This is a genomic window from Allobosea sp. FW305-C-101, from assembly GCF_058783685.1.
On sequence record NZ_JBYSYT010000006.1, the window covers coordinates 1 to 55,038 of the forward strand.

Below are 55,038 nucleotides of genomic sequence, written 5' to 3' on the forward strand. Positions count from 1 at the left end.
GTGTCGAAGCCCTGTGGGGCTTCAAACATCGGCGCTCAGACCCCTGCCGCAAAGGTGGAACCGGGACACCGCTTACGATATTGTTAGCTTTGAGTTAACCGAACTTCTCGATTTGAAGGCAGGCGATGTCAGTGAGTTAAGTTCTGCCAAATGAGCAAGACGCCTAAGCGCCCCCGCGACCCAAACCAATTGGCGAAGTCCGTGATCGATGCCGCAACGGGCGAGACTCAGACCAGCACTGAGACGCCGAGGGTCTCACGGGCGCAGAAGGCTGGCGCCGTAGGCGGCCCGGCGCGGGCTCGGTCTCTCTCGCCAGCCGAGCGTACGGAGATTGCGCGGATAGCCGCAGAAGCTCGATGGAAGAAGGGCGGCTAAGCCGCCTCATCGTCGTCATCGGGGGCATTCAACCTGAGTTCGATGTCGAACGTCAGGTCCATCGGAAGATCGATGGGCTCTTTCTCAGGGTTGATCGAATTCCAGTGCATGATGTCCAGGGTGAGCTGCAAACCATCGCCGACCATTTGCTCGCGTCGCGTGACTGCAGACTTTAGGAAAGGACCGCGCTCAGCTTCGTCAATGTCGATCCAGAAATCGTACTGCTTACCACCTCGCCAATCCTTGTAGTGATGGTTTGCGCGGTAATGCCGACCGGTTTTTCGGTCTCGACGGGTCTCTTCGCGCGCTGCATCGGCGAACTGTTGCGCGAGAACTTCTAGAGGGTCTTTAGGAATTGGGAGCGGCCAGCCCTTTTCGGCCGCCCATCGGGCAACTTCTTTCATCTCAATTTCGCGATTTTCGGTCTCATCCTTGTAAGCCCGGATCACGCGCTGCATTTCGCTTTTCTTCGACATGCCTGCTCCTATTGTTCAACCGGATACACGCTGCCCCAGCCATCAACTACGGCATTGGGCAGAACTGATGTGCGAACCTTCGATAGATAGTTTTGAAATCTGGCGTAATTTCCCGTCCGATGTCGTATTTGCCCAGCTATAAGCCCCGGATGGACATTGATCATCTTTGCAAAGGCTAAGATGTCGCGATCATGGAAGAACGGGGCCTTCCGCGCTACGAAGGCATCCATCATTTTCTTAGGGACGCAGAAATCAGCTGCAGCCTCATTTGCAATTCGCTCTTCCTCCGCAATGTCAGTTTCGGCGGCGGCATCGGCTGCCAGATCAGAATCGAGCATGACTTTGTCTTTGCCATGCCCTTGCAGCACATGTTCAATTTCATGCCGAAGAACGAACCAAAAATTGTCCAAGCGATCGAAGCGCATCGTCATTGCGATGACCGGCGATCGCTCGTTCAGCCAGAAGCACACGCCGTCAATCTTGGCTCCAGGCAGAGTCTCGACGATCAAATAGCGAACTCCAGCCTCACTTAATATCCGCGGAACCTTCCTTGCGCCTTCAGGCGAAATGAGGAGTGCCTTTAATTTCGGGAGCGCGGACAGCAGAACGTCGGAACTGTAGCGGGCGACCAGCATTTCCTCTGCGATCTTTCGTACGCGATACAGCCAAGCAATTTGCGTTGGTGACGCTGGCGCGCTGACCTCCGTCTTCTTTGCTGAGTGGGGCAGCACTTCGATGTCTTCGACGCGATTGGTTCCGAAGAATCGAACCAGTTCCTCCTCCACACGAGGGTCTCGAACATCTTTGGCGTTGATCCATCCCCGCTTGATCATATCCGATAGCGGCAGGCCATGATGAAGCTGCGCGCGTGTCGCTCTCTTCGGGTCTGGCTGCGCAACAATTCGGGCCTTTGCCAGATCGTAGGTGCATTGCAGTGCGAGAAAGATGCTCGCCTCGACGCCGAAAACCTCTTCGAGCAGAATGGCAAACTCCGCAGTCATCGGCTGCTTGTCAGACGAGAAGCGGTTGATCTTCTGCTCGTCCATGTCGAGCACGACGGCCAGGGTGCGCTTGGTCCACCCACGTTCCGAAAGAAGCCATTCCAGCAGTTGGCCCGGTGTCTTGAAGCGCGTCGTATCGAAAACCATGAAAATCCCCAGCCGCTATGGCGGCGCCATTAAAATATCGAGTTTTTAAAAATTTGCAAACTGACCTTTATGCTTGACTTGGTCCGCTGAAAGTCAGATTCAACAGCATGAACAAGCTCCCTTCTGCTGATCGTGCGCGCATCCTTCACCTTCTCTGCGAAGGCCAATCCATCCGCGCGATCACGCGGCTAACGGGGGCGAGCAAGAACACCGTCGCGAAGCTGCTGGTGGACACGGGCAAGGCGTGTATGGCTTTCCATGACGCCGCCGTGCGGGACGTGAAGGCGAAGCTCGTTCAGGTCGATGAAATTTGGAGTTTCACTTACGCCAAGCAAAAGAACGCCGCCACCGCGAAAGCCGCGCCAGCGGCGGCTGGCGACACTTGGACTTGGACGGCGATCGACGCTGATACCAAGTTGATTGTCAGCTATTTCGTCGGCGGTCGCGATGGCGAGTGCGCCATGTGGTTCATGGGTGATCTCGCGTCACGCCTCACCAACGGCTTATCTAAGAAGGTTGAGAGCTACGCCTTCGCCGTCGCACTCCACATGATGTATTACAACTTCGTCCGCATCCACTCGACGCTGCGGATGCCGCCGGCCATGGCGGCGGGCGTTTCGGATCGGCTTTGGGAGATCAGCGATATTGTCGCGCTGGTCGAAGCTGAAGAAGCCAAGACCGCCGCGAAGCGCGGTCCTTACAAAAAGCGCCGGCTCAAATTTCAAACTGACCCATCACCTACGCGAGTTAATCCCAAACTTTGAAGGCGCCCTGCCGGCTAATTCGAAGGCCTCCTGTCATCGGAGGCCGTCTTGGTCGCTACCTGGAATCCTGCCGCAGCCAGCGCCTATTACCTCCGCGGCGCTGAGTACTATCTCGGCACCGTCGAGCCGGCTGGCCGTTGGTATGCTCCCGCCGGCGATTTCGGGCTCGCGGATGGCGCCGAGGTCGAGCCAGTCGCATTCGAGCGCCTCTACGCAGGCGTCGGCGCCGATGGCAAAACCCTGCTCACGCAGGGCGGCAGGACGGACCGCGTTCCGGCCTTCGACGTCACCTTCAGCGCGCCGCGTTCAGTCGGCCTGGCCTGGGCATTCGCCGAGCCGGAACTCAAGGCCGCCATCGAAGCCGCGCAGGAGCGTGCGGTCCGTTCAGCTCTCGGTGTCGTCGAGCGCGAAGCGATGTGGGCGCGCCGTGGCAAAGGCGGCCTGACGCTCGAGCCGGTCCCGCTCTCGGCTGCCCTGTTCCAGCATGGCGAAAGCCGCCCGGCCGAACATGCCGATGGACGGGTCTTCGGCGATCCGAATCTACACACCCATGCCGTCGTCCTCAATCTCGCCACGCGCGCGGACGGGTCCGTCGGAGCCATCCATTCTAAGATCCTGCGCGACTGGAAGATGGCGGCGGGTGCGCAGTATCACGCCGCGCTCGCGCATCAGCTCGAAGCCCTTGGCTTCGCGCTCGATCGTCTCGATTACAACGGCACTTTCGAGCTCACCGGCGTCGACGACGCGCTGATCCGGTATTTCAGCGCACGGCGAAGGGAGATCGAAGACGAGCTCGCCGAGCACCAGGTGACCAGCCGCTCGGCCGCGGCGCTCGCCTCCGCGATCACCCGGGCGACACGCGACGCGAAGAGCGAAGCCGGCACCCGCTCGCGCGAGGAGATCTGGGCCGAGGCCGCTGCGGCGCGGGGCGTCGCCGTCGAAACGTTTGCCGACGACCTTTACCGACCGAACCGCCAGCCCGAATTGGAGCGCGGCGAGCGATTGCTGGCCGATCGGCTTGCGGCGCTCCCGAGCGAACTCACCGAGACCCGCAGCGTCTTTGAGCGGCGCGATCTCTTCCGCGCCGTGGCGGCCGCGCTCGTCGGCACCGGATTGCCGGCCGAGCGTACGGGGCCTGAGGTGGATCGCCTGCTTCGCGACGGTGCGATCGTCGAGATCGGCCGCGATCCGATCGGGCTTCCGCGCTACTCGACTTCCGAAATGGTCTCGATCGAGCGCCAGGTCATCGACATCGCGCGCGACCTCGCAACCGATCTCGGCAAGGGCATCGATCGGGACGCGTTGATCGTACGATGCAATGCCGCCGGCCTCAGCCCCGAACAGAGAGATGCCGCGATCGCGGCGACGAACGCCCAGGCCATCGCGATCATCGAGGGCGCGCCGGGCAGCGGCAAGACCACGACGCTTGCTCCGGTCGTCAGCGAGTATCAGGAGGCAGGCTATCGGGTCCTCGGCGCGGCTTCCGCCTGGCGCATCGCCCGGATGCTGCAGACCGATCTCCGCATCGAAGCTCGCGCAACCGCAAGCTGGATCGAAAAGGCGAAGCGAGGACACAAGGTCCTCGATCAGGACACCGTCCTCATCGTCGATGAAGCCGGCCTGCTCTCGTCGCGCGACATGCATGCGATCCTGTCCGAGGTGCAGCGAGCAAGTGCGAAGCTCATCCTCGTCGGCGATCGCGGCCAGCTTCAGGCGATCGGAGCCGGACCGGGCCTAGACCTCGTCAGCCGCGCCGTCGAGGCCGCCCGCGTCGAGACGATCGTGCGTCAGCGCGACGCCTGGGCACGAGATGCCGTGCGCGATTTCGGCGCCGGCGAGACCGGTCGCGCGCTCGACGCCTTCGCCGAGCGTGGACTACTCGTCGAGGTGCAGGGCGCCCGGTCAGCGATCACGGCGATCGTCGATCGCTGGGAGGCGGCCCAGGATGCAGATCCGACCGCCTCCACCCTGCTTCTGGCCAGGACCAATGCGCAGGTCGGGGCGATCTCGCGCGAGGTTCGCAGCCGACTCAAAGACAGGGGACTGATCCACGGCCCTGAGATCGAAATCGCGGCGGTCACCCCGTCCGGCCATGCGAGCCAGATCATGCTGGCGGCGGGTGATCACATCCGCTTCCTTGTTCGCAACGACGAACTCGGCGTCGTAAACGGCTCGACCGGGACCGTCACCAAGGTGATGGAGCAACCCGAACGGGATGCGCCGGATGGGCGCAGGATTCGGATCGAAGCTGTCACGGGTGGCCGTCTCGTCACGTTCGACCCCGCCGCGCTCGCCGACGAGAAGGGCCGCGTCCGTCTCGGCTGGGGCTATGCGAGCTCAATCTACGGCAGTCAGGGCCTGACCGTCGACCGGACGCTCGTCCTCGCCGATCCCGCGCTTGATCGCCATGACATCTATGTCGCCGCGAGCCGGGCGCGAGGCGAGACGACGCTCGTCGTCGATACGGAAGCGATCGATCGTCATCTGCTCGCCGACCGCCCTCTCGACCGACAGACGCCGGATGCCGTGCCGTCGGCGCTAGAACGCCGTGCCTGGCTCGCCGGGCGCCTGTCGCGGTCCAACGTCAAGCTCTCGACCGTCGCGGTGGTCGAAGCCGATCGCGACCGGACGAAAAGCCGGACCCCGACCGCCTCACGACGCCGCGAGCTCGACCATGAGCTCTGAGCGCGAGGCGGGGCCGATCGTCGTCGACGACTGGCCCGAACCGGTCCCGGTAACGCCGGCCGAGCTCCACGTGATCGAGACCTATCTCGGTCGCTTTCTCGACGAAATCCTGACCCCACCGGGCAGGCAGGGCCGTGGAGAGCCTCCCCCGAAACCAGCCCGGCCCGTGCCACCAACTCGATCAGAAGGAACTCGACATGAATGAACAGCAGCATCTGCAGGAGCTCATTGAAATGGCCAACGCGAACCAGGGCCTTATCCTCCGGAGCGAGAACCAAACGAGCGCCTTGGCCGAGATCATTTGCGCGAGCGATATCGTCTGGGGAATCTGGCAGGATGAGAGCTGCCCGCACGGCGTCGACAGCATGATCATCAAGGGCCGGGGTCGGCTGATGCTGATCCAGCAGGCCCCGCGTGCCGTGACCGTCAAGATGACGGCCGTGCCCTGCAGGGAACTGGCCGAGGCCGAGGCCATGCGTCAGATCTTCGGCGACGGACGTGCCGTACCTGGATAGGCCGCTCCTGTGGCGGCACCTGCGCTAGCCATCGTCCACAGGCTCGATAACCTCGGCCGCCAGCATGATGCGGGGGCTGAGAGATAGCGAGCGCCGGTTTGCCCCAGTTGTCACTGGCGCGAGATCAATCCGAGTGAGGATGCCGTTCGTCGCCTCACTGTAAATATTTGATCTATAAGAAGAATTATGCTCTAATGCAGAAATCGATCTGCGCAGGAAAGCAAAGATGAACAAGTATCTCCACAAGTCGAATTTTGAGTCGACGATATCGGACGGCTCCGTTCGAGCCTGTGGATACTTTCGTGTGTCGACCGGACGGCAAGCCGAATCTGACCTTTCGATCCCCGATCAGCGCAAACAGATCCTCGCCTTCTGCGCCGGCAAGGGCTGGAACCTCGTCGCCGAATATGTCGAGCCCGGCGCCTCGGCGACCGACGATGCCAGGCCGGAATTCCAGAAGATGATCGAGCGCGCAACCGACGACGATCGGCCGTTTGATATCGTCCTGGTGCATTCCTTCAGCCGCTTCTTCCGCGATGCCTTCGGCCTGGAAATGTATATCCGCAAGCTGGCGAAGGCGGGCGTGCGGCTCGTCTCCATCACCCAGGAACTGGGAGATGACCCGGCTCAGGTGATGATGCGCCAGGTGATCGCGCTGTTCGACGAATATCAGAGCCGGGAGAACGCAAAGCACGTATTACGTGCAATGAAGGAAAATGCACGTCAAGGTTTCTACAATGGCTCGCCGGTTCCGCTCGGTTACACCACCGCTGAAGTCGAGAAGCGCGGCAACCGGGCAAAGAAGAAGCTCGTCGAAGATCCTGTCGAAGCGGAGACCGTACGGCAGATCTTCAAGCTCTATCGGTCCGGCGACGGGACCGGCGGGCCGCTTGGGATCAAGCAACTCACTTGCTGGCTGAACCAACGTGGCTACCGGACACGAAAAGGGGCCCGCTTCGGCGTCGCGACCGTGCATGGCATCCTGACCAACACCGTCTATATCGGCCAGTGGATCTTCAACAAGCGCGATTCCAAGACCCTCGCCGAGAAGCCGGCGAGCGAGCAGATCGTCGTCGAGGTGCCAGCCATTATCCCGCGTGATGAATTCGACGCGGTGCAGGCGCGCATGAAGGTCAACGCCCCGATGACCACGCCGCCGCGCGTGGTCACCGGCCCGATCCTGCTGACCGGGCTTGCGACCTGCGCGACCTGCTCGGGCGCGATGACCCTGCGGACTGGCACCTCGAAATCAGGACAGGTCCACCGCTACTACTCATGCTCCGTTCACGGCCGGATGGGTAAGACGGCCTGCAAGGGGCGATCCATCCGGATGGACAGGCTCGACACGCTCGTCACCGACCACCTCGTCGACCACCTATTCCAGCCCGACCGGCTCACGGTCATGCTCGCCGGCCTGGCGGCGGGGCGGGCCGAGCGCGCGCTGGAGGTCGACACCCGGATCACCACGCTGCAGACCGAAGCCAGCCAGGCTGAGGACAGGTTGAGGCGCCTCTACAAGATGGTCGAGGATGGCGTGACCGATCTCGACGACCTGCTGACGGAGCGGGTCGCCGCCCTCAAGCTGGAGCGTGATCGCGCCACCGCTGCGCTGGAGCGAATCAAGGCGCAAGCCGCCCCGCCGACCACCCTGGAGCCTGAGGCTATCGAGCGCTTCGGGCGCCTCATGCGCGAAAGCGTCACCTCCGGAGACATTCCGTTCCGCAAGGCCTACATCCGGTCCGTCGTCGATCGCGTCGAAGTCGACGACGATCTCGTCCGCATCATCGGGGATAAGACCACCCTGGAGCAGGCCATCGCGGGCAATGCCGCGCGCAATCTGGGTGTTCGCAGTTTTGAACGGAAGTGGCGCGCCCGACACGATTCGAACGTGTGACCTTTGCCTTCGGAGGGCAACGCTCTATCCAGCTGAGCTACGGGCGCTTTCCGTGCAGGCTGGATAGCCGATCCCCGCCGCTTCGGCAATGCGGGATTTCGGATGCCGCACAGTTCTCCGCGGGCGAGCGGTCCTTGCTCGCATCGCATCACGCGTGGCCCCTGACCAGCATCTCGTCCATTGCGCGCCAGCTCGGCGCAATGACCATGGAAAGGTGGTGGGAAACATCTTACCGTCTGCCGATGCTGATCGAACATGAGCGCGCGATCATTTACCGGCAGCGGCCGTTGCCGCTCCCGCTGAGGCTTTTCATTTTGGTGCTTGGACTGGGCATCGGGATTATGATCCCGATACCATTCATGATTCACGCGGATTGGGGAACGCCCTCGCCAACGCTGCTCCTGGCTGCGCTTTGCATCATCGTTCCGGTCGTCCTCGGCAGCTTCTTCGTGATCCTGTCATTCGTAAGCTCCACCGAACTCAGGCTCGACCCGACGGCGGGATGCGCCGTGAGGATCATGCGCGGGCCCTTTCTGAAGCGTCACGAAACCTATCCGTTTTCGGCGCTCACGCCGCCGGTGCTGATCATGAGAGACAGCGAGGACGGCCCATACCCTGTTCTGCGCCTGCGCCTGCCCAAATGGCCGGTGGTGGAAATGAGCGATTTTTCGGGGCGCCCAGAAGCGGAGAAATGGCGGGAGCGTATTGCGGCAGTCCTCGCGAAAACCTGAGCGGGCTACGCGGTCGCAGGTCAATGGCGTCGCCAGCCTGCCCGAGACGTTTTTCTTCTGAGCCCCGTAGCGAGGCCTGAGTTCGATCCTTGGCTTGGGCTAACCGCCATACCAGCTTGGATTTGAGGGCGAACTCGACGGTGCATGTTGCCGAGGGCCGCTGCCGGTGACAGTGAGACGGCATGCCGATTCGCGACGATATCCCGGCCGACATCCGGCGCGCTGCCTGCGCCTTTCACGAGGCCGGCCACATCATCGTCGGCTGGGAGCATGGGCGCTACATCACGCATGCCTGGCTGCGGCCGCCCTATGGCTTCTCGGGCGAGACCTGCTTCGAGCCCTACAAGCGAGGATTCCAGGCTGACAACCCGATAGACCGCCAGCGGGCCGAGGTCGAGATTACCATCCTCTCCGCCGGTTATTGCGGCGAGATGATCTACTGGAACGAGGAAGGGCTGAAATGGTATCCCGGCGCGATCGGCTCGCATGAGGACGATCTCCGCCAGATGCGGCCCTATATCGCCCTGTTGCCGCCTCAGGACGAGGCCGCCTTGCGCGCACGCTGCGCGACGACCGCCACCGCGATCCTGTACCGGCCGGCGATGCTCGCGGCCCAGGCTGTGATCGCCCGGCGGCTGTTCGAGCGGCGCCGCATCGATCGCGACGAGGTCGATGCGATATTGGGGCGCGCGACGGGCTGATAGCCGCCGCGCACCCGAAACGCTGTCCAGCGGTTACGCTGCCTTCTTGCCGGCGTCGAAGGGCACTTCGATATCGACGGCGAGCGTCGAGACCTGGGCGCCGCGCTCCATCCGGACGCTGACCTTGTCGTCGTCGATCTGCATGTGCTTGGAGATTGCGCGCAGGATTTCGTCGCGCAGCTTGCCGAGGAGGTCGGCATCGCCGCCGGTCGCGGCACGCTCATGGGCGAGCAACACCTGCAGCCTTTCCCGGGCAGCGGGGGCCGAGCGGGGGCGGGAGAAGAGACGAAGCAGGTTCATGCCGCCTTCCTTCCGAAGAACTTGCCGAAGAAGCCGCGCTTCTCGCCGGGGACCGTGACCGGGAGTTGCTCGCCCTTGAGCCGGCGCACAGCATCGAAATAGGCGATGGACGGGGCGCTGCCCTGGTCGGCGAGCGTGACGGGCGAGCCGATATTGGAGGCGCGCAGCACGTCCATGCTCTCGGGGATGATGCCGAGCAGCGGGATCGACAGGATCTCCAGCACGTCGTCGACCTTCAGCATGTCGCCGCGCTCGGCGCGGAGAGGGTCGTAGCGGGTCAGCAGCAGGTGCTTCTCCATGCGCTCGCCATTCTCGGCCTTGAGCGTCTTGGAATCGAGCAGGCCGATGATCCGGTCGGAATCGCGCACCGAGGAGACTTCCGGATTGGTCACGACGATCGCGATATCGGCATGGCGCATCGCCAGCGTCGCGCCGCGCTCGATGCCGGCCGGGCTGTCGCAGATCACCCAGTCGAAATTCGCCTTCAGCGCGCCGATGACAGCCGCGACGCCTTCCGCCGTCAGGTTGTCCTTGTCGCGGGTCTGCGAGGCGGGCAGCAGGTAGAGCGTCTCGACCCGCTTGTCGCGGATCAACGCCTGGGTGAGCTTGGCCTCGCCCTGGATGACGTTGACGAGATCGTAGACCACGCGCCGCTCGGCGCCCATGACCAGGTCGAGATTGCGCAGGCCGACGTCGAAATCGACGACCACGACCTTGTCTCCGCCCTGGGCGAGCGCGGCGCCGAGCGCGGCCGACGATGTCGTCTTGCCGACGCCGCCCTTGCCCGATGTGACGACGATGACCTTGCCCATTGACCGCTCCTTTATGACTGTTGATGCCTTCGCCTCAGGCGAGCGCTTCGACCTTGAACGCTTCGCCGTCGAGCCAGATCTGCACGGGCTTGCCGCGGAATTCCGGACCCATGTCCTCGGCCGTCTTGTAGTAGCCGTCGATCGCGATCAGCTCGGCCTCGAGCTTGCGGCAGAAGATGCGCGCCGCCGCATTGCCCATCGTGCCCGCCATCGCCCGCCCGCGCAGGGTGCCGTAGACATGGATCGAGCCGCCCGCGACGATCTCGGCGCCCGAGGCGACCGAGCCGACGACGGTGACATCGCCTTCGAGGAAGACCAGCGACTGGCCCGAACGCACCGGCTGCGTCACGATGATCGACGGCACCGCCTTCGGCAGGTCCGGCATGACCGGCTCGGCGACCGCGACGATCTCGGCCTTGGTGGCCTCAGCCGCGACTGGGAGTTCGAAATCGGCCGTCGGACGCCCGTCAGCCATGGCCGGCGGTAGGTCAGAGCCGAGCAGGGCAGGCGAAGCGCCCTCGATGCCCATGATCCGGACCTGACGCGAACCGAGCTGGCTGACGAAGGTGCGAAGCTGCGCCCGGTCGATATCCAGTCCGGTGATGTCGAGCACCACGGGGCGCCGCAGGAAGAAGCCGGCGGAGCGCGAGGCGAGATCGTCGAGCCGCGCAAGCCAGTCCTCGAAGGGCAGCTCCGGGGTCAGCGTCAGCGCAAGATAGGACCGCCCCTTGAGGCGGATGGGCCGGGGTTGAGTTAACACGTCGGTTATCTTGGTAAATTTTCGGTTGCTTCGGTGTATCGAGGAAATGGTTAACAGGTCGTAAACCGGGGCCTCGAACGGGCCTGCTCGATAGGGGGCGAGGGAGGCTGTCCACAGCCTCATGGTCAGCGCGGAATGAGGCGTTATTCGCCGTCATGCTCGGGCTTGACCCGAGCATCTCAGGACGGAAAGGCGCTTCTTCCTGCACGAGATTCTCCGGTCAAGCCCGAGAATGACGGCCCGTCCGGGCTCTCTGTCGAGTGTTATCCCGGAAGGACGACATCGCACTGCAAATCGCCGAGGCGACTACCCCTGAAACACCTCGGGGTAGGCATAGAGCCCCGGTGCGCCGCCGGTATGCCAGAAGACGACGGTCTCGTCGGGGCCGATGGCGCCGCTCCGGACCAGCGCGATCAGCCCGGCCATCGCCTTGCCGGTATAGACCGGGTCGAGAAGGATCCCTTCCGTCCGGGCGACCAGCTCGACGGCCTCGATCATCGCAGGCGTCGGCTGGCCATAGCCGGAGCCGACCTGTGAATCATCGATCTCAAGCGCGACCTGCTGGCCCTGCTGCCGGCCCTCCAGCGTGTAGATGTCATTCACCAGCCCTGAGACGATGACGCCCGCCTGCTCGGTGGAGCGGGATACGCTGACGCCTCGCACGCGGCAGGCAAGCCCGGCATCCTCGACGCCGGCGAGGATGCCGGCATGGGTGCCGCCGCTGCCCGTCGGCACGACGATATGGTCGATAGCAACGGCTTCGGCTTTCGCCTGCCCGGCCAGTTCCAGAAGCGCGTCGCGATAGGCGAGGCTGCCCAGCGCATTGGAGCCGCCGACCGGGATGAAATACGGGCGTTTCCCCTGTGCCTTCAGTCCCGCTACCGCCTCGTCGGCGATGGCGGTCGCATCCCCGCCGGGCGGGAACAGGCGGATCTCCGCCCCGAAGATTCGGTCGAGCAGCCAGTTGCCGTTGGTCCGATAGGATTCACTGCGATTCGCCACCGAATCGGTCAGCAGCAGCACGCAGGCGAGCCCGTTGCGCGCGGCCGCGGCCGCCGTCTGGCGGGCGTGGTTCGACTGGATCGCGCCCATGGTGACCAGCGTGTCGGCGCCCTGCTTCAGGGCCTCGGCAACCAGATATTCGAGCTTGCGCACCTTGTTGCCGCCGCCGGCGAAACCGGTGCAGTCGTCGCGCTTCATCCAGATCGACGGTCCTACACCGTTCCGGGCGAGAGCCTGCGTGAGGCGCGGCAATGGCTCGAAAGGCGTCGGCAGCAGCGCCAGTCGGATCGTGTCGCGTCGGTTCATCCCGGCAGGCTCCCAGCTTCGTGTCGCCATCGATGGCGAGGGCAGCATAGCGCGGTGCCGGAGATTCGCCGGGCGTGCCGATGCATGCCCGGCGTGCAGTGTGGTCGTGAGGCTAGAGCCGCCGCGACAGGCGCGGATCGAGCCGGTCGCGCAGGCCGTCGCCGAGCAGGTTCACCGCCAGCACGACCAGCGCGAGCGCGATCGCCGGGCAGAAGATCGTCCAGGGCGCGCGGGCGAGGTAGAGGCGGCTCGACGCGATCATGTTGCCCCAGCTCGGCACCTCCGGCGGCACGCCCGCACCGAGGAAGGAGAGCGAGGCTTCGACCAGGATCGCCGAGGCGCAGATATAGGTTGCCTGCACGATCAAGGGCGCGATCGTGCTCGGCATGATGTGCCAGAACAGGAGGCGCGGCGTGCGCGCTCCGCAGGCGCGCGCGGCCTCGACGAAGGGCAGCTCCTTGACGCTGAGCACGATCGAGCGGACGAGGCGGACGACGCGCGGCAGTTCCGGGATCGAGATCGCCGCGATGACGATCCCGATGCTGCCCTGGTTCAGGGAAACCATGGCGATCGCCAGCAGGATCGCGGGGATCGCCATCAGCCCGTCCATCAGGCGCATCACGATCGCGTCGAAGCGACGGTAATAGCCGGCGAAGAGGCCGATGGTCAGGCCGATCAGGATCGAGATCGTCGCGACGCTGAAGCCGACGATCAGCGAGACGCGGGAGCCGTAGACGGTGCGCGCGAAGACATCCTGCCCGAGCTGGTCAGTGCCGAAGCGCAGTTCGGGCGAGGGCGGCTGGAGCCGCCGCGTCGGGGCCTTCAGCATCGGGTCGCCGGCTATCAGCGGCGCGATGATCGCGACGATGAGGAAGAAGATCAGGATGGCGGCGCCGAGCAGCATCGTCGGGTTGCGGCGCACGAAGCGGCCGATCCGGGCGAGGCGGCTGCCGGCGGGGGGAGCGGGAACGGTCGGGGCATCGATTGCGGTCATCGGTCTCGCCTCCTCAATGCCGGATGCGGGGATCGATGAGCGAATAGGAGAGATCGACCGCGAGGTTGATCAGCACGTAAACGCCGGAGAAGACGAGGATCACGCCCTGGATGATCGGGTAGTCGCGCTTCGAGATCGCATCGACCACGAGGCGGCCGATGCCGGGGATGTTGAACACCGTCTCGGTGATCACGACGCCGCCGATCAGCAGGGCGACGCCGATGCCGATCACGGTGATGATCGGCACGCCGGCATTCTTCAGCGCGTGCTTCATCAGCATCGTGCGCGCCGAGACGCCCTTGGCATTGGCGGTGCGGATATAGTCCTCCTCCAGCACCTCCTGCATCGAGGCCCGCGTCATCCGCGCGATCAGCGCGACATAGGCGAGGCCGAGCGTCACCGTCGGCAGCACGAGGTGCATGAACCACGGGCCGAGCCCGTCGAGGATCGGCCGGTAGCCCTGCACGGGCAGCCAGCGCAGTTCGATCGCGAAGACATAGATCAGGCAGTAGCCGACCACGAAGGTCGGCATGGAGAAGCCGAGCACGGAAAAGCCCATCAGCAGGCGGTCGACCGGCCGCCCGGCCTTCCAGGCGGCGAGCACGCCGAGCGTGACCGCGATCGAGACCGCGAAGATCATGGTGAGGATGGCGAGCGACAGCGTCGGCTCGAGCCGTTGCAGGATCAGCGTCGAGACCGGCGTGCTGGAGAAGATCGAGACGCCGAGATCACCCTGGATCACGCGCAGCGCCCAGCGCCCGAACTGGACGAGCAGGGGATCGTCGAGGCCGAGCCGCTGGCGGATCGCGACGATCTGCTGTGGCGTGGCGTAGTCGCCGGCGATGATCGCGGCGGGGTCGCCGGCCGAGAGATGGAGCAGCAGGAAGACGAAGATGCCCACCAGCGTCATCACCAGGATGGTCGATGCCAGGCGCTGTACCAGATAACTCAGCATGGATTCGGTCGTCCTCCGTCTGCTTGTTCTTTTGGGCGGGCTGCTGGAATGCCCGCTGGCGCACGGCTTGCGTGCTCGCCCTCACGCCGCCGGCACGATCACCTGAAGACGGTCGGACCTATGGAGCCCGCCCGAAGGCGGGCTCCACGGATCGGTTCTTGATCGGGCTGAAATCAGCCCTTCTTGACGTTCCAGAACGGGATCAACTCGGGCATGCCGATCAGTCCGGTCAGGTTGCGCAGCGCCGCCGGCTGGAACCACTGGCCGAAATAGGCATGCGGCACGAAATCCCAGGCGTTCTGCTGGATGTCGCGGGCAATCTGCTTGCGCTCGGCATCGGTCGAGGCACCCGCCCATTTGTCGCGCAATTGCTCATGCAGCTCGTTGCTCGGCCAGCCGAACCAGCCCTTTTCGCCGCTGGCCGCATGGCCGCTGAGCGAGACCGGGTTGCCGAAGGCGTTGACCGAGCCGGAGGTGAAGAACACGTTCCAGCCGCCCTGATCCGGCGCGGCCTTGACGGCGCGGCGGGTGACGACGGCGCCCCAGTCGGAGGCCTGCAGCGAGACGTTGAAGCCGGCCTGGCGCATCCATTGCGCGATCAGGTTCGCGGCGTTGTTCATATAGGCGATGTTGGTCGCCTGCAGCACGACGACCGGGCGCCCGTCATATCCGGACTCCTTCACGAGCTGCTTCGCCTTCTCGATATTCGGCGCGCCCTTGAACCAGTCGATATTGGCGTCGTTCTCCATCGGCGTGCCCATGCCGAACAGCGAGGAGCAGCCACGGAAGTATTTCTCGTCGCCGAAGGTCGCCTTCATCACCTCTGTCGGGTGGATGAGGTGCAGCATAGCCTGGCGGGCCTTGAGGTTGTTGAACGGGGGATGGAGCCAGTTCACGCGCGCCCAGCCTAGCTGGCCCTGCTTGTTCAGCACCTCGAGCTTGATCGCCTTCTCGCCGGCGAGCGAGTCGAGCAGATCGACATTGGGGTACTCGATCATGTCGATCTCGCCGGCCCGGATCGCGGCGATCGCGGTCGCCTCGTCGGCGATGTTCTCGAACACGACGCGGTCGACATTCACGACCTTGCCGCCGGAGGTCATCACCGCCGGCTCGGAGCGCGGCACGTAATTGGCGTTGCGGTCGTAGACATAGCGCTGGCCCTGGACTACCGCACTCTCGTTGAAGGTGAAGGGGCCCGAGCCGATGATCGTGCTGATCTGCTGGTTCGGGTCGGTTCCGGCCTCCTTCTCGCGCATGATGTAGCAGACATTGGTCGCGGCCTTGGCGAGCCATTCCACCACGAGCCCATAGGGCTCTTTCATCACGATCTGGAAGGTCTTGTCGTCCTTCACCGGGGTATCGGCGAGGCGCGCCATCATGTGCTGGCCGCCGCCGTCGCGGGCGCCCCAGCGCCGGATCGAGGCGACGCAATCCTTCGCGGTAACGGGCGTGCCGTCAGTGAAGCGCAGGCCGTCGCGCAGCTCGAACGTATAGGTCTTGCGGTCATCCGAGAGCGACCATTTCGAGACCATTTGCGGCTGCGGCTCGAACTTGTCGTTCACGCCGAACAGCGTGTCGTAGACCATGCCGGCGTGATAGGAGGTCATGTTCGCCGTCGTCCAGATCGGATCGAAGACGCGAAGGTCGCCATGCAGGACGGCGCGGATGGTGCGGGCGGCTGAAGGGGTGGTCTGGGCGCGGATCGTGGCTGGCGCGGAGATGATCGCACCGGTTGCCAATCCGCCTTGAACGAAGCGTCTGCGTGTCGTGGTCATGTCGTTCTCCTCCTCGTTGATGGGGAGGACCGCGGGCATTCGCCTCGTCTGGCCCTCATCGGGTCATGCTTCTTCTCTCCTGTTCCTTTCGGGTCGCGGGGCGTCAGACGACGAGCCGGCCCGGCGGGAGCGGATCATGCGGCCAAAGCGGCCGGTTGATCTTGCGATAGGGATATTTGCGCACGTCGAGATGCGAGGGGCCACCGCCATCGGTGTAGATCACCTCGCTGGCGATGGGGCCGTAGGCCGCATGGAAATGGTTGGTCGACTTGACCGAGACGATGCGCTTCTGCGTCGGGTCGATGCCGACGCTGGTGAAGATCTCCAGCCCCAGCGCCTGCGTGCGGTGCGAGAGCAGCGCGACATCGATGCCGTCGATGCGGATGCCGACCGCATTGCCTATCGGCACCTTGGCGGTGCCGAAGCTCTGCGTCCCGTTGCGGATGGCGCCGAGCACGGTGACCTCGCCATCGACCGGCGTGCCCGAGGTCGAGGCCGCCTTGCCGCCGAAGCGCAGCGGAATGGTCGCGCCGACACCGGCCGTCAGGCAGAATTCGACCGCGACCGGGTCCCAGACCGGGCCGACCGCCGCATCGGAGATGCCGCGCTCGCGCAGCCGGTGGATGATGTTGGTATTGTCGGAGGCCGCGCCGCCGCCGGCATTGTCGGTGGAATCTGCGATGACGCGCGGGCCGTTCGCGGCGCCGCCCAGCGCGCGGTCGAGCGCCTCGTCGAGCGGGGTCACCGGTGGGGCGAACTGCCCCTTGAGCGAGCGGAACTCTTCGCCGAGCCTGGCTGCGAGCGCATCGCCCTTCGCCTTGGCGTTGTCGGTGACGACGAGTACGCGCGTGCCGATCTCCGGCACGTCGCCCTGCTGGAAGCCATGCGCCAGCGAGACCGAGAGGATGCCGTCCTTGCCTTCGAGCGCGCTCATCCGGTCGACGAAGGAGCGGCCGGGTTCGCGCGTCGTCGGCACCAGCTCGATCATCCGGCAATCATAGAGCGACATCACCGGTTTGAGCTTGCCGCGGATCGTGCCGAGGATGATGTCGACCAGCTCCTCGGCCCGCTCGACGAAGTCGATATGTGGATATTCCTTGTAGAGGATGATCGCGTCGGCGAGCCGCACGCGCTTCTCGGTCAGGTGGCAATGCGGATCGAGCTCGACGCCGATCGGCACGGACGGGCCGACGATGGCGCGGACATGTTCGAGGATGTCGCCTTCGCAATCGTCATAACCATGCGCGACCATGGCGCCATGCAGGCCGAGCAGCACGCCATCGACCGGCATCGCCGCCCGGAGCTGGACGAGGATCTCCTCGCGCATCTCCTCGTAATCGGCCTGGGCGCAGGTGCCTGACGGCTCGGCCCAGAAGCAGGAGCCCTCGATCAGCTCGAACCCGTCGCGTTTGGCGCGTTGCCGCGCGACATAGAGCGGGGCGGTGCAATGGGTCGCCCGGTCGGGATGCTGGCCGGCCGGAAAATAGGCGGAAGCCTCGAAATTGGCCCGGGATGTCGGGATCGGAGAGAACGTATTCGTTTCGGTTGCGAGCGACGCGGCAAACAGGCGCATAAGCTACCTTTCCGAAGAATGAACCTCATGTTCGGTTGGCCGTGAAGGCCGTGTCAAGCTGCAGCGCGAGTTGAGAGCTTTGCAGCTGCAGCATCGATCGCAATTCATACAACTGAAAATAATAATCCTTCTCATTTGCAATTATAAGTTCGACCGCCGGCCACCATTCCCTTGCGGAAGATGGTCCTACAGCGACAGTTGCGAGCCGGCTTCCGCGCAGCTCGCTTTCAGCGCCTTCAGGATCACCTCCTCATCCGTCGCGATGCCATGGCGCTGGAGGCAAGGCACGAGGATCGCCGCTTCCGCATGCCCGCCCGGCCCGATGACCGGGCAGGCGATGTCGGTCACCGCCATGATGTCGCGGCTGGCGGCGACGCGATGGCCGAGAGCGCGGATCTCCGCGAAGGTCCGCTCGGTTTCCGCCGCTTCGAGGCGCTGCTTGTCGGCCTCCGACGCCTCGCGCATCAACTGGCGCCGGCGCGTTTCGCTCTGGAAGGCGAGGATCAGCAGGCCGGAATTGGCGTCGAGCGCGGGCCGGCCATAGCCGGGCCGGACGATGACGCTGGCATCGAGATGGCCCGAGGTCGTCGCGAGAACCACGGTCTGCGCCCGGCTCAGCACGACGAGATGCGCGACCTGGCCGCTCGCCTCGCTGAAGCGCTCCATCACCGGCAGCACGATCGAGGTGAGCGGTCGCCCGGCCGGCGTGCGGATGCCCAGGTCGAACAGCCGACGTGACAGGCCGAGCCGGTCCGTCCCGGCCTCGCGGGCGAGATAGCCGCGCTGCTGCAGCACGAAGACCATGCGGAAGATCTCGCTCTTCGAGCGGGCGAGGCGCTCGGCGATCTCGCGCGTCGAGAGCGGCTCGCCGACTTCGGCAAGGAGTTCGAGGATGTCGAGCCCCTTCTCCAGCGCCGGCGCCGCGTAGCTGCCCTTGTCTCCATTCTCGGTATCTGGCAGGTCGCTCATGTCTCACTGTTTCATATATGAAGCTTGACATCAAATAAGAAACGAACCTAGCCTCGCGGTCAAAGGGGAGGCTGATGGTACGATCGGCGGATCATATCGCAGGTTCTGGGGGTGTCGCGCCGCTGTCGCGAGGCGGCCGGCCATGAAATACGGCCTGCAGTTCCGCGATGTCTTCGCCGCCTGGGAATCTATCCTCGAAGGTGTCTGGATAACGCTGCTGCTCTCGGGCCTCGCGATGATCGGCGGCCTCGTCATCGGCATCGCCTGCGCCGCCGCCCGCGTCTATGGCCCCGCCTGGCTGCGCCGCATCGTCGGCACCTATGTCGAAGTCATCCGCAACACGCCGCTGCTGGTGCAGCTCTTCCTGATCTTCTTCGGCTTGCCGACCCTCGGCCTGCGGCTCGACGGGCTCACCGCCGCGATCATCGCGCTGGTCATCAATCTCGGCGCCTACACCACCGAGATCGTCCGCGCCGGGCTGGAGGCCGTGCCGAAGGCGCAGGTCGAGGCCGGCCATTCGCTCGGCCTCTCCGGCCTGCAGGTCTTCCGCTATGTCGTGATGTTCCCGGCGCTGAAGGCGATGTTCCCGGCGCTCGCCAGCCAGTTCGTGCTGCTGATGCTGGCGACCAGCGTCGTCTCGCAGATCTCGGTCGAGGACCTGTTCCACGCGGCCTCGATCGTGCAGTCGCGCACCTTCCGCGACTTCGAGGTCTACACCGTCATCGGCGTGCTCTATCTCGGGCTCGCCTTCGCCTTCCGCGGCCTGTTCGCGGGCCTCTATTACTGGGCGTTCGTCAGGCGATGATCCGCGAATTCGGCCTCATCGATGTGATGTATCTGATCGCGGCGGCGCGCTGGACGCTGGCGCTGACCGCGACCGCCTTCATTGGCGCGTCGCTGATCGGTATCGTCATCGCCATCGCCCGCATCCTGCCCTTCGCGCCGCTGCGCTGGTTCGCGGCCGCCTATATCCACATCGTCCAGGGCACGCCGCTGCTGGTCTGGCTCTTCGTGATCTTCTTCGGCCTGCCGCTCGTCGGCATCTCGGTCAATCCGTGGCTCGCGGCGGCGACCGCCTTCTCGGTCTATGGCAGCGCTTTTCTCGGCGAGATCTGGCGCGGCGCGCTGGTTTCGATTGCGAAGACCCAGTGGGAGGCCGGCGCCTCGCTCGGCCTCTCGCTTGGCGAGCAGTTGCGCTACGTCATCGTGCCGCAATCGATCCGGGTCGCGATCCCGCCGACCGTCGGCTTCCTGGTTCAGCTCATCAAGAACACCTCGCTCGCCGCCGTGATCGGCTTCGTCGAGCTGACGCGCGAGGGCCAGCTCACGGCGGCCGGCACCTACAAGCCCTTCGCAGTCTACATCACCGTCGCCGCGATCTATTTCGCGATGTGTTTCCCCCTCTCGCAATGGAGCCGCTCGATCGAGCGGAAGCTCGATGTCGCTCGTTGAAATCCACGGGATCAACAAGAGCTACGGCTCGGTGCAGGTGCTGAAGGACGTCACGCTCGACGTCGCCAAGGGCGAGATCATCGCCGTGATCGGCCGTTCCGGCTCGGGCAAGAGCACGATGCTTCGCTGTATCAACGGGCTGGAGCCGGTGCAGGCCGGCGTCATCCGCGTCGACGGCACGCAGGTCAACGATCCCAAGACCAACCTGCGCAAATTGCGGCAGGAGGTCGGCATCGTCTTCCAGAGCTTCAACCTGTTTCCGCATCTCTCGGTCTGCGACAACATCACGCTCGCCCCGCGCGTCGTGAAGAAGCAGGCGCCGCAGGCCGCCCGTGAGGTGGCGCGCGAGGTGCTCGCCCGCGTCGGCCTTGAGGACAAGCTCGACGCCTATCCCGCGCAGCTCTCCGGCGGCCAGCAGCAGCGCGTCGCGATTGCCCGCTCGCTCGCCATGCGGCCGAAGCTGATGCTGTTCGACGAGGTCACCTCCGCGCTCGATCCGGAACTGACCGGCGAGGTGCTCAAGGTGCTCGAATCCGTCGCGAGCGAGGGCATGACCATGATCCTGGTGACGCACGAGATGGGCTTCGCCCGCCGCTTCGGTTCGCGCGTCGTCTTCATGCATGAGGGGCGCATTCACGAGCAGGGGCCGGCCGCAGCCGTGCTGGCCGAGCCGAAAACGCCGGAACTCCAGACCTTCCTCAGCGCGGTCCTGCACTGAGGCGGAACGACAAGACAACATCAACGAGGGGAGAGAAGACGATGCGTTCACTGTTCGCAGGTTTAGCCGCCCTGGCCGTCGCCGCCTTCGGCGCTGCCGAGGCCAGGGCCGACAAGCTTCAGGACATCCTGTCCAAAGGCGTGGTCCGCATTGGCGTGCCGCTCGATGCGCCGCCCTTCGGCTCGCAGGATGCCGACCGCAAGGCTGTTGGATTCGATATCGAGATGGCCGAGATGGTCGCCAAGGGTCTCGGCGTGAAGCTGGAGATGCAGCAGATCACCGGCGCCAACCGCATCCCCTTCCTGATGACCGACAAGGTCGACATCGTCATTTCGGTGATGGGGCTCACCCCCGAGCGCGCCCGGCAGATCCAGTTCACCGCGCCCTATGCCAACACCTTCCTCGCGGTCTATGGCGCGAAAAGCTCAGGCGTGTCGAGCCCGGACACGATTGGCTCGGCCCGCGTCGCCGCCGCCAAGGGCACGACGCAGGAACTCGCCATCTCGGCCGCTGCGCCGAAGGCCAGCCTGATGCGCACCGAGGACGACGCCACGGCCGCCGCCGCCTACATCACCGGCCAGGCCGATCTCCTCGCCACCAACTCGATCGTGGCGCAGGCGCTCGCCAAGCAGAACCCGAACAAGGAGTTCGAGCGCAAGTTCGTCATCCGTCGCAGCCCGGCCCATATGGGCGTGCAGATGGACCAGCATAATCTCGTGCGCTGGCTCGACAGCTTCATCTTCTTCAATTCGATGAACGGCGAGCTCGACCGGCTGCACCGCAAGTACCTGGACATGCCGATGGACCCGCTGCCGACGCTGTGACGTAAGCCACCTGCGTCATTCTCGGGCTTGACCCGAGAATCTCCTGACCAGAAGGCGCTGGTCGAAGCCTCCTTCTGCCTGAGATGCTCGGGTCAAGCCCGAGCATGACGGCTTGCATCGATCCTCCCCATCTTGGGGAGGACTCCCAAGTCACGTCCGATCGAGCCCGCCATGACCAGCCCCCGCCCCAAGCCGACCCCGCGCCCGTCCAGCGCCTTCCTCACCGTCGATCTCGACCGCGAGGGCAAGCAGACCGGCTTTCTCATGATCCCGCATTCGCCGCATGACGATGCCTGGGGCGCGACCCGCGTGCCGATCGCCGTGATCAAGAACGGCACCGGCCCGACCGTGATCATGGAGGGCGGCAACCATGGCGACGAATACGAGGGACCGATCACGATCTGCGACCTGATCCGCGATCTCGATCCCGGCCGCGTCCAGGGCCGCCTCATCCTGATGCCGGCGAACAACGTCCATGCCGTCATGGCCGGCCAGCGCACCTCGCCGGTCGATGGGCTGAACTTCAACCGAACCTTCCCGGGCGATCCGCGCGGCACCATCACCCAGCAGATCTCGGCCTTCGTCAGCGACCATATCCTGCCGATCGGCGACGCTTTCCTCGACCTGCATTCCGGCGGCTCCTCGCTCGACATCATCCCGAGCGCCATCGTCGAGCCGACCGACGATCCTGCCCTGCACAAGCGCAATGTCGCGGCCGTGCAGGCCTTCGACGCGCCGATGATGGTCGTGATCAGCAATCTCGGCGAGCCGCGCACCGCGACGGCTGCCGCCTGCCGTGCCGGGCTCGTCACGGTCGGCACGGAGATGGCCGGCGCCGGCACGGTCTCGCTGGAGGCGCTTTCGGTCTGCCGGCGCGGCGTCGCCAATGTGCTCAACCATCTCGGCGTCGTCGTCCGCGACAAGCCCGAGCCCAGGCGCGGCGAGGGCCAGATTCTCGAGCTGCCCGGCATCTCGGCTTATGTCTACGCAACGGCGGACGGCATCTTCGAGCCCTTCCACGCCAATGGCGCCAAGGTCAGCGCCGGCGAGCCGGCCGGGCGCATCCATTGCACCTGGGACCCGACGCGCCCGCCCGAGACGCTGCATTACGCCGCCGACGGCATCCTCTATGGCCGCCGCCAGCCGGGCCGGGTGAAGCCGGGCAATTGCTGCCTGATCGTGGCAGCGCCCTATCGCGGAACCCTGTGATGATCGCGCTCGACGATATCCGCGCCGCCCGCGAGCGCATCACGCCGTATATCCGCCGCACGCCGACGCTGCCTTATGCCAAGACCCGGGGCGCGGATTTCGGTGGCGATGTTACGCTGAAGCTGGAACTGCTGCAGGCCGCCGGCTCCTTCAAGGCGCGGGGTGCGATGAACCGGCTCCTCACGTTATCGAAGGACGAGCTGGCGCGCGGCGTCGTGACCGCGTCGGGCGGCAATCATGGCCTCGCCATCGCCCGCTCGGCCCATGTGCTCGGCGTACCCGCCACGATCTTCCTGCCGTCCAACGCGGCGCCCGACAAGATCGCCAAGCTGCGCGACTGGGGCGCCGACGTCCATATCGTCGGCGCGATCTGGGACGATGCCAACGCCGCCGCGCTCGCCCATGCCGCCAAGACCGGCGCGACCTATGCCCATCCCTTCAGCGATCCGGTGGTGGTGGCGGGGCAGGGCACGCTCGGCCTCGATATCCTCGACGACATGCCGGATGTCGACGTCATCCTCGTTGCGATCGGCGGCGGCGGGCTGATCACTGGCCTTTCCACTGCCATCAAGGCGCTGCGTCCGCAGACCCGGATCATCGGCATCGAGCCGGTGGGATCGCCGACCCTGCATGCCTGCCTTGCCGCCGGGCACCTCGTCGCGCTCGACCGGCTGGAGACCCGCGTCGCGACCATGTCCTGCCGCCAGACCGATCAGGCGATCTACGAGGCGACGGCGCGCAATGTCGACGAGATCGTGCTGATCACCGATGCCGAGATGGAGCAGGCGGCGAAATCGCTCTGGTTCGAGTTCGGCATCGCGGCCGACTTGTCGGGCGCGGCAGCGTTGGCAGCGCTCCAGTCCGGACGCGTCAAGCTGTCCGGCGGGGAGAAGGCCTGCGCGCTGGTCTGCGGCGCCGGCACGGATGGCTGCCTGCCGGGTTGAGTCCGGCTTGCAATCCGAGAAACAAAGAGAGAACATAAGCGCATGTCTCTCTCGGATTCCGTTCTCAATCCGCCGCCGGCGCGGCCCGATATCACGCGCATCGTCTGCCGTGGCGCCGCCCGGCACCTGCGCGAGCGCGGCTATGCCATCGTCAAGGAGATGACCTTCGCCAATGGCAGGCGCGGCGACATCGTCGCGCTCTCGCCCTCGGGCGAGCTCTGGGTCGTCGAGGTCAAGTCGGGCATCGCCGATTACCGCGTCGACGGCAAATGGCCGGATTACCGCGACTATTGCGACGGCTTCCTCTTCGCCGTCGCGCCGGAATTCCCGCGCGAAATCCTGCCCGACGATGTCGGGCTGATCGTCGCCGATGCCTATGGCGGCGAATTGCTGCGCGAGCCGCCGCGCCATCCCTTGAGCGCGGCGCGCCGTAAGATGCTGACCATCGCGCTGGCACGGCTGGCATCAAGCCGGCTGGCTTCGATCGAGGACCCCGAAGGCTCAGCCTGATAAGGCCGCCTCTCGGTTTCCGAGGATTGCCGTTCTCGGCATCGCCGCGAATTGGCGCAGGTCGATTTCATCGACCAGGAAATCGATGAAGGCGCGGACCCGCGCCGGCAACCGGCCGCCATGGCCGACATAGACGGCATGGATCTCCTCGACATCGCCGGGATTGAAAGCCTCCAGCACCGGGACGAGCCGGCCGGCGGCGATGTCGTCGGCGATGTGGAAGAGCGAGAGCCGCGTCAGGCCCTGGCCCGCCAGCGCCAGGCGCCGCGCGCTCTCGCCGTCGCCGACCGTGACGCGGCCATGGGCGGGCAGGAAGACGCGCTGCCCATCGATGACGAAGGGCCAGGTGTCGCGATGCCGGGTGAAGTTGAAGGTGATGAGATCGCAGCCGGCGAGTTTTTCGGGGTGATCCGGCGCACCATGCGCCGCCAGATAATCCGGTGAGGCGACGATCGCCGAGACGCTTTCGCCGAGCTTGCGCGCGACGAGCTGCGAGGACCGCAACGGCCCGACCCGGATCGCGACATCGGCGCGCTCGTCGACGAGGTCGATCACCGCATCGGTGATCGAAATGTCCAGCTGGATGCCGGGATGGGCCGCCATGAAGCGTGGCGCCACCGGCAGCAGGAAATGCCAGCCGAAGGCGACATTGGCATTCACTCGCAATCGCCCGCGCGGGATCTGGCAGGCGGCGACCGCCCGCTCGGCCTCGTCGAGATCGGCGAGCACGCGCAATGTGCGCTCATGGAAGGTCGTGCCTTCCTCCGTCAGCATGAACTTGCGGGTCGAGCGCACGATCAGCCTGACGCCGAGCCGCGCCTCCAGCCGCGCGACGAGCTTGCTGACGGCTGAGGGCGTCATCCGCAAGGCACGCGCCGCGGGGGAAAAGCCGCCGAGCTCGACGACGCGGGCGAAGACTTCCATCTCGCCGGACCGGTTGATCTCACTGCGCGGCATCGTGAATTCATCTCACAATTGCTGGTCTTTCATGCAGTCTAATTCACAGGCGCTTCCGGCGCTATCTCCGGGCCCGAACACGTTCCCCGGAGGCATCTCATGCCCGTCGCCCTTTATGCTCTCACCGTCGGTGCCTTCGGCATCGGCGTCACCGAATTCGTCATCATGGGCCTGCTTCTGCAGGTCTCCGCCGATCTCGGTATCAGCGTCCCGCTCGCCGGCTTATTGATGACCGGCTATGCGCTCGGCGTCTTCGTCGGCGCGCCCGTGCTGACGATCGCGACCCGCTCCCTGCCGCGCAAGACGACGCTGCTCGTGCTGATGGCGATCTTCACCCTCGGCAATCTCGCGGCGGCGCTCAGCCCCAGCTTCGGCTGGCTGATGGCGGCGCGCATCGTCACGGCTTTGGCGCACGGCACCTTCTTCGGCGTCGGCTCGCTCGTCGCGACCAGTCTCGTCGCGCCGGAGCGCAAGGCTTCGGCCATTGCCCTCATGTTCACCGGCCTGACGCTCGCGACCCTGCTCGGCGTGCCCTTCGGTTCCTGGCTCGGCCTCGCCTTCGGCTGGCGCTCGACTTTCTGGGCGGTGACCGCGATCGGCCTGGTTGCTCTCGTCGTCCTCGCCGTGTTCGTCCCGGCCGATCGGGAGCGCGTCGTTCCCGGCTCGCTCGCCGAGGAGTTCAAGGTGCTGGCGCGGCCGCAGGTTCAGCTCGGCCTGATCATGACGGTGCTCGGCTTCGGCGGCATCTTCGCGGTCTTCACCTTCATCCAGCCGATCCTGGTCCAGCTCGCCGGCTTCAGCGAGGCTGCGGTCTCGCCGATCCTGCTCGTCTTCGGCGGCGGCCTCGTCGTCGGCAACCTGCTCGGCGGGCGCTGGGCCGATCGCAAGCTTGCGCCGGCGCTGATCGGCTCGGTTGCGCTGTTGACCGTCGCGATGTTCGCCTCGGGCTTCGCTTTCCACAGCCAGATCGGCGCCGTGATCGCCGCTTTCGTGCTCGGCGCTGCTGCTTTCGCTACGGTCGCGCCGTTGCAGATGTGGGTGCTCCAGCAGGCGGGTGGCGCGGGGCAGGGGCTGGCGTCCAGCCTGAACATCGCCGCCTTCAACCTCGGCAACGCCTTCGGAGCCTGGCTCGGCGGCGCGGTGATCACGCAGGGCCTCGGCTATGGCGCGATCGCGCCGGTCGCTGCCGTCGTGCCGTTGCTGGCGCTCGGCCTCGCCGTCTTCGCGGTCTCGCTGGAGCGCCGTGCGGCCCGCATCGTGCCGGCCTGCGCAACCTGAAACGCGCCGGCAAAGGCTCAATGAAAAAGCCCGCCGAACACGTCGTCCGGCGGGCTTTCTGCATTCAAGCTGGGATCAGCGTGGGGCGCGCTTGGCGAGGATGCGCTGCAAGGTGCGGCGATGCATGCCGAGGCGGCGCGCCGTCTCCGAGACATTGCGGCTGCAGAGTTCGTAGACGCGCTGGATATGCTCCCAGCGTACCCGGTCGGCCGACATCGGGTTTTCCGGCGGCTGCGGGCGGGCATCGCGCTGGGCGGCGAGCGCGGCATGGATTTCGTCGGCATCGGCCGGCTTGGCGAGGAAATCGAAGGCGCCGAGCTTCACGGCGCTGACGGCGGTCGCGATATTGCCGTAGCCGGTCAGGACCACGCCGCGCGCATCCGGGCGGCGTTCCTTCAGGCGGGCGATGACATCGAGCCCGTTACCGTCGCCGAGGCGCAGGTCGATAACGGCGAAGGCCGGTGCGGCCTCTTCCACGGCGGCAATGCCCGCCGCGACGCTGTCGGCGATGCGGACCGCATAGCCGCGGCCCTCCATGGCGCGGGCGAGGCGGGTCAGGAACGGCTTGTCGTCATCGACCAGCAGAAGGGACATGTCGGCGGCCGGGCCGGCCCTGTCGGTTTCGCTCGCTGCGTCCTGCATCGTCTTCTCCTTGCCGCTTCTCGGCGCGCTGCGGCGGCGCGCATTAGGGTTTCGCTTCGCTGGCAGGCGCCCTGCGGGGCCTGCTCAGCCAGGTTCATGTAAGGCCGATGCGCCCGGCTGGGTACCCCCATCGACAGGCAGATCGCCTTCGAAATCGTCGCGGGACCAGGTGATCCGGATCGAGGCGCCGCTGGCAGGCGCCGGCCGGTTCGAGAATTCCAGGGTCGCACCACCGCGTTCCAGCAGCGTCTTGGCGATGAAGAGACCGAGCCCGAGGCCGCCGCCGGCGCGGCCCTCGCCGGAGCCGCGCGAGAGATAGGGATCGCCCGCCCGCATCAGCACGTCCGGCGGGAAGCCCGGCCCGTCATCGGCGATCACCAGCACGACGTGACTGTGATTCCATTCGGCCGTGATGGCGACGGTCGAACGCGCGAAATCGACGGCATTGTCGACGATATTGCCGAGGCCGTAGATCATGCCGGGATTGCGGCGGCAGACCGGCTCCGGCTTGTCGCCGGTCATCGTGATCTCGAACGGCACGCCGAAGGGCCGCTGCGGCCCGGCGGTCTCCTCGATCAGCAGGCGCAAGGTGAGCTGGCCGAGCGGGCCGGCATCCTCGTCCTGAAGACTCGACAGCTTGCCGAGGATGCCGCGGCAACGTTCGACCTGCTCGCGGAGAAGCGCGATATCGTCCGCCATCTCACCATCGGGCGGAGCGAGGCGGGTCAATTCGCGCGCGACCAGAGCGATCGTGCCAAGCGGCGTGCCCAATTCATGTGCCGCCGCGGCGGCGAGCCCGTCGAGCTGCGACAGATGCTGCTCGCGCGCCAGCACCAGTTCGGTCGCGGCGAGCGCATCGGAGAGATCGCGCGCCTCCTTGGCGACGCGCCAGGCATAGATGCCGGTGAAGCCGAGGCCGAGCACGAGCGCGGCCCAGTTGCCGAGCTGGTAGAAGGCCGGCAGCACCGGCCGGTCGTCGCCGGCCCAGGGCAAGGGCATGTGATAGCGGCTGAGCAGGGTCGCGAGCCCCATCGCCAGCAGGCCGAGCACGAGGGTGCGTTGCGGCGGCAGGGCCGTGGCCGAGATCATCACCGGCGCCAGGAACAGGATCGCGAACGGGTTCTGCAGCCCGCCGGTCATGAACAGCAAAGCCGCGAGCTGGGCGATGTCGAAGCCGAGCAGGGCCGTCGCGGCCGTGTCATTGAGACGATGGCTCAGCGGAAAGCGGATGCGCAGCGCGATATTGAGCCAGGCGGAGACCGCGATGACGCTGAAGCACCAGCCGAAGGGAAGCGGAAAGCCGAGGCCGAAATGCACGCCGGCGACGGCAAGGCTTTGGCCCGCAATGGCGAGCCAACGCAGCCGGACCAGCGTATCGAGGCGCAAATGACGGCTGGAACGCGCCAGAACCGGGGCGGAAAGGTCCGGAAAGCTCACGTTTCGAGGGTCTCCCGCCCGCCGCTTTTCGACGGTTTTTCTGGCTTCATCCACATTGCAGGAAAATCTTAGCCTTTAGCCGGGTTGAATGAGAACAAAATCAACGTAAGGTGCGATGCTGCGTCGCATCATCGCATGTTGCGTCGCCGGAAGGACGATTAATCGTATGTACGGGGCTGCCATGTCGTTTGCCTACCATGCCTACGAAGCGGTTCACATGATGGTGAGCCCGGTGCGCGGGGTTTCGGATGCGATGCATCTGGCCTTCAAGAACCCGGCCAATCCGCTCACCTATACGCCGTTTGGCCGGACGGTCGCGGCGTCCTGCGAATTGTTCGAGCGCGTCACGCGACGCTACGGCAAGCCCGCTTTCGGCCTCGACGAAACCACGATCAACGGCGTCAAGGTCGCCGTGGAGGAGCGGGTCGTCTGGGAGCGCCCGTTCTGCAAGCTGGTTTATTTCGACCGCAAGATTCAGGCGAGCCGCCGCAAGCCGCAGCCGAAGGTGCTGCTGGTCGCGCCGATGTCCGGCCATTACGCCACGCTGCTGCGCGGCACGGTCGAGGCTTTCCTGCCCGGCCATGAGGTCTACATCACCGATTGGATCGATGCCCGCCTCGTGCCGCTGTCCGAGGGCCGCTTCGATCTCGACGATTACATCGATTACGTCATCGGCATGCTGCAGATGCTGGGGCCGGACACCCATGTCATGGCGATCTGCCAGCCGTCGGTGCCGGTCATTGCCGCGATCGCCCGCATGGAGGCCGAATCCGACCCCTGCGCGCCGCGCTCGATGACGCTGATGGGCGGCCCGATCGACACCCGCCGCTCGCCGACCGCCGTCAATCAGCTCGCGATGGAGCGTGGCACGGACTGGTTCCGCCGCAACTGCATCACTGTCGTGCCCTTCCCGAGCCTCGGCGCCTTCCGGCAAGTCTATCCCGGCTTCATGCAGCTCTCGGGCTTCATGGCGATGAACATGGACCGGCACGTCACCGCCCATTACGACATGTTCAAGCATCTCGTCAGCGGCGACGGCGATTCCGCCGAGAAGCATCGCGACTTCTACGACGAGTACCTGGCGGTGATGGACCTGACCGCCGAGTTCTATCTCCAGACCGTCGATACCGTCTTCGTGAAGCACTCCCTGCCCAAGGGCGAGATGATGCATCGCGACAAGCCGGTCGATCTCACCGCCATCCGCCGCGTCGCGCTGATGACGGTCGAGGGCGAGATGGACGACATCTCCGGCGTCGGCCAGACCAAGGCGGCGCATGATCTCTGCGTCAATATTCCCGACGACAAGCGCGTGCATTATCTCCAGCCGAAGGTCGGCCATTACGGCGTCTTCAACGGCTCGCGCTTCCGCTCCGAGATCCAGCCGCGCATCTCCGACTTCATGGTCAGCCTCGACATGGAAGCGGCCAAGGAGCGTCGCGACGACAGCGCCAAGGAGCAGCGCAAGGCGCTCAAGATCGCGGGCTAACGGCCACTTTCCAGTCGCCCGCGAATCCCGCACAATCGCGGGCGATGCGCATCTCCCTGTTCAGGCGCCAGCCGGACCCCGACCGGATTGAGGTCGTGCATGCCGGCGCGCGCTATGCCGTTCTGGTCAAGCGTCGCGCCGCTGCGCGGCGGATGACGCTGCGCGTCTCGCAGGCGACCGGCGAGATCACTCTGACCTTGCCCGAGCGCGCCGATTTCGCCGCTGGCCGCACCTTCGCCGAGAACCATGGCGGCTGGATCGCCGCGCGTATGGCCAAGCGCCCGCGCCCGGTGCCCTTCGAGCCCGGCCAGAGCATACCGCTACGCGGCGTGCCGCATCGCATCGTGCACTGGTCCAAGGCGCGCGGGCTGACGCAGGCGACGCGCGATGCTGAGGGCGTTCCGGTGATCGCGGTGGCCGGCGATGCCGCGCATGTCTCGCGCCGGGTCAAGGATTTCCTGCGGAAGCTCGCGCTCGAGGATATCGAGAAGGCGGTGCGCCGCCACACCGCGACGCTCGGTATCCCCGCCCGCAAGATCACCATCCGCGACACGACCAGCCGCTGGGGCTCCTGCTCCTCTCAAAGGGATCTCAGCTTCTCATGGCGGCTGATCCTGGCGCCGTCCCCGGTGCTCGACTATCTCGCGGCCCATGAGGTGGCGCATCTCAAGGAGATGAACCACTCGCATCGCTTCTGGGCGCTGACCCACAAGCTCTGTCCGGGTACCGAGGAGGCGGAGGCTTGGTTGAAGCGCCATGGCGCCAGCCTGCACGGCTATGGTTAAGAGCCCCTAACACAACTCGGAGGGGTCTCGACGCCGGCAATTCGTCCGCTCCGCCAGGAGCGGGGTGAGGCCGATACCGTTGGTATCGGCAAGCGCCGCGACGCCGCGGGCGGTCGAATTCCCGGCGCCGGAGGTGGGTTTTGGAGGGCCGCCTGCGGCGTCGGAACGACTTGCCGATATCGATGGATATCGGCTGCGCGCTTCTCCTGGCATTCGGCTCCTACAAAACCCATCGAGACCCCTCCGAGTTGTGTTAGGGGCTCTGATCCGGAAGCGCTGCCGCAATTCCGCCGTTAACCACTTTCTGAAGCCTGCCCCCGCACACTGAAGGCCGATTCGCTTTCAGCGTGAGTATGCCTATGGGTCAGGTCATTGCGTTCCGCCTTCCGCAACAGCCGGTAGCCGCTGCCGAACCGGCACTCGGGCTGATGTCGGCCGTCGATTTCGCCCTGCGCGATCTCGCCGAGATTCTCCCCCATATCGCGCTCGATTCGGCGCGCCAGCAGGCCGAGGCCTGCCGCGCCATGCTGGCGCAGGCGTTCGACGCCGAGATCGAGGCCGAACTCGGGAACTAGAGCATTTTCGAGCGAAGTGGGCACCGGTTCGCGTGAAGAAAATGCGATAAACAAGAATTCAGGGCCTTTCGCGATTTCGGAGAAATTGGGAAAGGCCCTGATCTCGCGCTCGCGCATGCCGCCCCCGGCGATGACGCGGGTTGCCGAAGCGGCTGAAGTGTCGAACCTTTCCGGGCAAGAGCCGGTGATCCGCCGGCCGGCAGAGCGCCCGGGAGGCTTCATCCGTGTTCCCCACCAACAGCGATATGGTCGATCTCGTCGATCTCCGGCATCGGCTGCATCGCAGGCCTGAAATCTCGGGCGAGGAGCGCGAGACCGCCGCGACCATCGTCGAATTCCTGAAGCCGACCGGCCCGGACCGCATCGTCACCGAACTCGGCGGCCATGGCGTCGCGGCGATCTACGAAGGCGCCGAACCCGGCCCGACCGTGCTGATCCGCGCCGAACTCGACGCGCTGCCGATCGAAGAGCTTTCCGACAGCGACCATCGCTCCGAAATCCCCGGCAAGGGCCATCTCTGCGGCCATGACGGGCACATGACCATCCTCGCGGGCCTCGCCCGCGGCCTGCAGCGCAATCCGCCGCAGAAGGGCCGCGCCATCCTGCTATTCCAGCCGGCGGAAGAGACCGGCGCCGGCGCCGCTGCCGTGATGGCCGATCCGAAATTCGAGGAGATCGTCCCGGATTACGCCTTCTCGCTGCATAACCGCCCCGGCGTTCCCGTCGGCCATGCCCGCATTTCGGAAGGGGCCGCCAACTGCGCCTCGCGCGGCATCAAGATCATCCTGACCGGCGAGACCTCGCATGCCTCGACGCCGGAGCATGGCCGCTCGCCCGCTCCGGCCATCGCGACGCTGATCCCCGCTTTGACCGCGCTGGGACCGGGCGGCCCGCTCGATGCCAATTTCCGGCTGGTCACCGTGACCCATGTCGAGATCGGCGAGCAGGCCTTCGGCATCGCGCCGGGCCATGGCGAGCTCTGGGCGACTTTGCGCACCGTCAACGATGCGCAGATGGGGGCGCTCTGCGAAGCCGCCGAGAAGCTCGCGCGCGAGGCTGCCGAGGCTGGCCGTCTGACCGTCGAGATCAGCTATCACGACATCTTCCACCACTGCGAGAACGAGCCGGAAGCCGTTGCGATGCTGCGCCGGGCGATGGACGAGGAGAAGGTGCCGCATGGCCCGACGCCGCCCTCGCGCGGCTCGGAGGATTTCGGCCTGTTCGGGCGCCGCTCCAAATCGGCGATGTTCCTGCTCGGCTCGGGCGAGACGGCCCATCTGCACAATCCGGATTTCGACTTCCCGGACGATGCGATCGGTCCCGGCGCGCGCGTCTTCATGCGGGCCCTGCGCAACCTCCTCGGCGAAGCCCGCCCGCAGGGTTGAGGGAACAGGACATGGCTCTGGACTGGACCCGCGCTGCGTCCCGTGCGCAGGAGATCGCCGCGAACTGGCAGAATGCGGCGGGGCCGGGCGGCGCCGTCGTGCTCTTCGATCGCGATGGCGTGCGCGAGGCCTTTGCCGGTGGCCTCGCCAGCATTGAATATGGCGTGCCTTTCGCGCCGCAGACGCCGAACCGCTTCGCTTCGATCAGCAAGCATATCCTCGCGATCGCCTTGCTGCGGGCCGGCATCCCGCTCGATGCGCCGCTTGGTCGCTGGCTGAAGGAATTGCCGGCGCCGCTCGCGGCTGTCGAACTCGGCCGCGCGCTCGACATGACCGGCGCCCTGCCGGACATGATGGAGGCCTTCTGGCACCAAGGCGTGCCCTTCACCGCGACCTTGAGCGCGGAGGAGGTTTTCGCGTTCGCTTGCAGCCTGCCCTCGCTCAATGCCGAGCCCGGCACCGAGATGGCCTATTCCAATACCGGCTGGCGGCTGGGGCAGCGCATCCTCGAGCAGGTCACGGGCAAGCCCTACAAGGAAACGGTCGCGGAACTCTCCGGCGAATTGGGTGCCGCCTTCCGTTTGCCTTATGACGGCTCGGAAATCGTTCCCGGCCTCGCCACCGGCTACTGGAACGATGGCTCAGCCTGGCGGCGCGGCCATAACGGCCCACATTTCTCGGCCTCGGGCGGAATCGTGGGTTCCGCCGCCGATCTTGCCGGCTGGGCCTCGGCCCTGCTGGCCGGCCGCGGCCCGCTCGCCGGCATGCTGGAGCGCCTGACGTCGCCGCGCCATTTCGCCGATGGCACCGAAAGCGTCTACCGATTGGGCCTGGTCTGCAGCCGGCTGGGCGAGACTGGGATCGTCGGCCATGGCGGCTCGCTCGCCGGCTATCGCAACCATTTCTGGATGTCGCCGGCCCATGGCGTCGGCGTCGTCGTGCTGTCCAATCGCGAGGAAGAGGCGCTCTGGCCGGCCCTGACGGTACTGGCGGCCCTGCTCGGGCAGGACCTGCCTACGATCGCGAACGCGCCCGTTGGCTTGTTTGCCAGCGATGAAGGGCCGTTCTGGGCCGAGCTCGCCACGGATTCGATCAGCTTCATGGGTGGTTTCGAGCGCCTCGTGACGGATGGCGATGGCGGCATGCGCAGCCTGCCGGCCTATCTCGACATCCGCCTGAAGCGGGAAGGAGAGGATCGCCTCACCGGACTGATCGGTGGCGTCAAGCGATCGCTCGCGCGCGTGCCGGCCGATACCCCGCTCGATGCGCGGTTGGTCGGGCGCTGGCGTGACCCACGCTTCGGTACGCAGATCGAGATCCGGGCCGATGGCACGGCGCTGATGCCCTGGCCTGCTGGCGGGACGGTCTCACGCCTGACGCCTCTGCCGAACGGCCGTGCGCTCGCGGATCACTTGCACGGCCCCTGGCGCGCGCGGCCCTGCCTCTGGCTCGATGCGGAAGGCAGCTTGCGGGTTGCCGGCCACCGGGCAAGAATTTTGCAAATGCAACGCGCCGGCTGAGGCGGCTCCGCAGAGGGGCGGTGCCGCAGGGCCGGTGACGAAGGAGGAGAACGCCTGATGCAACTGTCCCGTTTCACCGCCGCGCTGCTGCTGTCGGCGGCCGCGTTCCTGCCGCTTCCGGCATTGGCGCAGTCGCAGCCGGCTTCGAGCCGCGTCCTGCGCGTCGCGCCGCATGCGGATTTGAAGACGCTCGATCCGGTCGCCGCCTCCATCGTCATCACCCGCATGCACGGGCTGATGATCTACGAGACGCTCTTCGCCTGGGATTCGAACCTCCAGCCGAAGCCGCAGATGGTCGAGAGCTTCGAGACCTCGCCGGACAAGCTGACCTGGACCTTCAAGCTCCGCCCCGGCCTGAAATTCCATGATGGCCAGCCGGTCACGACGAAGGACGTCATCGCCTCGCTCGCCCGCTGGATGAAGCGCGACACCATCGGCGGCAAGCTCGCCGAATATACCGATGGGATGGAGGTGGTGGACGACGCCACCTTCCGCCTCAAGCTGAAGCGGCCGATGGCGCTGGTGCCTTTCGCGCTGGGTTCCGCCGTCGGCCAGATCCCAGTGATCATGCGCGAGTCCGACGCCAAGTCCGATCCGATGAGGCCGATCACCGAGACGATCGGCTCCGGCCCGTTCAAGTTCAATCGCGAGGACTGGCGCAGCGGTTCGAAGGTCGTCTACGACCGCAATCCCGATTACGTCCCGCGTTCGGAGCCGGCTGACGGGCTCGCCGGCGGGCGCGTCGTCAAGGTCGATCGCGTCGAATGGCAGATCATGCCGGATGCGGCGACCGCTGCCGCGGCGCTCCAGACCGGCGAGATCGATATCTGGGAGCAGCCGAGCCAGGACCTGATCCCGGTCATCTCGACCAACAAGCAGGTCAAGGTCGATCGCTATTCCAATCTTGCCAATCAGGTCATGCTGCGGCCGAACCATCTCCACCCGCCCTTCGACAACCCGAAGGCCAGGCTCGCCTTGGCCTATGCGACCGAGCAGGCTGATTTTCTCGCGGCCGGCTTCGGCGACGAGGAATGGTGGAAGCGCTGCAACGCCTATTTCATCTGCGGCGGTCCCAACGGCATCGAGACCGGGAGCGAGGGCTATGCCAAGCCCAATCTCGACAAGGCGCGCGAGCTCCTGAAGGAGAGCGGCTACAAGGGCGAGAAGCTCGTACTCTCGACCAGCAACGACATCGCCCCGATCGGCCGCATGGCCGAGGTCGCGGCGGCTTCGCTGAAGAAGGTCGGCTTCAATGTCGATGTCCAGTTCGCCGACTGGGGTGCCGTCACCACGCGCCAGCAGAACAAGAGCACGCCGGATCAGGGCGGCTGGAACCTCTTCGTCACCTATGCCTCGGGCGCGACCATGCAGTCGCCCCTGACCAATATCGGCACCAACATGGCCTGCGAGCGCGCCTGGGCCGGCTGGCCCTGCGATGCCGAGGCCGAGAAATTGCGCGGCGCCTTCGTCGATGCGCCCGACGATGCCAGCCGCAAGGTCGCGCTGGAGACCTTGCATAAGCGCCTGACCGAGATGCAGCCCTATCGCGTGCTCGGCCAGTTCGACCAGCCCTATGCCCGGCGCACCAATATTGCCGGCGTGCTGGCGGCCCCGGTCATGCTGTTCTGGAACATCGAGAAGAAGTGACGCGCTAGAGCGTCGCCCGCCACACGAAATCGCGGCTCTCGCCCGGCGCCAATCTGAGGATGCCGGGCTTGTCCGCGATTTCGCCCTGCCAGCCGGCCGGACTCGCCATGCCGTACCAGGGCTCGATGCACAGGAACGGCGCGCCTGATGGCTTCGACCAGATGCCGAGATCCTTGTAGCCCTCCCAGCTCACGGTCAGGGCGCGGTTCTCGCGCCCTGACGCGTCCAACGCCGCGAAGCGCACCGAGCTGTTGGCGGTATCGGGGATCACGATCGCATCGTTGACGAAGAGGCGCTCGTCGAGATCGAGCTCCTTGCCCGTAAAGGGCAGGGGTATCGGCGCGGTCAGCAAGCCGGCTTCGACGCCGAGGCCCAGACCTGGCTCCACCTGCGGGAAGGTCAGGCGATGCGCCTGTTTCGCGGCGCCCTCGGTCAGCGGCCAGAGAAAGGCCGGATGCGCGCCGACACCGCAGATCAGGGGCACCTCGGCTGGATTGCTGACCCGCGAGGTCACGGTCAGCGTGTCGCTTGCGACAGCGTAGATCATCTGCAGCACGAACCTGAACGGGTAGATCGCCAGCGTCTCCGGGCTCTCCCGCAGCTCCAGCACGGCTCGATCCGCGCTGCGCTCGATCCATGTGAACAGGCTGTCGCGGGCGAAGCCATGCTGGGTCAGGCGGTAGGAGCGTCCTTGATGGATCAGCGTGTCGTCGGTCAGGCGCCCGACCATCGGGAACAGCACCGGCGCATGGCGCGGCCATTCCGGCCCGCCGTTCCAGAGCGCCGGCCCGTTCGCATCGGACAGCGCGATCAACTCGCCGCCTTGGGCCCGCACCGTCGCGCGCAGCCGGTCGGAGGCAATCGCATGGGTCTCGCTCATCATCGTCTCCGTCGGCGGCTCTTCCCCGGATAGCCGATCGGTCCCTGCGAAATCCACCGCGTCGAATGCCGGTCCGATATGACATGCGTTTCACGCACGAATAGTCGCCTTGATCGCGATGGTCATGCGAAGGAGGTACTTCGCCATCAGGTAATCAAAATCAGCAAAGCTTTGCAGAAACTGGCCTTTCTAGAGAATTCCCGTTCCTTGACGGGCAGGCCTGTGATGCCGATCCTGCCGACACCATCGCGCGGCTTTCGCCGCCGCAAGCCACGCCGTCAGGACCATCGATGACCGCTACCACCAATAGCCGCACTGCCGACCACGCCATCGACCCGCTCTTCCTGGAGCGCTGGTCGCCGCGCGCCTTCACCGACGAGATCATCTCCGAGGGCGAGTTGGAGGTGCTGTTCGAGGCGGCCCGCTGGGCCCCGTCCTCCTACAATTCGCAGCCCTGGCGCTTCATCTATGCCCGGCGCGGCACCGATCATTGGCCGGCGCTGCTCGGCCTGCTCGGCGAGTTCAACCAGTCCTGGGCGAAGAATGCCGCCGCGCTCGTCTTCGTGGTCTCCAAGGAGACGATGGCGGTTCCGGGCAAGGCCGAGGAGGTGCCGTCCTATACCCATTCCTTCGATGCCGGCGCCGCCTGGGCCAATCTCGCTCTGCAGGCGGTGCGTATCGGCTGGCAGGCGCATGGCATGGCCGGCTTCGACCATGCGCGGGCGCCGCAGGCGCTGAAGCTGCCGGCCGGCTATCGCGTCGAGGCCGCCGTCGCCATCGGCAAGCCCGGCGACAAGGCGCAGTTGCCGGAGGCCTTGCAGGCGCGCGAGACGCCGAGCCAGCGCAACCCGATCGGCGCCACCGTCTTCGAAGGCGTCTTCTCCGGTTGAGCGATGGCCTCTTGCAGCGGGGCGCGTTTCGCGCGATCCCGCTGTATCCGCCGAAGGAGGCAAGCCTTGCTGATCACCCGCCGCCAGTTCGCCGCCGGTTCGCTTGCCGCGCCCGCCATCCTGAAGGGCAGCTTGGCCTCCGCCGCCGGCCGACCCCTGACCGTCGCCTCGCTGCTGGGCGAGGACAAGCCGGAGACGAAGATCTGGCGGCGCATCGCCGATATCCTCAACCATACAGCGCCCGGCCGCTTCGATCTGCGGATCGTGCCCAATGCCGCGCTGGGCGGCGAGAAGGAGGTGGCTGAGGGCCTGCGGCTCGGCTCGATCCAGGCGGCGCTGTCGACCGTGTCCTCGCTCTCGGCCTGGGTTCCGGCCGGGCAGATCCTCGACTTGCCCTTCCTGTTCCGCGACCGGGGTCATCTGGCGCGGACATTGGCCGGGCCGCTGGGTGACGCGCTGAAGGAGCTCTATCAGGCGCAGGGCTTCGTCGTGCCCGGCTTCATCAATTACGGCGCGCGCCATCTCCTGGCGAAGGAGCCGCTCACCACCCCCGCCTCGGTCAGGGGCAAGCGCATCCGCGTCATCCAGAGCCCGCTTCATACCGCGCTCTGGTCGAGCTTCGGCGCTCATCCGACCCCGATCCCGATTCCGGAAACCTACAACGCTCTCAAGACCGGCGTGGTCGACTGCATGGACCTGACCAAGTCGGCCTATGTCGGCTTCCGCCTGCACGAGGTCGTGCCGGTGCTAATCGAAACCGGTCATATCTGGGCGAGCGGCGTCGTGATGTTCGCCGCACCCTTCTGGAAAGGCTTGGCGCCGCAGGATCGTGAGGCGCTGACGGCCGCCGTGACCGAGGGCATCGCCTATTTCGACGAGCTGATGCTGGCCGATGAGGAAGCCTCGATGGCGCGGGCCCAGGCCGAGGGCGGCAGGGTCGTGCCGGCCGAGGATCGTCCGGGCTGGCAAGACGGCGCGCGCAGGGTCTGGGAAAGCTTCGCGCCGCAGCTCGGCGGCATGTCGGGCATCGAGGCTATCGCGCAGAGCCGCTGAGAGCAGGATCGGGAACCAAATTCATGCCGCTTTCGATCGACCATATCGTCATTGCTGTCGCCGATCTCGACGCGGCTGTCCGTGATTACACGGCGCTCGGCTTCACCGTTCTGCCCGGCGGCGAGCATCCGCGCGGCTCGCGCAATGCGCTGGTCGTGTTCGCGGACGGCGCCTATCTTGAGATCATCGCCTTCCCCCGCCCGCTGCCGGAATACCGCTGGTGGCAGGTGCTGGACCGTGCCGGCCCCGGCCTCGTCGACTATGCCGTGCTGCCGGATGATCTCGATGCCGATCTCGCCCGTGCGCGGACCGCCGGCATCGTCATGGACGGCCCGATCGACGGCGGCCGGCTCCAGCCGGACGGCACGCGCATCGCCTGGCGCTCGGCCCGCCCGCCCGAGCCCGACATCCCCTTCCTCTGCACCGATGTCACGGAGCGCAGCCTGCGCGTTCCCGAGGGACCCGGCCGTCGCCATGCCAATGGCGTGACCGGAGTCGCCGGCGTCACCGTGGCCGTGCAGGACCTCGCGACGTCTGTTGCCCGCTATCACGCCCTGCTCGGGCGCGAGCCGGCCGCTATCGGCGGCATTCCCGGCCTCGGCTTTGGGCTCGCGCAGTTCCGCATCGGCCGGCAGACGCTGTCCCTGACCGAGCCGCGTGGCCCGGCCGCGGCCAGCATCAGTGAGCATCTCGTCCGCCGCGGGCAGGGCGCCCATGCCATCTCCTTCTACGGTCCCGACGATGCCCACCTGGACGACGGGCTCGCCCATGGCGCCCGCCTGGAAATCATCCGCGACCTCTAGCCGCTGGCGGCGTCATGATGCGGTCACGCATGCAGGCGAGAGTGACCCGTTACCTTAAAATAGTTATATTTACGCAGTAATAACAAGAGCTTGCATCGAATCGTCGGCGCGCCTATCTCTCCCTCGCGATCAGTGAATCAGCCGACGGAGAAACCGAATGGGTGGCGTCACCGAGGTCGATGTCGCAGCCGCGATCGGCCGCATCGACGAGATCATCATCCGCGAGATCGTCCGCACCGGGGCGAGCCGGCCGGAACTGCGCCGGGCGCTCGCGCTGGCCAAGGGGCCGGGCGATCTCGACGCCGATGCGGCCCTGCCGCCGCGCATGCAGCGCCTTGTCGACCTGCTTGCCGTGACCTTGCCCGAGCAGGGGCCCAAACCCTTGCAAGGGCCACAGCGCCGCCGCCATGCCGCCATCAAGGGCATCGAACGTGCAGCCTGATCAGGGGAGCGCTGAATCGCAGGAGACCGCCAGGGCCGAGATTCGGGAGGCGGTCATGACAGCTTTTTGTGCCGCGCTCCACGATACTCGCCTGCCGCCGCTCGCCCTGCTCGAACTCGCGGCGGCGGCGGTCGGCTCGGTCTACAGAGAGGTGGCGGATGCTCATTGCGGTGACCAGCCATGCCCTTGCGGCTGGCATCCGCGCCTCCAGGCGGATCTGGAGGCGCTTCAGGCGGCGCTGGCGCTGAACGCGACGCCGGCGCTACAGGCTGATCTCGCCCGGATGGCCGTGCTCGGCCGGGCCTGATCTCGCATTCCGCTCACAGGGCATGCTAAGCCGCCGCAAACCGGCGGAGCGGCATGCGCAACATCCTCATCATCGGCATCGGGGCCGGCAATCCCGATCACATGACGGTCGAGGCGATCGAGGCGCTGAACCGCGCCGATATCCTGTTCATTCCCGACAAGGGCGAGGAGAAGGCCGCGCTCCGGGCCCTGCGCGAGGCGATCTGCGCCCGCTTCATCCGCAAGCCCGGCTACCGCACGGTTCCCGTCGAAATCCCGCGCCGCGCCGAAGCCGGCAGTGACTATCATGGCGTTGTCGACGACTGGCACGAGCGCATCGCCGCGGGCTACCACGCCTTGTTCGAAGCCGAATTGCAGGACGGGCAGACCGGTGCGCTTTTGGTCTGGGGCGATCCGGCGCTCTACGATTCCACCTTGCGCATCATGGAGCGCGTCGCCGCTTCCGGTCTCGATCTCGACTGGCAGGTCTATCCCGGCATCAGCAGCGTTCAGGTACTGGCCGCGCGCCACCGCATTCCGCTCAACACGATCGGCGCGCCGATCCTGATCACCACGGGCCGTCGGCTGTCGGCTGGCTTTCCGGCCGATCAGGACAGCGTCGTCGTCATGCTCGACGGCGAGCAGAGCTTCACGAAGGTCGACCCCGCCGGGCTCGACATCTACTGGGGCGCCTATCTTGGCACGCCCGACGAAATCCTGCGCGGCGGCCCGCTGACCGAACTCTCCGCCGAGATCGCCGAGGTCAGGGCGCAGGCCCGCGCCCGGCATGGCTGGATCATGGATACCTATCTGCTGCGTCGCCGCCCGGCTTGACGCCGTCGCCTGCATCCGCCATCGCTCGCCCCGATCTTTCTGGAAGCGCCGGAGCCACCTGATGTCCCTCGCCGATCTCAACCAGACCATCGACGCCGCCTGGGAAAGCCGGGCCGAGATCGGCGTCCAGACCAAAGGCGCCGTCCGCGAAGCCGTCGAGCAGGCGATCGAGATGCTCGATGCCGGCCAGGTCCGTGTCGCCGAGAAGCAGGGTGCCGACTGGGTCGTGCATCAATGGCTCAAGAAGGCGGTGCTGCTCTCCTTCCGCCTGACCGACAACGTCATCATGGCGAATGGTCCGGGCGAGGCCGTGTTCTGGGACAAGGTGCCCTCGAAGTTCGAGGGCTGGGGCGAGAACCGTTTCCGCGCCGCCGGCTTCCGTGTTGTGCCGCCGGCTGCGGCGCGCAAGGGCTCCTTCATCGCGTCCGGCGTCGTGCTGATGCCGTCCTTCGTCAATATCGGCGCCTATGTCGACACGGGCACCATGGTCGACACCTGGGCGACGGTCGGTTCCTGCGCCCAGATCGGCAAGAATGTGCATCTCTCGGGCGGCGTCGGCATCGGCGGCGTGCTCGAGCCGCTGCAGGCCAACCCGACCATCATCGAGGATAACTGCTTCATTGGCGCCCGCTCCGAGGTGGTCGAGGGCGTGATCGTCGGCGAGGGCTCGGTGCTCTCGATGGGCGTCTTCATCTCGGCCTCGACCAAGATCGTCGACCGCGCCACCGGCCAGGTCCATGTCGGCAAGGTGCCGCCCTATTCGGTCGTGGTGCCGGGCTCGCTGCCGGGCAAGCCCTTCCCGGACGGCACGCCGGGCCCGGCGCTCTCCTGCGCCGTCATCGTCAAGACGGTCGACGCGCAGACGCGCTCCAAGACCGGCATCAACGAGCTGCTGCGGGACTGATTATTCCAGCCGTCATTCTCGGGTGCGCGCAGCGTGACCCGAGAATCTCTTTCAGGAGATGCTCGGGTCAAGCTCGGGCATGACGAATTTCATGGTCAACCGACCGGCGTCGGCGCGCCCGTGCCCTGCGGATAGGGTTCCGGCGGATTCTGCGTCGCCGGCTCCGCGCCATGCGCATCGGCCAGCGCGTCGCGCAGCTTCTGCTCCTGCGAACGGTCGAGCGAGGTCTTGAGCACGGTGCCGCCGGTGCCGCGGATCGCCTCCAGAACCTTGTCGCCGGTCACCTTGGTGACCAGCACGAACAACGCCGCATTGCCGGGCTGCAGGCTGCCGGCGAGATCCTTCATGAATGCGTCGTCGACGCCGTAATCGGTCAGCGCCCCGCCGAGCGCTCCGGAGGCTGCACCCAGAGCTGCGCCGAAGATCGGCATCAGGAAGATCGCGCCGATCAGCAGCCCCCAAAACGAGCCGGAGACCGCGCCCATCGCGGTCGTGTTCAAGAGCTGGTTCAGCTTCACCTTGCCGCCCTCGTGCATCACCGCGATCGCGGCATCGCCGATCTCGATCAGGTATTCCTTCTGCAGGCCGATCAGCTTCTGGCGCATCTCCTCGGCGCGAGCCTCGGTCGGATAGACGATGACGACGAGATCGGACATGGCGGAACTCCTGCTGCGGATGCTGGCCCGGACGGATCACGGGCTCATGGCAACGCGCGGGCTGACCGGCAGGTTCCGAGCCTCCTATTCGCCGCCGATCGCCTTGGCCGTCTCGACGGCACGGCCGCGCAGCGGCAGCTCCTCCATGCGTGCCAGCGACAACCAGGCGAGCGCGAAACCGAGGCTCGCCGCGCCGAAGACATAGCGGAACAGCACGACCATGGTCCCGCGATCGACGGTGCCGAGCTTCAGCGCCTCGGGCGAAAGCTGGGCGCCGGCCCCGCCGACGCCGCCGAGCACGATCGCGCCGAACACCGCGACGATCAGCGCTCCGCCGATCTGGCGGAAGAAATTGGCGACCGCCGTCACCGTGCCGAGCTGATGCGCCTGCACGGCGTTCTGGATCGACACCGTCGCGACGGGCAGCAGCGTGCCGAAGCCGATGCTGACGATCGCTAGGATGACGCAGAAGGGCAGGAGTGGAATCTGGCCGGAAAAGGCGGCAAGCACCGCAGTGCCGGCCATCGCGACGAACAGTCCGGCCAATGGCACGCGCTTGTAATGGGTGAGTTGCGACATCGCCCGGCCGGAGCTCGTCGCGCCGAGAACGGTGCCGCAGGTCAGCGGCAGCAGGCCGAGGCCGGAATGGGTGGCGCTCAGGCCCATCACCGTCTCGAAATAGAGCGGCAGGTAGATGGTCAGGCCGATGAAGGTGCCCATGCCGAAGCCGGCCGCGACCGTGCCGCGTCGCACGACGCGATTGCCGAAGAGGTCGAGCGGGATCAACGGCTCGGCCGCCCGGCGCAGCCGCCAGGCGAACAGCGCCCAGAGCAGCAGTGAGGCACCAACGAGCCCCGCAATCTGCGGCGATCGCCAGGGATAGGCGGTGCCGCCCCAGGACAGGGCGAGCAGCAGCGAGACCGTGCCCAGCGTCATCAGCACGGCGCCGAGCACGTCGAGCTTGTGCGGCCGCTCATGGCGCGGCAGCCGCTTCAGCGCCGCGCTCGACATCCAGTAGGCGCCGAGCCCGAGCGGCAGGTTGATCCAGAAGATCACCGACCAGTGCAGCTTCTCCGCGAGGAAGCCGCCGAGAACCGGGCCGAGCAGCGAGGAGGACATGAAGACGGTGGCGAAATAGACCTGATAGCGCCCGCGCTCCTTGGGCGGGACCATGTCGCCGACGATGGTCTGGGCGAGCGCGATCAGCCCGCCACCGCCGAGCCCCTGCACGAAGCGCGCGACGACGAGCAGCCAGAGCGACGGCGCCAAAGCGCAGGCGATCGAGCCGATCACGAAGACGACGATGCCGGCGAGCAGGGTCACGCGCCGGCCATGGATATCGGCGAGCTTGCCGTAGAGCGGCGTCACCGCGGTCGAGGCGAGCAGGTAGATCGTGACGATCCAGGAGAGATGCGTGACGTCGTTGAGCTCGCGCCCCATCGTCGGCAGGGCGGTTGCGACGATGGTCTGGTCGAGCGCGGCCAGGAACATCGCCAGCATGACGCCGATCAGGACCGAGCGGATATCCGCCGGGCTCATGGCTGCGGCCGGGGCGGGAGTGTCGAGCCGCTTGTCCATGGAATTACGATCTTACTTGCGTCTGGGGAATGGCGGGACGGTAACGGCACTGCGGGCCATGCGCCAGAGTCGCATTGATGGAGCGGCCCTGCGGCCTGGGCGGGGCGGGGACTATGGTCGGCCGAGGCTGCGCAGCGTGTCACGCAAGGTTTCCGGCGCGGCATCGGGCATCGCGGCCTCGATGACGGCGTGCGTCTCTTGCCAGATCGGCACGGCTGAGGCGAGCAGCGTCATCCCGGCCTCCGTCAGCGTCAGCAGTCGGCCGCGGCGATCGGCAGGGTCGACCGCGACAGTGACGAGTCCGCGCCGCTGCAATGGCTTCAAGGCGGCGGTGAGCGTCGTCCGGTCCATTGCGAGCAGGTCGGCCACCGGGCCGAGCGAGGCTGGCACCGGGCGGTTCAGCGCCATCATCAGCGAGAACTGGCCGTTGGTCAGCCCGACCGGGCGCAAGGCGTCGTCGAAGCGGCGCGCCAGCACCCGCGCCGCGCGCTGCACATGCAGGCACAGGCAATGGTCGCGCACATGCAGCGTCGTCGCGAAGGGAACGATCTGTTTACCGTCCATCTCATCTGCATGTTGACTGCCGCTGGGCAAGTCAAGCGACGCGCGGCCCGAAGATGCCGCGCCTGTTGACGCAGGCGGCTCCTTGAAGCGCTATGCTCTTCTCTTGGACGGACACGAAGAGGAAGGCCGCTCATGCCGCTGCTCAGCGCCGGGAACGCCATGCTGGTTGTCATCGACTTCCAGGCGAAGCTGATGCCCGCGATCCATGACGGCGAGAAAGTGCTGCTCAATGCCGGGCGTCTTGCGGAGGCGGCGCGCCTGCTCGATGTCCCCGCCGTCCTGACCGAGCAATATCCGCGCGGCCTTGGCACGACGGTGCCGGAATTGGCTGGCGTTGCTCCGGCCGTGACCAAGATGAGCTTCGACGCCTGCGGCGAGCCCGCTTTCCTCGAAGCCGTGGCGGGGGATCGCGAACTGGTGGTCTGCGGTTGCGAGGCGCATGTCTGCGTCGGCCAGACGGTTTTGACCTTGCTGGAGCATCGCCGCCGGGTCGTCGTGGTCGCCGATGCGATCGGCTCGCGCGTGCCGCAATCGCGCGAGATCGCGTTGCAGCGCATGGCGAGCCACGGCGCCGAGATCGTCACCACCGAGATGGTGCTGTTCGAGTGGCTGCGGAGCGCCGAGCATCCGCAGTTCCGGACGGTCTCGAAGCTGATCCGTTAGATCGAAGCCGCTCTCAGAGCGGCTTCTTGATCGCCTTGGCGATGACGCCGACGATGCCTTCGCGGAAGAGCAGGACGCAGAGCACGAAGATCACGCCCTGGACGACGGTGACCCAGGCGCCGAGCGTCGCGAGATAGTTCTGCATCGCGACGATGACGATGGCGCCGACGATCGGCCCGAAGACGGTGCCGAGCCCGCCGACCAGCGTCATCAGCACGACCTCGCCGGACATCGTCCAGTAGACGTCGGTGAGCGAGGCGAGCTGGAAGACGATCGCCTTGGTCGCGCCGGCAAGGCCCGCCAGCGTCGCCGAGAGCACGAAGACCATCAGCTTGTACTGGTTGGCGCGATAGCCGAGCGAGATGGCGCGGGGCTCATTGTCGCGGATCGCCTTGCAGACCTGGCCGAAGGGCGAGTGGATGACGCGGTAGATCAGCAGGAGCCCACCCAGGAAGATGGCGGCGACGAGCCAGTAGAGCGCGCGGTCGTCGGCGAGGCTGATCAGGCCGAGGAACTTGCCGCGCGGCACGGCCTGGATGCCGTCCTCGCCGCCGGTGAAGCGCGGCGTCTGCAGCGAGAAGAAGAACACCATCTGGGCCAGCGCCAGCGTGATCATCGCGAAATAGATGCCCTGGCGGCGGATGGCGAGCGCGCCGAAGACGAGGCCGAGGACCGCGCTGACGGCGGTGCCGAGCAGGATCGCGAGCTCCGGCGTCAGGCCCCAGTGCTTGGCGGTATAGGCGCAGACATAGCTCGCCATGCCGAAATAGGCGGCGTGGCCAAAGGAGAGCAGGCCGCCATAGCCAAGCAGCAGGTTGAAGGCGAGCGCGAACAGCGCGAAGCACAGCACCTTCATCACGAAGACGGGGTAGGCGACGAAGGGCGCGACCACGAGCACCGCGGCGATGGCGATGAACAGGTTGCGGTGCAGGCGCGCCGTGCTGTCGTCGGTCTCGCTGAGGGCGAGGCCGCTGGCGGATGTGTCGGTCGAGGCAAGGTCGGTCATGTCTTCAGTCCTTGCTTGCGCGTCAGGCCGCGCGGCCGAACAGGCCGGCCGGCTTCACCAGCAGCACCAGCACCATGATCACGAAGATCACGGTCGCGGCGCCCTCCGGGTAGAATACCTTGGTCAGGCCCTCGATCAGGCCGAGCGAGAAGCCGGTGACGATGGCGCCCATGATCGAGCCCATGCCGCCGATCACGACGACCGCGAAGACGACGATGATCAGGTCGCCGCCCATGTTCGGGTTGACCGAGTAGATCGGCGCGGCGAGCACGCCGGCGAAGGCGGCGAGCGCAACGCCGAAGCCATAGGTCAGCGTCACCAGCAGCGGCACGTTGATGCCGAAGGCCTGGGTCAGGGTCGGGTTCTCGGTCGCGGCCCGCAGATAGGCGCCGAGCTTGGTCTTCTCGATCAGGAACCAGGTGCCCAGGCAGACGATGAGCGAGGCAACGATCACCCAGGCCCGGTAGTTGGGCAGGAACATGAAGCCGAGATTCTGGCCGCCGGTCAGCTGCGGCGGGATGGCATAGGGCAGGCCGGAGGAGCCGTACTGGTTGCGGAACACGCCCTGGATGATCAGCGCCAGGCCGAAGGTCAGCAGCAGGCCGTAGAGATGGTCGAGATGGGCGATGCGCTTCAGCAGCAATCGTTCCACCGCGACGCCGGTCGCGCCCACGATGATCGGCGCCAGCAGCAGCGCCGCCCAGTAGTTCAGGCCAAGATAGTTCAGGCACATCCAGGCGACGAAGGCGCCCATCATATACTGCGCGCCATGCGTGAAGTTGATGATGTTGAGCAGCCCGAAGATCACCGCCAGCCCGAGGCTGAGGATGGCGTAGAACGAGCCGTTGATCAGGCCGAGAAGGACCTGACCGAACAGCGCTTGCGGCGGGACTCCGAGAAGTTCGAACATGCGGGGCTCAGATCATCTGGTGGGTGGGCATTGGAACCTCTTCGTCATCCCGGCCAAGCGAAGCGCCGAGCCGGGATCCATCGTAGAGTTCCGGAGCCCTCCGATGGATCCCGGGTCGACCTGCGGTCGCCCGGGATGACGGCGGAGGACTTCTAGGCGGCGTTCAGCCGCGGCTTACTTGACGAGCGAGCAGCCGGTCTCGGCCAGCGGCTGGAAGGCCTGCTCGGCCGGCAGCACGGAGACCTGCTTGTAGTAGTCCCAGGGACCCTTCGACTCCGAGGGCTTCTTGACCTCGTAGAGATACATGTCGTGCATCTTGCGGCCGTTGGGGCGGATCGAGCCCTTGCCGAACAGCGGATCGTCCGTCGGCAGTTCCTTCATCTTGGCGACGACGGCGGCCGCATCCTTGCTCTTGGTCGCCTCGACCGCCTTGAGATAGTGCAGCAGCCCGGAATAGACGCCGGCCTGGACCATGGTCGGCTTCTTGCCGTTATTGAGCTTGGCGAAGCGGTCCGACCAGGCGCGGGTGCCGTCATCGCGATCCCAGTAGAACGACTCGGTCAGCACGAGGCCCTGCGCCGCCTGCAGGCCGAGCGAGTGCACGTCGGTGAGGAACACGAGCAGGCCCGCGAGCTTCTGGCCGCCGGCGACGATGCCGAACTCGCCCGCCTGCTTGATCGCGTTGGTGGTGTCGCTGCCGGCGTTCGCAAGGCCGATGACCTTGGCCTTGGAGGCCTGGGCCTGCAGCAGGAAGGACGAGAAGTCGGTGCCCGGGAACGGGGTGCGGACGGCGCCGACCACCTTGCCGCCGTTCTTGGTGACGGTGGCGCTGGCGTCGCGCTCCAGAGCATGGCCGAAGGCGTAGTCCGCGGTCATGAAGAACCAGCTGTCGCCGCCAGCCTTCACCATCGCGCCGCCCGTGCCCTGCGCCAGCGCGTAGGTGTCGTAGGTCCAGTGGATGGTGTTGGGGCTGCAGGCCTTGCCGGAGAGGTCCGAGGTGCCGGCGCCCGAGTTGATATGGACCTTGTTCTTCTCCTTGGTGATCTGGCTGACCGCCAGCGCGACCGAGGAGGTCGGCACGTCGAGGATCAGGTCGACGCCGTCCTGGTCGTACCACTGCCGGGTGATGGTCGAGCCGACATCGGGCTTGTTCTGGTGGTCGGCCGAAACGATCTCGACCTTGATGCCCTTCTCGGCCGCCTTGAAGTCCTCGACCGCCATGCGCGCCGCGATCACCGAGCCCTCGCCGGCGAGGTCGGCATAGAGGCCCGAGCGGTCGTTGAGCACGCCGGCCTTGACCGTGATCTGCTGCGCGAATGCAGGCGCCGCCATCAGGGTGGCGAGCGCCGTGGTCGCGAGAATCGTCTTCAGCTTCATGATCGTTCTCCCTCTGTCGATACCGGGCGAGCCGGTGCTGTTCTGGTGGATCGCGCTGCTTCAGACGCCGAGATAGCGATGCAGCTTGTCGATATTGGCGTCGAGTTCGGCATTCGGGATCATGTCGATCACCTTGCCTTGCTCGACCACATAGTGTCGGTCCGCGACCGTCTGGGCGAAGCGGAAGTTCTGCTCGACCAGGATGATGGTGAAGCCCTTTTGCTTGAGCATGCGGATGGTGGCACCGATCTGGTCGATAATGACGGGTGCGAGACCTTCGGTCGGCTCGTCGAGCAGCAGCAGGTTGGCGCCGGTGCGCAGGATGCGGCCGATCGCCAGCATCTGCTGCTCGCCGCCGGAGAGCTTGGTGCCCTGGCTCTTCAGCCGCTCCTTGAGGTTGGGGAAGAGCGTGAAGATCTGCTCGACCGGCAGGCCGCCCGGCTTCACCTGCGGCGGCAGCATCAGGTTCTCCTCGACCGAGAGGGTCGAGTAGATGCCCCGCTCCTCCGGCACGAAGCCGATGCCGAGCCTTGCGATCGAGCGCGAGGGCAGGGCGATCGTCTCCTTGCCCTCCAGCATGACCGAGCCCTTGCGCTTAGCCAGCACGCCCATGATCGATTTCAGCGTCGTGGTCTTGCCGGCGCCGTTGCGGCCGAGCAGCGTCACGACCTCGCCGGGGGCGACGTCGAAATCGATGCCATGAAGGACATGGCTCTCGCCATACCAGGCCTCGAGCCCGCGCACCTTGAGCAGAGCGGCGGTGCCGGCGGCAGCCACGGGGGGCTTCAGCGCTTCAGTGGTGGCCATGGCCGACTCCCGAGCCGATATAGGCCTCGACCACGCGCGGATCCTTCGAGACGGTGGCGTAGTCGCCCTCCGCCAGCACCTGGCCGCGCGCCAGCACGGTGATGCGGTCCGAGAGCGAGGCGACGACCGAGAGATTGTGCTCGACCATCAGGATGGTGCGGTTCTTCGAGACCTTGCGGATCAGCGCTTCGATGCGTTCGACATCCTCGCGGCCCATGCCGGCCATCGGCTCGTCGAGCAGCAGCATCTCGGGGTCGAGCGCCAGCGTCGTCGCGATCTCCAGCGCGCGCTTGCGGCCGTAGCTGAGCTCGCCCGCGGTCAGGCCGAGGAACGGGGTCAGGCCGACCGCATCGACCAGGGCCGCCGCTTCCGCGTCGAGCTCCTTCAGCGAGCGCTCCGAGCGCCAGAAATCGAACGAATCACCGCGCTTGCGCCGCTGCAGTGCGATGCGGACATTGGTCAGCACCGAGAGCTGCGGGAACACGGCGGAAATCTGGAAGGAGCGCACCAGCCCGAGCCTTGCGATCTCGGCCGGCTTCTCGCGGGTGATGTCGCGACCGTTATAGACGATCGCGCCGCGCGTCGGTGCGAGGAACTTGGTCAGCAGATTGAAGCAGGTCGTCTTGCCGGCGCCGTTCGGTCCGATCAGCGCGTGAATAGAGCCACGGCGCACGCTGAGGTCAACGCCGTTCACAGCTGTAAAGCCGGCAAATTCTTTTGTAAGACCTGATGTCGAAAGAATAGTATCCTCAGGCATGCCGGTTGCCAGCCTTCATCAGCTTTATCTTTCTTGCTTGTGCGGTTCCCCTTGCATGTCATGCTGCACCGCGCTCCGGGCATAAGTCAACGCTGGCGGGTTTCAAAGCGGTCTTGGCAGACGCGCTCTCATCCCTTCGTCTTATGCCGCTCGCCTCATGCGATTGAAGGACGCGGGCGCCCTCGTAACGCTTCACTGCTCGCGCTCGGGCGTGTGATCGCGGGAAAGGATTTGAACCCGCATTGCTGCTCGCGCGACGAAGAGACGTTCCGGTTTACCATCGGAGCGTGTTGCGGTAAAAAAGACGGCCATCTTTCGTCCATATTGCCGCCGTGTTTTTTGATCGTGCGCTGCGCCGACCGTTGCGGGCGGGCAGCCGATTGCCGAATTGGGGAGGTTGTCGTGAATTTCGCGTCTCTGGTTCCAGGGTTCCGTGCCCGAATGGCTGTCGCCTTTGCGCTGGTGCTCTCAGCGGTGGCGCTGGCCTCTCCCGGCTTTGCGGCCGTGCCCGAGCGGCGGGTCGCCCTCGTCATCGGCAACAGCGCCTATACGGCGGTGCCGCCGCTCGCCAATCCGCAGCGCGATGCCAAGGGCATTTCCGCCGCGTTGAAGCGCCTCGGCTTCGACGTGGTCGAGGGCTACGACCTCAAGATGGACGAGATGACGGGCATCGTGCGCGAGTTCGCGCAGAAGCTCGACGGTGCCAAGGCCGGTCTCGTCTATTATGCCGGCCACGGCATTGCCGTCGGCGACGAGAACTACCTCATCCCCGTCGACGCCTCGCTGCGCTCCGAAGCCGATCTCGATTTCCGGGCGGTGAACGTCCAGCTCGTGCTGCGCCAGATGCAGCGCGACGAGCGCGTCAACATCGTCATCCTCGACGCCTGCCGCGACAATCCCTTCGCTGCCCAGCTCGCCGCGAAGTCGCGCGCCGTCACCCGCGGCCTGACCGCGATCGAGACGCAGTCGGCCTCGGGCATCCTGATCGCCTTCGCCACCGATCCGCGTGCAACGGCGCTCGACGGCGAGCGTGACGGCAACAGCCCCTTCACCAGCGCGCTGCTCAAGCATATCGAGACGCCGGAAGTGTCGATCACCACGGTGATGGACCGCGTGCGCGCCGATGTCTGGGAGACCACGGGCAAGAAGCAGAAGCCCTGGACCAATTCCTCGATCATCGGCGAGTTCAAGATGAACCCGACGCTGAAGCTCGCCTCCGTCGATCCGGGCGTGGCTGCGACCAAGACCATCGACGCGGCCGTGCCGATGCCGGCGATGCCGGCCGCCCCGTCGCTCGATCGCGCCCAGATCGACATCAAGACCTGGGAAGTCGCAGAGCGCGGCAACTCGGCCGCCGATTACCGCGCCTATCTCGACGCCTTCCCGTCGGGCCAGTTCGCGACCTTCGCCCGCAACCGCCTCGCCAGCCTCGACGCGGCGAAGCCTGCGAGCGGTTTCCTCGCGACGCCTCCCGGCGTCAATGACGAGGCGCTCAAGAAGGAAATCGGCACGGCGCAGACCGAGACCGCGATGAAGCTGGACAATGCCGGCCGGCGCGAGGTGCAGACCCGCCTGCGCGTCAGCGGCTTCCAGCCCGGCAAGGCCGCGACGAATTTCGGCCCGAGTCAGCGCAAGGCGATCCAGGCCTGGCAGAAGTCGCGCAGCATCCCGGAGACCGGCTTCCTGACCGCGATGCAGGTCAGCGCGCTGCGCAGCCAGAGCGAGACCGCCTATCAGGCCGTCCTCGCCGAGGAGAAGGCTGCGGCCGAGAAGAAGCGCAGCACCAAGACGGCCGGCGAAGGCAAGGCCGCCACCCGCAACGTCAACTCCTTTGAGGGCGACGAGATGTATCGGCGCGACCTCGCCCGCGAGCGCGGCCAGGCCTACCAGGGTACGACCACGACGCCGCGCCGCGGCACGACCAGCACGGGCTATCAGGGCCGTGTCCGGACGCGTGAAGGCGACTCCGGTGACAGCGCTGGCGCCGCTATCTTTGGCGGCATCGTCGGCGGCGTGCTCGGTGGCGCGATCGGCGGCGGCTTCCGGCGCTGACGGATCGCTCTCCGTTCCCATGATCTGGAAGGCCGGCCCTCGGGCCGGCCTTTCTCGTTTCAGCCGTCACCAAGCTCTGGCTTGGCGCAGAGCCGTTTGAGCGCCGTGGCGAAGGTCCGCGCCGCAGGGCCGAGCGGCGCGTCCAGCCGGTGCCCGATATAGGCCTCGGCCGGAAGCCCACCGCGCCGACCGAGCACGCCCGTCTCGACACGCACCAGCCGGCCGCTGGCGAGGTCCTCCGCCGCGAGCCAGTTCGGCAGCCGGCCCCAGCCCAGCCCTGCCCGGATCATCGCATGCTTGATGTCCTGCCCGCCGACGCGGCAGGTCCACGGCGAGATCACGCCGATATCGCGCTGGTCGGTCAGCGGCGAGCGGTCGAACTGGACGATCTGGAGATGGTCGGCGAGCGCCGCTGCATCGAGCAGCCGCTCATTTGTTCGCCCCAGCGGATGGTGCGGCGCTGCCACCGCGATCATCGCGATCGATGTCAGCGCCTCGATGGCGATGCGCGGATCGCGAAAGCTTTCGCCGACGATGACCGAGACCTGGCTGCGTTGCTCGATCAGCGCCGTGATCGGGCCGCCCAAGGCCTCGGCCGAAAGCCGGATCGCGACGGACGGATAGGCCAGGCTCATCTCCGCCAGCGCCGCGCCGACCAGCAAGGGCGGGAACAGCACGTCGATCGTCACGGACAATTCCAGCTCGACGCCCTCGCGCAAACCCCGCGCCCGGGCCCGCATCGCATCGACGCGCAGCAGCACGTCGCGCACATTAGCGAGCAGGGCTCGGCCTTCCGGCGTCGGCACCGGCCGGTGGCCGGAGCGATCGAACAGCCTGACGCCGAGTTCGTCTTCCAGCTTGGCGATGGCATGGCTGACAGCCGACTGCACGCGGCCGAGTTCCTTCGCGGCGGCGCGGAAGCTGCCGCTATCGCAGACCGCGAGGAACATCCGCATCTGGTCGAGGGAGAGATTGTCGAGCATGATCGATCCTATAGATCGTTTCGATGAGAATTATCTCACTTCTGTCGATTGGCACGAGGGTGCATCACTGCCCGGCCAACGAGGTGACGCAGCTTGCGCAAGAGTGATGAAATGGCGGGAGGCATGACAGCCGCTCGAACCGACTGGTGGGTCGTGGTTCTGGTCGTCGCGGCCGGCATCGCCGCCTCGCTCCAGATCGGCAAGGCCGCCATAGCAATCCCGCTGCTCCAGGCCGAAACCGGGCGTGACCTCGCCGTGCTCGGCTGGGTCAGCTCGATCTTCGCGGTGCTCGGCCTCTTCGGCGGCGTGCCCGTCGGCGCGTTGGCGACGCGCTTCGGCGACCGGCGGATCCTGTTGCTTGGCCTGATGTTGCTCGCATTCGGCAGCGCGCTCGGGGCAGCGACCTCCGGCTTCGGCCTCCTGTTGGCCTGCCGTGTCGTCGAGGGCTCGGGCTTCCTGATGGTCAGCGTCTCCGGTCCGTCCCTGCTGCGCCGTTGCGTCGGCGAGCGCGACCGCGAGATCGCGATGGCCTTGTGGAGCTGCTTCATGCCGGCCGGCATGGCGCTGGCGATGCTGCTCGGCCCGCTCTTCGGCGGCTGGCGCGCCATCTGGTTGGCCGGGGCAGGCTTTGCGCTGGCTTGCGCGATCGCGGTTGCGTCGAGAGTGCCGGCCGCGACGCCCGGCGCGGCCGTGTCCTGGCGCCAGCTCGCGGTCGATGCCGGCAACATGTTCCGGACGCGCGGGCCGCTGCTGCTGGCTTTGTGCTTCGCGCTTTACGCCATGATGTTCTTCGCGGTGCTGAGCTTCCTGCCCGTCCTGCTGATCGAGCGGATGCACAGCTCCCTGGCGATTGCGGGCCTCCTGAGCGGTCTCGCGACGGTGGGCAATATCGTCGGAAATCTGCTCGCGGGTGTGCTACTCGCCCGCGGCGCGTCACGCCTCATGGTGCTGGCCGGCGCCAGCTTCGCGATGGGGCTGGCAGCCGTTTTCGTCTTCCTGCCGCTCCTGCCGCCGGCGGGCGCTTTCCTGTCCGGTATCCTGTTCGCGACGGCGGGCGGCTTCATCCCCGCGACCCTGCTCTCGACCGCCGCCGCATTCGCGCCCCGTCCCAATCTGGTCCCGGCCAGCATCGGGCTCCTGATGCAGGGTAGCAATCTCGGTCAGGTTCTCGGTCCGGCCTTGGTCGGGCTGGTGATCTCCGGCATCGGTTGGGCGGCTGCCGCCTGGCTTGTAGCGATCCTCGCCCTTTTGGCGATGCTGACCGCTTTCGGCCTGCGTCGCGATCTCGCCGGCCTCGCGCTCAATCGCGCTCCCAGCCGGCCCTGACCAGCTCGGGCACGTCGCCTTCCTCCTCCGGCCAGCCGACGCAGAGATAGGCGACGAGCTTCCATTCCGGGGGCGTATCGAGCGCCCCAGCGATCTCCCGGGGATCGAGGATCGAGACCCAGCCGACGCCGAGTCCATGGATACGCGCCGATAGCCAGAATTGC

General features: G+C 66.2%; 55 protein-coding genes and 1 tRNA gene (1 of these 56 only partly in view). 29 read left to right on the forward strand and 27 right to left on the reverse strand.

The features are described from left to right. Positions 1-371: 371 nt before the first annotated feature. Positions 372-851, reverse strand: coding sequence for a hypothetical protein (locus AC3WMA_RS21915; RefSeq protein WP_076439594.1), 480 nt, complete (start codon positions 849-851; stop codon positions 372-374). Between the two features lie 8 nt (positions 852-859). Beyond that, a complete protein-coding gene (locus tag AC3WMA_RS21920; protein WP_076439596.1) occupies positions 860-1,999 on the reverse strand; it encodes an ImmA/IrrE family metallo-endopeptidase in 1,140 nt (379 codons plus the stop codon). A 107-nt stretch (positions 2,000-2,106) separates the two neighbouring features. Between AC3WMA_RS21920 and AC3WMA_RS21925 the strand changes: the two genes are divergently transcribed. From AC3WMA_RS21925 to AC3WMA_RS21940, 4 genes are all read left to right on the forward strand, one after another. Then, positions 2,107-2,763 (forward strand): helix-turn-helix domain-containing protein, encoded by a 657-nt coding sequence (locus tag AC3WMA_RS21925; RefSeq protein WP_076439598.1) that lies wholly within the window; start codon positions 2,107-2,109, stop codon positions 2,761-2,763. Between the two features lie 48 nt (positions 2,764-2,811). Then, on the forward strand, positions 2,812-5,448 hold the full coding sequence (gene mobF / locus AC3WMA_RS21930; protein WP_076439599.1) for a MobF family relaxase: 2,637 nt from the start codon (positions 2,812-2,814) through the stop codon (positions 5,446-5,448). Positions 5,449-5,645: 197 nt separating this feature from the next. Further along, positions 5,646-5,963, forward strand: a complete 318-nt coding sequence (locus AC3WMA_RS21935; RefSeq protein ID WP_076439601.1) for a hypothetical protein — start codon at positions 5,646-5,648, stop codon at positions 5,961-5,963. Between the two features lie 226 nt (positions 5,964-6,189). Beyond that, positions 6,190-7,857 (forward strand): recombinase family protein, encoded by a 1,668-nt coding sequence (locus AC3WMA_RS21940; protein ID WP_076439603.1) that lies wholly within the window; start codon positions 6,190-6,192, stop codon positions 7,855-7,857. Here AC3WMA_RS21940 and AC3WMA_RS21945 read toward each other — a convergent pair. Further along, positions 7,828-7,904 (reverse strand) — tRNA-Arg (locus AC3WMA_RS21945). The two genes, AC3WMA_RS21940 and AC3WMA_RS21945, sit on opposite strands and share 30 nt — an antisense overlap. Positions 7,905-7,991: 87 nt before the next feature. Here AC3WMA_RS21945 and AC3WMA_RS21950 point away from each other — a divergent pair. Next, the gene (locus AC3WMA_RS21950; protein WP_492287454.1) at positions 7,992-8,588 is read left to right on the forward strand and encodes a hypothetical protein; all 597 of its coding nucleotides are present in this window, start codon (positions 7,992-7,994) and stop codon (positions 8,586-8,588) included. Positions 8,589-8,770: 182 nt separating this feature from the next. Then, positions 8,771-9,289, forward strand: coding sequence for a hypothetical protein (locus AC3WMA_RS21955; protein ID WP_492287455.1), 519 nt, complete (start codon positions 8,771-8,773; stop codon positions 9,287-9,289). 33 nt (positions 9,290-9,322) lie between these two features. Here the strand turns inward: AC3WMA_RS21955 and minE are convergent, their stop codons facing one another. The 9 genes from minE to AC3WMA_RS22000 form a co-directional block, all read right to left on the reverse strand. Continuing rightward, a complete protein-coding gene (minE, locus tag AC3WMA_RS21960; RefSeq protein ID WP_199091428.1) occupies positions 9,323-9,589 on the reverse strand; it encodes a cell division topological specificity factor MinE in 267 nt (88 codons plus the stop codon). Continuing rightward, positions 9,586-10,401, reverse strand: coding sequence for a septum site-determining protein MinD (gene minD, locus AC3WMA_RS21965; RefSeq protein WP_492287456.1), 816 nt, complete (start codon positions 10,399-10,401; stop codon positions 9,586-9,588). Before minD ends, minE begins: the two co-directional genes overlap by 4 nt. Before the next feature lie 34 nt (positions 10,402-10,435). Beyond that, positions 10,436-11,170, reverse strand: coding sequence for a septum site-determining protein MinC (gene minC, locus AC3WMA_RS21970; RefSeq protein ID WP_492287640.1), 735 nt, complete (start codon positions 11,168-11,170; stop codon positions 10,436-10,438). Between the two features lie 297 nt (positions 11,171-11,467). Further along, positions 11,468-12,469 (reverse strand): D-cysteine desulfhydrase family protein, encoded by a 1,002-nt coding sequence (locus AC3WMA_RS21975; RefSeq protein WP_492287457.1) that lies wholly within the window; start codon positions 12,467-12,469, stop codon positions 11,468-11,470. Positions 12,470-12,581: 112 nt separating this feature from the next. Further along, the gene (locus AC3WMA_RS21980) at positions 12,582-13,463 is read right to left on the reverse strand and encodes an ABC transporter permease (RefSeq protein ID WP_492287458.1); all 882 of its coding nucleotides are present in this window, start codon (positions 13,461-13,463) and stop codon (positions 12,582-12,584) included. A gap of 13 nt (positions 13,464-13,476) precedes the next feature. Further along, a complete protein-coding gene (locus AC3WMA_RS21985) occupies positions 13,477-14,418 on the reverse strand; it encodes an ABC transporter permease (protein ID WP_492287459.1) in 942 nt (313 codons plus the stop codon). Between the two features lie 173 nt (positions 14,419-14,591). Then, positions 14,592-16,193 carry an ABC transporter substrate-binding protein gene (locus tag AC3WMA_RS21990; RefSeq protein ID WP_492287460.1) on the reverse strand — a complete coding sequence of 534 codons (1,602 nt, stop codon included), beginning with the start codon at positions 16,191-16,193 and terminating at the stop codon, positions 14,592-14,594. A 103-nt stretch (positions 16,194-16,296) separates the two neighbouring features. Beyond that, the gene (locus AC3WMA_RS21995; protein ID WP_492287461.1) at positions 16,297-17,766 is read right to left on the reverse strand and encodes a M81 family metallopeptidase; all 1,470 of its coding nucleotides are present in this window, start codon (positions 17,764-17,766) and stop codon (positions 16,297-16,299) included. Between the two features lie 186 nt (positions 17,767-17,952). Further along, on the reverse strand, positions 17,953-18,735 hold the full coding sequence (locus AC3WMA_RS22000) for an IclR family transcriptional regulator (RefSeq protein WP_492287462.1): 783 nt from the start codon (positions 18,733-18,735) through the stop codon (positions 17,953-17,955). A gap of 142 nt (positions 18,736-18,877) precedes the next feature. Between AC3WMA_RS22000 and AC3WMA_RS22005 the strand changes: the two genes are divergently transcribed. The 7 genes from AC3WMA_RS22005 (at position 18,878) to AC3WMA_RS22035 (ending at position 24,392) form a co-directional block, all read left to right on the forward strand. Beyond that, complete coding sequence (locus AC3WMA_RS22005; protein WP_492287463.1) at positions 18,878-19,540, forward strand: amino acid ABC transporter permease; 663 nt, start codon at positions 18,878-18,880, stop codon at positions 19,538-19,540. After that, entirely contained in the window at positions 19,537-20,187 is a 651-nt protein-coding gene (locus AC3WMA_RS22010; protein ID WP_492287464.1) for an amino acid ABC transporter permease, read from the forward strand. The genes AC3WMA_RS22005 and AC3WMA_RS22010 overlap by 4 nt, the downstream gene beginning before the upstream one ends. Next, positions 20,174-20,905 (forward strand): amino acid ABC transporter ATP-binding protein, encoded by a 732-nt coding sequence (locus tag AC3WMA_RS22015; protein WP_492287465.1) that lies wholly within the window; start codon positions 20,174-20,176, stop codon positions 20,903-20,905. Before AC3WMA_RS22010 ends, AC3WMA_RS22015 begins: the two co-directional genes overlap by 14 nt. A gap of 41 nt (positions 20,906-20,946) precedes the next feature. Beyond that, a complete protein-coding gene (locus tag AC3WMA_RS22020) occupies positions 20,947-21,729 on the forward strand; it encodes a transporter substrate-binding domain-containing protein (RefSeq protein ID WP_492287466.1) in 783 nt (260 codons plus the stop codon). Between the two features lie 171 nt (positions 21,730-21,900). Next, positions 21,901-22,938, forward strand: a complete 1,038-nt coding sequence (locus AC3WMA_RS22025) for a succinylglutamate desuccinylase/aspartoacylase family protein (RefSeq protein ID WP_492287467.1) — start codon at positions 21,901-21,903, stop codon at positions 22,936-22,938. Then, positions 22,938-23,882 (forward strand): threonine ammonia-lyase, encoded by a 945-nt coding sequence (locus AC3WMA_RS22030; RefSeq protein ID WP_492287468.1) that lies wholly within the window; start codon positions 22,938-22,940, stop codon positions 23,880-23,882. The genes AC3WMA_RS22025 and AC3WMA_RS22030 overlap by 1 nt, the downstream gene beginning before the upstream one ends. A 42-nt stretch (positions 23,883-23,924) precedes the next feature. Further along, entirely contained in the window at positions 23,925-24,392 is a 468-nt protein-coding gene (locus AC3WMA_RS22035) for an MmcB family DNA repair protein (protein WP_492287469.1), read from the forward strand. Here the strand turns inward: AC3WMA_RS22035 and AC3WMA_RS22040 are convergent. Next, positions 24,384-25,349: a LysR family transcriptional regulator gene (locus AC3WMA_RS22040; protein ID WP_492287470.1), complete on the reverse strand. Its 966-nt coding sequence runs from the start codon at positions 25,347-25,349 to the stop codon at positions 24,384-24,386. The genes AC3WMA_RS22035 and AC3WMA_RS22040 overlap by 9 nt on opposite strands. 99 nt (positions 25,350-25,448) lie before the next feature. On the opposite strand from AC3WMA_RS22040, the gene AC3WMA_RS22045 reads away from it, so the two are divergent. Next, the gene (locus tag AC3WMA_RS22045; protein WP_492287471.1) at positions 25,449-26,627 is read left to right on the forward strand and encodes an MFS transporter; all 1,179 of its coding nucleotides are present in this window, start codon (positions 25,449-25,451) and stop codon (positions 26,625-26,627) included. 75 nt (positions 26,628-26,702) lie between these two features. Here AC3WMA_RS22045 and AC3WMA_RS22050 read toward each other — a convergent pair whose 3' ends face one another. Together AC3WMA_RS22050 and AC3WMA_RS22055 are read right to left on the reverse strand one after the other, a co-directional pair. Continuing rightward, on the reverse strand, positions 26,703-27,269 hold the full coding sequence (locus tag AC3WMA_RS22050) for an ActR/PrrA/RegA family redox response regulator transcription factor (RefSeq protein WP_377844907.1): 567 nt from the start codon (positions 27,267-27,269) through the stop codon (positions 26,703-26,705). 84 nt (positions 27,270-27,353) lie between these two features. Then, a complete protein-coding gene (locus AC3WMA_RS22055) occupies positions 27,354-28,706 on the reverse strand; it encodes an ActS/PrrB/RegB family redox-sensitive histidine kinase (RefSeq protein ID WP_492287472.1) in 1,353 nt (450 codons plus the stop codon). Positions 28,707-28,887: 181 nt separating this feature from the next. Here AC3WMA_RS22055 and AC3WMA_RS22060 point away from each other — a divergent pair, with 181 nt between their 5' ends. Then, entirely contained in the window at positions 28,888-30,192 is a 1,305-nt protein-coding gene (locus AC3WMA_RS22060) for a polyhydroxyalkanoate depolymerase (RefSeq protein WP_492287473.1), read from the forward strand. 44 nt (positions 30,193-30,236) lie between these two features. Further along, positions 30,237-30,977 carry a M48 family metallopeptidase gene (locus tag AC3WMA_RS22065; RefSeq protein WP_492287474.1) on the forward strand — a complete coding sequence of 247 codons (741 nt, stop codon included), beginning with the start codon at positions 30,237-30,239 and terminating at the stop codon, positions 30,975-30,977. Positions 30,978-31,270: 293 nt separating this feature from the next. Here AC3WMA_RS22065 and AC3WMA_RS22070 read toward each other — a convergent pair whose 3' ends face one another. Next, positions 31,271-31,669: a hypothetical protein gene (locus AC3WMA_RS22070; RefSeq protein WP_492287475.1), complete on the reverse strand. Its 399-nt coding sequence runs from the start codon at positions 31,667-31,669 to the stop codon at positions 31,271-31,273. Between the two features lie 107 nt (positions 31,670-31,776). On the opposite strand from AC3WMA_RS22070, the gene AC3WMA_RS22075 reads away from it, so the two are divergent. The 3 genes from AC3WMA_RS22075 to AC3WMA_RS22085 are packed head-to-tail and all read left to right on the forward strand — an operon-like array spanning position 31,777 to position 36,104. Then, entirely contained in the window at positions 31,777-32,937 is a 1,161-nt protein-coding gene (locus tag AC3WMA_RS22075) for an amidohydrolase (RefSeq protein ID WP_492287476.1), read from the forward strand. 11 nt (positions 32,938-32,948) lie between these two features. Beyond that, positions 32,949-34,457 (forward strand): serine hydrolase domain-containing protein, encoded by a 1,509-nt coding sequence (locus tag AC3WMA_RS22080; RefSeq protein WP_492287477.1) that lies wholly within the window; start codon positions 32,949-32,951, stop codon positions 34,455-34,457. A 57-nt stretch (positions 34,458-34,514) separates the two neighbouring features. After that, positions 34,515-36,104: an ABC transporter substrate-binding protein gene (locus AC3WMA_RS22085; RefSeq protein ID WP_492287478.1), complete on the forward strand. Its 1,590-nt coding sequence runs from the start codon at positions 34,515-34,517 to the stop codon at positions 36,102-36,104. A 4-nt stretch (positions 36,105-36,108) separates the two neighbouring features. Here AC3WMA_RS22085 and AC3WMA_RS22090 read toward each other — a convergent pair whose 3' ends face one another. Beyond that, the gene (locus tag AC3WMA_RS22090) at positions 36,109-36,984 is read right to left on the reverse strand and encodes an aldose 1-epimerase family protein (RefSeq protein WP_492287479.1); all 876 of its coding nucleotides are present in this window, start codon (positions 36,982-36,984) and stop codon (positions 36,109-36,111) included. Positions 36,985-37,274: 290 nt separating this feature from the next. Between AC3WMA_RS22090 and AC3WMA_RS22095 the strand changes: the two genes are divergently transcribed. From AC3WMA_RS22095 to dapD, 7 genes are all read left to right on the forward strand, one after another. Then, positions 37,275-37,874 (forward strand): nitroreductase family protein, encoded by a 600-nt coding sequence (locus AC3WMA_RS22095; RefSeq protein WP_492287480.1) that lies wholly within the window; start codon positions 37,275-37,277, stop codon positions 37,872-37,874. A 66-nt stretch (positions 37,875-37,940) separates the two neighbouring features. Beyond that, entirely contained in the window at positions 37,941-38,927 is a 987-nt protein-coding gene (locus tag AC3WMA_RS22100; protein ID WP_492287481.1) for a TRAP transporter substrate-binding protein, read from the forward strand. Positions 38,928-38,950: 23 nt separating this feature from the next. Further along, on the forward strand, positions 38,951-39,730 hold the full coding sequence (locus AC3WMA_RS22105) for a VOC family protein (RefSeq protein ID WP_492287482.1): 780 nt from the start codon (positions 38,951-38,953) through the stop codon (positions 39,728-39,730). A 157-nt stretch (positions 39,731-39,887) separates the two neighbouring features. Further along, positions 39,888-40,172: a hypothetical protein gene (locus AC3WMA_RS22110; RefSeq protein ID WP_492287483.1), complete on the forward strand. Its 285-nt coding sequence runs from the start codon at positions 39,888-39,890 to the stop codon at positions 40,170-40,172. Positions 40,173-40,227: 55 nt separating this feature from the next. Beyond that, a complete protein-coding gene (locus tag AC3WMA_RS22115; RefSeq protein ID WP_492287484.1) occupies positions 40,228-40,479 on the forward strand; it encodes a hypothetical protein in 252 nt (83 codons plus the stop codon). A gap of 53 nt (positions 40,480-40,532) precedes the next feature. After that, entirely contained in the window at positions 40,533-41,291 is a 759-nt protein-coding gene (cobF, locus tag AC3WMA_RS22120) for a precorrin-6A synthase (deacetylating) (protein WP_492287485.1), read from the forward strand. A gap of 61 nt (positions 41,292-41,352) precedes the next feature. Continuing rightward, positions 41,353-42,195 (forward strand): 2,3,4,5-tetrahydropyridine-2,6-dicarboxylate N-succinyltransferase, encoded by an 843-nt coding sequence (dapD, locus tag AC3WMA_RS22125; protein ID WP_492287486.1) that lies wholly within the window; start codon positions 41,353-41,355, stop codon positions 42,193-42,195. 95 nt (positions 42,196-42,290) lie between these two features. Here the strand turns inward: dapD and AC3WMA_RS22130 are convergent, their stop codons facing one another. The 3 genes from AC3WMA_RS22130 to AC3WMA_RS22140 form a co-directional block, all read right to left on the reverse strand. Further along, positions 42,291-42,851 (reverse strand): DUF1269 domain-containing protein, encoded by a 561-nt coding sequence (locus tag AC3WMA_RS22130; RefSeq protein ID WP_492287487.1) that lies wholly within the window; start codon positions 42,849-42,851, stop codon positions 42,291-42,293. Between the two features lie 84 nt (positions 42,852-42,935). Next, positions 42,936-44,429, reverse strand: coding sequence for an MDR family MFS transporter (locus AC3WMA_RS22135; RefSeq protein ID WP_492287488.1), 1,494 nt, complete (start codon positions 44,427-44,429; stop codon positions 42,936-42,938). A 111-nt stretch (positions 44,430-44,540) separates the two neighbouring features. Beyond that, a complete protein-coding gene (locus AC3WMA_RS22140; RefSeq protein ID WP_492287489.1) occupies positions 44,541-44,993 on the reverse strand; it encodes a MarR family winged helix-turn-helix transcriptional regulator in 453 nt (150 codons plus the stop codon). Between the two features lie 132 nt (positions 44,994-45,125). Here AC3WMA_RS22140 and AC3WMA_RS22145 point away from each other — a divergent pair, with 132 nt between their 5' ends. Continuing rightward, positions 45,126-45,656, forward strand: a complete 531-nt coding sequence (locus AC3WMA_RS22145) for a hydrolase (RefSeq protein ID WP_492287490.1) — start codon at positions 45,126-45,128, stop codon at positions 45,654-45,656. A gap of 13 nt (positions 45,657-45,669) precedes the next feature. Here AC3WMA_RS22145 and AC3WMA_RS22150 read toward each other — a convergent pair whose 3' ends face one another. From AC3WMA_RS22150 to AC3WMA_RS22170, 5 genes are all read right to left on the reverse strand, one after another. Continuing rightward, positions 45,670-46,662 (reverse strand): branched-chain amino acid ABC transporter permease, encoded by a 993-nt coding sequence (locus AC3WMA_RS22150; RefSeq protein WP_492287491.1) that lies wholly within the window; start codon positions 46,660-46,662, stop codon positions 45,670-45,672. A 22-nt stretch (positions 46,663-46,684) separates the two neighbouring features. Beyond that, on the reverse strand, positions 46,685-47,572 hold the full coding sequence (locus AC3WMA_RS22155) for a branched-chain amino acid ABC transporter permease (protein ID WP_492287492.1): 888 nt from the start codon (positions 47,570-47,572) through the stop codon (positions 46,685-46,687). Between the two features lie 174 nt (positions 47,573-47,746). After that, a complete protein-coding gene (locus AC3WMA_RS22160) occupies positions 47,747-48,949 on the reverse strand; it encodes an ABC transporter substrate-binding protein (protein ID WP_492287493.1) in 1,203 nt (400 codons plus the stop codon). Between the two features lie 60 nt (positions 48,950-49,009). Continuing rightward, positions 49,010-49,756 (reverse strand): ABC transporter ATP-binding protein, encoded by a 747-nt coding sequence (locus AC3WMA_RS22165; RefSeq protein WP_492287494.1) that lies wholly within the window; start codon positions 49,754-49,756, stop codon positions 49,010-49,012. Continuing rightward, entirely contained in the window at positions 49,743-50,513 is a 771-nt protein-coding gene (locus AC3WMA_RS22170) for an ABC transporter ATP-binding protein (protein ID WP_492287495.1), read from the reverse strand. Before AC3WMA_RS22170 ends, AC3WMA_RS22165 begins: the two co-directional genes overlap by 14 nt. A 441-nt stretch (positions 50,514-50,954) precedes the next feature. Between AC3WMA_RS22170 and AC3WMA_RS22175 the strand changes: the two genes are divergently transcribed. Then, positions 50,955-52,565: a caspase family protein gene (locus AC3WMA_RS22175; protein ID WP_492287496.1), complete on the forward strand. Its 1,611-nt coding sequence runs from the start codon at positions 50,955-50,957 to the stop codon at positions 52,563-52,565. Between the two features lie 59 nt (positions 52,566-52,624). On the opposite strand, the gene AC3WMA_RS22180 is transcribed toward AC3WMA_RS22175, so the two are convergent. Continuing rightward, entirely contained in the window at positions 52,625-53,548 is a 924-nt protein-coding gene (locus AC3WMA_RS22180; RefSeq protein ID WP_492287497.1) for a LysR family transcriptional regulator, read from the reverse strand. 123 nt (positions 53,549-53,671) lie between these two features. Between AC3WMA_RS22180 and AC3WMA_RS22185 the strand changes: the two genes are divergently transcribed. Further along, the gene (locus AC3WMA_RS22185) at positions 53,672-54,874 is read left to right on the forward strand and encodes an MFS transporter (RefSeq protein ID WP_492287498.1); all 1,203 of its coding nucleotides are present in this window, start codon (positions 53,672-53,674) and stop codon (positions 54,872-54,874) included. On the opposite strand, the gene bluB is transcribed toward AC3WMA_RS22185, so the two are convergent. Beyond that, positions 54,849-55,038: the 3' end of a 5,6-dimethylbenzimidazole synthase gene (gene bluB / locus AC3WMA_RS22190; protein WP_492287499.1), read on the reverse strand. It continues 422 nt past the right edge of the window; 190 of the gene's 612 nt are visible here — the last part of the coding sequence; its start codon lies beyond the right edge, outside the window; its stop codon occupies positions 54,849-54,851. The two genes, AC3WMA_RS22185 and bluB, sit on opposite strands and share 26 nt — an antisense overlap.

Bases quoted from the DNA above. Each gene is read 5' to 3' on its own strand.
- AC3WMA_RS22000 (WP_492287462.1), bottom strand. From the start codon at position 18,735: ATGAGCGACCTGCCAGATACCGAGAATGGAGACAAGGGCAGCTACGCG.
- cobF (WP_492287485.1), top strand. From the start codon at position 40,533: ATGCGCAACATCCTCATCATCGGCATCGGGGCCGGCAATCCCGATCAC.
- AC3WMA_RS21925 (WP_076439598.1), top strand. From the start codon at position 2,107: ATGAACAAGCTCCCTTCTGCTGATCGTGCGCGCATCCTTCACCTTCTC.
- AC3WMA_RS22060 (WP_492287473.1), top strand. From the start codon at position 28,888: ATGTCGTTTGCCTACCATGCCTACGAAGCGGTTCACATGATGGTGAGC.
- AC3WMA_RS22170 (WP_492287495.1), bottom strand. From the start codon at position 50,513: ATGCCTGAGGATACTATTCTTTCGACATCAGGTCTTACAAAAGAATTT.
- AC3WMA_RS22160 (WP_492287493.1), bottom strand. From the start codon at position 48,949: ATGAAGCTGAAGACGATTCTCGCGACCACGGCGCTCGCCACCCTGATG.
- AC3WMA_RS22135 (WP_492287488.1), bottom strand. From the start codon at position 44,429: ATGGACAAGCGGCTCGACACTCCCGCCCCGGCCGCAGCCATGAGCCCG.
- AC3WMA_RS22010 (WP_492287464.1), top strand. From the start codon at position 19,537: ATGATCCGCGAATTCGGCCTCATCGATGTGATGTATCTGATCGCGGCG.
- AC3WMA_RS22070 (WP_492287475.1), bottom strand. From the start codon at position 31,669: ATGCGCGAGCGCGAGATCAGGGCCTTTCCCAATTTCTCCGAAATCGCG.
- AC3WMA_RS22105 (WP_492287482.1), top strand. From the start codon at position 38,951: ATGCCGCTTTCGATCGACCATATCGTCATTGCTGTCGCCGATCTCGAC.
- AC3WMA_RS21985 (WP_492287459.1), bottom strand. From the start codon at position 14,418: ATGCTGAGTTATCTGGTACAGCGCCTGGCATCGACCATCCTGGTGATG.
- AC3WMA_RS22015 (WP_492287465.1), top strand. From the start codon at position 20,174: ATGTCGCTCGTTGAAATCCACGGGATCAACAAGAGCTACGGCTCGGTG.
- AC3WMA_RS22180 (WP_492287497.1), bottom strand. From the start codon at position 53,548: ATGCTCGACAATCTCTCCCTCGACCAGATGCGGATGTTCCTCGCGGTC.
- AC3WMA_RS22065 (WP_492287474.1), top strand. From the start codon at position 30,237: ATGCGCATCTCCCTGTTCAGGCGCCAGCCGGACCCCGACCGGATTGAG.
- AC3WMA_RS22175 (WP_492287496.1), top strand. From the start codon at position 50,955: ATGGCTGTCGCCTTTGCGCTGGTGCTCTCAGCGGTGGCGCTGGCCTCT.
- AC3WMA_RS22050 (WP_377844907.1), bottom strand. From the start codon at position 27,269: ATGCAGGACGCAGCGAGCGAAACCGACAGGGCCGGCCCGGCCGCCGAC.
- AC3WMA_RS22150 (WP_492287491.1), bottom strand. From the start codon at position 46,662: ATGACCGACCTTGCCTCGACCGACACATCCGCCAGCGGCCTCGCCCTC.
- AC3WMA_RS22185 (WP_492287498.1), top strand. From the start codon at position 53,672: ATGACAGCCGCTCGAACCGACTGGTGGGTCGTGGTTCTGGTCGTCGCG.
- AC3WMA_RS22090 (WP_492287479.1), bottom strand. From the start codon at position 36,984: ATGAGCGAGACCCATGCGATTGCCTCCGACCGGCTGCGCGCGACGGTG.
- AC3WMA_RS22025 (WP_492287467.1), top strand. From the start codon at position 21,901: ATGACCAGCCCCCGCCCCAAGCCGACCCCGCGCCCGTCCAGCGCCTTC.
- AC3WMA_RS21995 (WP_492287461.1), bottom strand. From the start codon at position 17,766: ATGCGCCTGTTTGCCGCGTCGCTCGCAACCGAAACGAATACGTTCTCT.
- AC3WMA_RS21920 (WP_076439596.1), bottom strand. From the start codon at position 1,999: ATGGTTTTCGATACGACGCGCTTCAAGACACCGGGCCAACTGCTGGAA.
- AC3WMA_RS22005 (WP_492287463.1), top strand. From the start codon at position 18,878: ATGAAATACGGCCTGCAGTTCCGCGATGTCTTCGCCGCCTGGGAATCT.
- minE (WP_199091428.1), bottom strand. From the start codon at position 9,589: ATGAACCTGCTTCGTCTCTTCTCCCGCCCCCGCTCGGCCCCCGCTGCC.
- AC3WMA_RS22035 (WP_492287469.1), top strand. From the start codon at position 23,925: ATGTCTCTCTCGGATTCCGTTCTCAATCCGCCGCCGGCGCGGCCCGAT.
- AC3WMA_RS22030 (WP_492287468.1), top strand. From the start codon at position 22,938: ATGATCGCGCTCGACGATATCCGCGCCGCCCGCGAGCGCATCACGCCG.
- AC3WMA_RS22040 (WP_492287470.1), bottom strand. From the start codon at position 25,349: ATGCCGCGCAGTGAGATCAACCGGTCCGGCGAGATGGAAGTCTTCGCC.
- AC3WMA_RS22085 (WP_492287478.1), top strand. From the start codon at position 34,515: ATGCAACTGTCCCGTTTCACCGCCGCGCTGCTGCTGTCGGCGGCCGCG.
- AC3WMA_RS21980 (WP_492287458.1), bottom strand. From the start codon at position 13,463: ATGACCGCAATCGATGCCCCGACCGTTCCCGCTCCCCCCGCCGGCAGC.
- AC3WMA_RS22115 (WP_492287484.1), top strand. From the start codon at position 40,228: ATGACAGCTTTTTGTGCCGCGCTCCACGATACTCGCCTGCCGCCGCTC.
- dapD (WP_492287486.1), top strand. From the start codon at position 41,353: ATGTCCCTCGCCGATCTCAACCAGACCATCGACGCCGCCTGGGAAAGC.
- AC3WMA_RS21990 (WP_492287460.1), bottom strand. From the start codon at position 16,193: ATGACCACGACACGCAGACGCTTCGTTCAAGGCGGATTGGCAACCGGT.
- AC3WMA_RS22140 (WP_492287489.1), bottom strand. From the start codon at position 44,993: ATGGACGGTAAACAGATCGTTCCCTTCGCGACGACGCTGCATGTGCGC.
- AC3WMA_RS22165 (WP_492287494.1), bottom strand. From the start codon at position 49,756: ATGGCCACCACTGAAGCGCTGAAGCCCCCCGTGGCTGCCGCCGGCACC.
- AC3WMA_RS22155 (WP_492287492.1), bottom strand. From the start codon at position 47,572: ATGTTCGAACTTCTCGGAGTCCCGCCGCAAGCGCTGTTCGGTCAGGTC.
- AC3WMA_RS21975 (WP_492287457.1), bottom strand. From the start codon at position 12,469: ATGAACCGACGCGACACGATCCGACTGGCGCTGCTGCCGACGCCTTTC.
- AC3WMA_RS22110 (WP_492287483.1), top strand. From the start codon at position 39,888: ATGGGTGGCGTCACCGAGGTCGATGTCGCAGCCGCGATCGGCCGCATC.
- AC3WMA_RS21935 (WP_076439601.1), top strand. From the start codon at position 5,646: ATGAATGAACAGCAGCATCTGCAGGAGCTCATTGAAATGGCCAACGCG.
- AC3WMA_RS22130 (WP_492287487.1), bottom strand. From the start codon at position 42,851: ATGTCCGATCTCGTCGTCATCGTCTATCCGACCGAGGCTCGCGCCGAG.
- AC3WMA_RS21915 (WP_076439594.1), bottom strand. From the start codon at position 851: ATGTCGAAGAAAAGCGAAATGCAGCGCGTGATCCGGGCTTACAAGGAT.
- minD (WP_492287456.1), bottom strand. From the start codon at position 10,401: ATGGGCAAGGTCATCGTCGTCACATCGGGCAAGGGCGGCGTCGGCAAG.
- AC3WMA_RS22020 (WP_492287466.1), top strand. From the start codon at position 20,947: ATGCGTTCACTGTTCGCAGGTTTAGCCGCCCTGGCCGTCGCCGCCTTC.
- AC3WMA_RS21940 (WP_076439603.1), top strand. From the start codon at position 6,190: ATGAACAAGTATCTCCACAAGTCGAATTTTGAGTCGACGATATCGGAC.
- AC3WMA_RS22045 (WP_492287471.1), top strand. From the start codon at position 25,449: ATGCCCGTCGCCCTTTATGCTCTCACCGTCGGTGCCTTCGGCATCGGC.
- AC3WMA_RS21955 (WP_492287455.1), top strand. From the start codon at position 8,771: ATGCCGATTCGCGACGATATCCCGGCCGACATCCGGCGCGCTGCCTGC.
- AC3WMA_RS22080 (WP_492287477.1), top strand. From the start codon at position 32,949: ATGGCTCTGGACTGGACCCGCGCTGCGTCCCGTGCGCAGGAGATCGCC.
- AC3WMA_RS22095 (WP_492287480.1), top strand. From the start codon at position 37,275: ATGACCGCTACCACCAATAGCCGCACTGCCGACCACGCCATCGACCCG.
- AC3WMA_RS22145 (WP_492287490.1), top strand. From the start codon at position 45,126: ATGCCGCTGCTCAGCGCCGGGAACGCCATGCTGGTTGTCATCGACTTC.